Below are 56,599 nucleotides of genomic sequence, written 5' to 3'. Positions count from 1 at the left end.
AAACTCCATCGGCAGGGCTTGGAGCACCTCACGGCAGAAGCCGTTGACCACCAAAGCCACGGCCTCCTCCTCATCCATCCCGCGCGAGCGACAGTAGAAGAGCTGATCCTCGTCCACCTTCGAGGTGGTGGCCTCATGCTCGACGCGCGAAGAGGCGTTCTTGACCTCGATGTAAGGCACGGTATGGGCGCCGCATTTGTCGCCGATCAAGAGGCTGTCGCATTGGGTGTAGTTGCGGCTGTCAGAGGCTTTCGGGTGCATCGACACCAGACCACGGTAGGTGTTCTGCGCATGACCAGCCGAGATCCCCTTGGAAACAATGCGGGATTTGGTCCGCTTGCCGAGGTGGATCATCTTGGTGCCGGTGTCGGCCTGCTGGTGGTTGTTGGCGATGGCGATCGAGTAGAACTCGCCCTGGCTATCATCGCCGCGCAGGATGCAGGAGGGGTATTTCCAGGTGATGGCCGACCCGGTCTCGACCTGCGTCCACATCACCTTGGCCCGCGCCTCGCGGCAATCGGCGCGCTTGGTGACAAAGTTGTAGATGCCGCCAAGGCCGTTCTCGTCGCCCGGATACCAGTTCTGCACGGTCGAATATTTGACCTCGGCATCCTCGAGGATGACGATTTCTACCACCGCCGCATGCAACTGGTTGGTGTCGCGCTTCGGCGCGGTGCAACCTTCCAGATAGGACACATGCGCGCCCTTGTCGCAGATGATCAGCGTGCGCTCGAACTGCCCGGTGTTTTCGGCATTGATCCGGAAATAGGTCGACAATTCCATCGGGCAGCGCGTGCCCGGCGGGATATAGACGAAGGACCCGTCCGAGAAGACGGCCGAGTTCAGCGTGGCAAAGAAGTTGTCGGTGGGCGGCACGACCGAGCCGAGGTACTTCTTCACCAGCTCCGGATGTTCCTTCACCGCTTCCGAGATCGAGCAGAAGATCACCCCGGCCTTGGCCAGTTCCGCCTTGAAGGTGGTGCCGACCGAAACGCTATCAAACACCGCATCCACCGCCACGCGCCGCTCGCCCTCTGGCGCCTCGACGCCCGCCAGCAAAGCCTGCTCTTTCAAGGGGATGCCGAGCTTCTTGTAGGTGGCCAAAAGCTTCGGGTCGACGTCGTCCAGCGACTTCGGCTTCACCGCCATGCTCTTCGGCTTGGCGTAGTAATACTGATCCTGATAGTCGATCACCGGGTAGTTCAGCATCGCCCAATGCGGCTCTTCCATGCCAAGCCAGCGGCGGTAAGCGGCCAGACGCCATTCCAGAAGCCACTCCGGCTCGCCATTCTTCTCGCTGATCAGGCGAACGATGTCCTCGTTCAGACCCTTCGGCGCGTAATCGGTCTCGATCTCGGTCGCCCAGCCGTATTTATAGGCGCCCATCGAGGCGACCGTCTCGATCGTCTCGCGGTCCACGCCTTCGCGAACCTCCAAAGCTTGGGTATCCAAAGCGGCTTCGGTCATGATCTTAATCCTTAAGCTCCAAAGCCTTGCGGCCTGTTCCTCATGCAACCCGCGACAGGATGCGTCTGTATTCCCGGCCCCAGACCTCGGCAAAGCGCAAGATCTCGTCCTCGGTGTTCGACGGGCCCAGCGTGATGCGGATCGCCTGCCCCGCCAGGGTCTCGTCATAGCCCATAGCCTTCAGCGTGCGACTTGCCCTGACCTTGCCGCTGGAGCAGGCCGAGCCCGCCGAGACGGCAAAGCCAGCAAGATCCATCGCCATGACCTGAGTTTCGCCCTTCCAGTGGGGCGCAATCAGGCACAAAGTGTTCGGCAGCGTTCGCGCGCTATTCCCGACAGAAATAGTATCAAATCCCTGCGAGGACAACGCCTCTTTTAGAGTATTTCTAAGTTCGCCAACCCGCTCCCAGACCCCATCGGCCAGATCGCGCGCAGCAGCCTCGGCAGCGGCACCAAAACCCGCGATGCCGATCAGGTTTTCGGTGCCCGCGCGCCGCCCCATCTCCTGCCCGCCACCCTTCAGCAAGGCCTCAACCTCCAGCCCGCGCCGCAGGACCAAAGCGCCAACCCCCTTCGGCCCGCCGAGCTTGTGCGCCGCGATCAACCCCATCTGACAGCCAAGCCAGTTGAAGGCCACAGGCAGCTTGCCGAAGGCCTGGGTCAGATCCGACACCGCCAGCCCCTCGGGCAGTTCCTGCACCACCCCGGTCTCCGAATTGGCCAGTTGCAGGGCCGACCGCGCCGGGTCGACCACCGTCACCAGGCCCGAAGCTGCCGTCTCCAGATCCACCGCACACCAGGCCGCCACCGCATCATGCTCGACCCCGGAACAGTGCAGGCCCCGCCCCGAACAGGCCAAAGCCGCCGCCTCGGTCGCCCCCGAGGTGAAGACGATATCCGCCCCCTCCGCCCCCAAAGCCGCCGCGACCTGCGCCCGCGCCTTCTCGATCAGCGCCTTGGCCGCTCGCCCCTCGCCATGCACCGAGGAGGGATTGCCCTGCACATCCATCGCGGCCACCATCGCCGCCCGCGCCTCGGCCCGCAGCGGCGTGGTCGCGTTCCAGTCCAGATAGGCTCTCGTTTTCATTCATCCAGACCCAAATATCCCCGGGGGTGCGTGCGCAGCACGAGGGGGCGGGCAGCCCCCTGATTTTTCGCAGAAAAATCGTCCCTATTCTTCATCGACGACAGCGAACAGCGCCGGCACGGCAGGACAGGGCTGCATCTCGTTGCGGATCACATCCGACAGCCTGGTCTGGTGCAGAAAGACATAGACATGCGCCGAAAGCCCCTCCCACAGCCGGTTGGTCAGGCTCTGCGCCCGCGTGCCCGACACCCCGCCCGAGGCGCCGGCGCCGGCATGCATCGCATCGACATTCTCCTCGACCGCGGTCAGGATCTCCGACACCCGGATTTCCGCCGGCGCGCGGGCCAGCTTGTAGCCGCCGCCCGGGCCCCGCACCGCCTCGACCAGCCCCGCCCGGCGCAGCTTGACGAACAGCTGTTCCAGATAGGGCAGGCTGATGTCCTGGCGTTTGGCGATCTCGGCCAGCGACATCAGGTCATCGCCCTTGGCAGGCTTCATCTCGGCCAGCGCGAGGTCGGCGAGCGCCACCATCGCATATCGCCCCTTGGTCGACAGCTTCATGTCTTGCATTCCCATTGACGTGAGCCGTCCCGGTCATTACCTGAAACCGGAACGAGAAGGTGGCACTGGGCCCCTTTGGAATGGTTCTAAGTTCCCTGACCGATTTTGTCAACAATCGGCAGGCGGCTTTGGCCCAAGACTGGACGATGTAAAATGCCCGAAGTTATTTTCGCCGGCCCCGAGGGGCGTCTTGAAGGCCGCTATCACCCGCAAAAGGACCGTGACGCGCCGATCGCCATCGTCTTGCACCCGCACCCGAATTACGGGGGCACGATGAACAACAAGGTGGTCTACAACCTGCATTACGCCTTCTACAACCTCGGCTTTTCGGTCCTGCGCTTCAACTTCCGCGGTGTCGGCCGCAGCCAGGGCGAATATGACATGGGGATCGGCGAATTGTCGGATGCGGCAAGCGCGCTCGATTACCTGCAGTCGATGAACCAGAACGCCAAGCATTGCTGGGTCGCGGGCTTCTCCTTCGGGGCCTGGATCGGCATGCAGCTTCTGATGCGGCGGCCCGAGATCACCGGTTTCATCTCGGTCGCCCCGCCGGCCAACCTCTACGACTTCAGCTTCCTGGCGCCCTGCCCGGCTTCGGGTCTGATCATCAACGGCACCGCCGACAAGGTCGCCCCGCCGAAAGACACCCTGACCCTCGTCAACAAGCTGCACGAGCAGAAGGGCATCACGATCACCCATGAACAGATCGAGGGCGCCGACCACTTCTTCAAGGATGAAGAGGCGCATATGAAGCCGATGATCTCTTCGGTCAGCACCTATGTGAAACGGCGGCTCGGCGAGGTCTCGCGCTGAAATGTCGATCATCGAGGAACTGGGCGACGCCTTGGCCCGCGATGTGATCGAGGCGATGGACACGCTGGGCGACGAGCGTTTCTTCGACAAGGTGGCCAAGGTCGTCGCCGACGCCTCGCCCACCTTGCTGGAGGCCTATACCACCGCCTACCGCGTCCGCATGGCCGAAAAGCGGGCGCGCAAGTTCATCGAGGCGACGCTCGCCGCCAAACGCGAGGCGCCGGAACCCACCGCGGCTGCAAACAATCGCGGCGCTCGGCCGTGATTTCGCAGATATTGGCGCAACACGCGGCGTCAGCGGTGGATTGCCCTTGACGCCTGCGCCGCTTTTCTCAAGAAAACGAATGTCTCCACGCTCTACCCAATTGAAATGAGGCCGCCCATGACGACCGATGGAAAGATTTTTTGTATTGGTTTCAACAAGACCGGCACGACGTCGCTGCATCATCTTTTCAAGGCCGGCGGGCTCAAGTCACTGCACAGCGATTCCTGGCCGATCTGGAGCCACAGCGCGAAACTCAAAGCGGAATTTGAGAACGCGCGCTGCTATACCGACGGACAGGACGCCAATTTCAAGAACCTGGACAACTGGTTTCCTGGCAGCCTCTTCATTCTGAACGTGCGGGGCCTGAAGCCCTGGCTCTATTCCCGCATCAAACATGTGATGCGGCTCGGCTTTGCGGCAAATCCCTCGGAGGGAATTTACAAGCAACACCTCGGCCCGATGGCGCGGCAGTTCTTCACCTCGCCCAGCCTGGCAATCGACAAGTGGATCCTCGACCGCGAGATGTTTCACGCCCAGGCCCGCAACTATTTTCAGGCCAGAAGCAAGAAATTCATGGAGATTGACGTCACCACTTCGGAAAACTGGCAAGAGACCCTGAGCGGATTCATTTCCTCGAACGGGATCAAGTTCAAGTTGAAACCCGGAGTCGGTGAAATCCGCTCCAATACCCGCGATGCGCAGGAATCCAAGGACAAGGACCTGCTCACCGAATATTTCGCACTCGCCGACGCAAGGATTGCCCTTCTGTCGAAAGATTACCCGCTGGCGTGACCTGAGCACTCGCTTTTGGCGCCGGGTTTGTTGAACCTCCGATTCGGACCGAAATCCGAATTGGGGGTTTTCTTTTTAGCAGAACCAAAGGATTTCCATTTTGGGCTGAAAGTGCGGCGGCAATCGACCGCGCCTTCAATCACCCGACCAATTCACCCGGCGTCAGTCGCGTTTGAAATACTTGCCGAAGATCTCATAATCCTCAGCATAGAAATCCTCCAGGAACAGCCTTTGCTCACGGGTCAATTCGGATTCCGCGTGGCGATGTTTACCCGACCGGTTCAGGGTCAGTTCCTTGCCAGTCCAGCCGGTGATTTCGCTGACCCGTTGAATTGCCTCGCCCAGATCTGAAATATCGTAGACATAATCAAAGTAGCTAGGATCACGGCCCAGAAAGGATGTCAGCGGGCTGATATGATGCTCAATTCCCCAGACGGCGCGGTATTCCGCGATATGTTCAATGAACTCGCTCAAGGACGGGCGCAGCGACAATCCCTGTTTCCGAAACCGCTCGGCATGGCGGGAGTTGGTGATCTCGTCCTTGTCAAACACACGATTGCGGTGGGCCGAAACAAAACGCTCGATCGGGTCGCGGATCACGGTCAACTTCGCAAAACTCGCGACCCGCTTCTTGTTGATCTCTGAAAACAGCCGCGTCGGATAAAGCGTATGCACGCGAATGGGAGCGCCGCCCAGCATCAGGCTGCTCAGAGCGACCTGGTTTTCTGCTTCGAACAGGATCGTCTTGACCGTGGTGCAAGCCGCCTTCGGCACCGCAAAATAGGCGAAACGGAATTGGGGAAGAATAACTGTCATCTGTCTTTCCTGTTGGCCGTGATCAGAGGCGGAAGTCGCTGTCGGAGATGAAATCAGAGTGAATTCGACGCAGGCGTTCGTCAAAGGAACTTTGCGTAAAATCCAGATCGAGGGCCGAAAACATCCGGCGCGCGGCCTCGCCGATATTGGGTTCTACCTTGGCAATTCCACCAAGCGCATCAAGTTCCGCTATCTTGTCAAGCGAAAGGAACTGCAGCCGCGTCATCTTCAGCAAAGCCTGCGGGTCGGCCCGATTTTCGTGCAGCGTCCGCGCCTGCAGATTGCGCCCCGGATCGCGGCGCTGGCGCAGCGCCTCCTCGGAATCGCCCAGGAGGTCGATCATGGAGCGATACCAGCGCGACAGTTTCAGGGTCCAATGCAGCGGCGTCAGCCCGTCATAATGCAACAGAAAGGAGTTGCGCACCGCCCGCAGATCCTCGGATTTGCCGCGAAGCTCGACCTTCTGGCCGTTTTTCGGCACATGGATGTCAAGTTGCAAATCCCTGTCGGTGCGCAGGATCGATTTTCCGGGACCATCCTGCAGCAAGCCGAAATTGAAATATTTCCAATCGTCGCCGTAGATATCGGCGCCAAACTCCCGCACCCGCGGGCTGCGGCAGCGATAGCGGCCATCGAAAATCGACACCGATTCCTCGCCGATGGCATAAAATCTTTCCGCCGGCCGGAAGGTGTGAAAATCGACCTCGGTGCCCAGGACCTTGGTCAGTGCGTCGACCGAAGCAAAATAGGGATCGACATGCAAAAACTCGTCCGCGTCGCAGAACAGCAGCCAATCCTGGCGACATGCCGCATAGGCGCGGCGAAGATTGATGACCTGGCGAATTGTCTGCCCTATCGGACGCGTGCCCGCCCGGGTTTCCGACCAATATTCATCGGTGCAGACGACGAATTTAACCTGCGGAATTCCGGTCAAGACATCTTTGACATCTTCCCTGTCCCGGTCGAGGAAAAGATGCACCTCGGCGGCGCCAAGGTTGAGATAATGCGCAACAAAGGCACAGACCAACTCCAGAGGTTCATCCATAGTGGAGGTAACGGACCAAGACATTTGAACACCCTAAACTTGCCCGGCAATCGGAACGCTGCGTAACGTCACTGCTTACAACACCCCCAACCAAAGCACAAGGTTTCCGGCGGAAGGCCGGGATCTGCTGGGCGAAACATCGCAATCCGCGCGCACCGGGTGTTTCAAAACGGCCCGGGCTCCGCGGCGGAATCATTGCAGGGCTCGACACATCCTTAAAATGGCATCGCCGCTTTAACGGGCAAAGGATTGCGCAGAATTAGCTGTGCAAGGCGCGGCACCGCTTCGCGTGTTGCATTTTGACCGGAAAAAGACGATAAGAGAGGCATATCAGACCATGCAACCACCCACGGAGAATGTATGAAGGTCGCTTTCTTTATTGGTCATCACAAGACCGGCTCCACCTCCCTGCAAAACTACATGGCTTCGAATTACGTTTCCCTGCTCAAGCAAGGCATTCTTTATCCTGCCGTTGAATCAGAAGGCATTTCAGCCGCCCTTGCCGCCGTTCTGGCCGGACGTGATGCGCAGCGGGCTTTTATCCCTCTGAGCGTTGCCGAGCCGCACAATGCCCTGGCATTCCGCCTGCTGAACGAGGCGAGCAAGGATGAGATCCCGCCATGGCACACAAATCTGCCGGACGGGTTTCAGATGTTCCGCTTGATCAAGCAGCAGATTCTGCATTTGAAACCGGAACATGTCGTGATCTGTTCAGAGGTCATGTCGCGCTTTGCCGGTCGGTCTTGGCAAAAGATCATGCCCCGGATGAAGCTCAATTTCGGTTCGGAAGACTGCACGCTGGTGCTTAACTTGCGTCGACCGGATATTTACCTGGCGTCCTGGCATGCGCAGCAGTTGAGGTTCGGGGCGAAATTGCGCTCCTTGCGGGATGGTGCGCACCGCCTGCATTTCAATTCGGTCCATTTCCGCGTCGACCTTGTCGTTCAACGTTGGTCGGAGGCTTTTCCCGCCGCCCGCATGGTGGTGCGCAATTACGATGATGTTGTCGCAGCCGGCGGGACGACGATTGATTTCTTTGCCCAAACCGGCATTCCCCATGTGCCCTCGGCGGAGGCCGAGCGCAAGAACGAGTCCATCCCCTATGCCCTGGTCGAAATCGTCCGTCGCGTGAACATCGATGCGCCCGAACATGCGCGTGCCGTGGTGGAATTCATCGTCGATGCGACGCAGCGCGTGAAACTTGTCAGCAACTCGCAGATCGAGATGTATGGCGAGGCGATGCGGGCGGAGCTTTACGCCACCTTCGCGCCGATCCACGCGGCGCTCTCCGAACTGCTGCACGTCCCGAAGTTCTTCCCCGACATCGAGGAGGCCCTGGTTTGCCGGCCGGTCCCGGAGATGGTGGCGGCCCGGGAGGCGCTTTCCGCGCTGAAACAGGACGCCCTCGTCCATGCAAAGTCACAACCGGTGCGCGATTTCATCGCCCAGCTGGAGCTGTTCGAGTGAGAAACTATTTGGTATACCTTTGCATACCGTCTTCCCTTCGCAGCGATTTTCCCGTAAGAATCCCCTGACTCCATTTCTGAAAGGGCAGATGCATGACCAAAATCAAGGTGGCCAACCCCGTCGTCGAACTCGACGGCGACGAGATGACCCGGATCATCTGGGATTTCATCAAGCAGAAGCTGATCCTTCCCTATCTCGACGTTGATCTGAAATATTACGACCTCGGGATCGAGGAGCGTGACCGCACCAACGACCAGATCACCGTGGACGCCGCCGAGGCGATCAAGAAATACGGTGTCGGCGTCAAATGCGCGACGATCACCCCGGACGAAGCCCGGGTCGAGGAATTCGGCCTGAAGCAGATGTGGAAATCGCCCAACGGCACGATCCGCAACATTCTGGGCGGCGTGATCTTCCGCGAGCCGATCATCTGCAAGAACGTGCCGCGTCTGGTGCCGGGCTGGACCAAGCCGATCGTCATCGGCCGCCATGCTTTCGGCGACCAGTACCGCGCGACCGACTTCCACTTCCCCGGCGCGGGCAAGCTGTCGATGAAATTCGTCGGCGAAGACGGCACGGTGATCGAGAAGGCCGTCTATTCGGCGCCCTCTGCCGGCGTCTACATGGGCATGTACAACCTGGATGACAGCATCATCGACTTTGCCCGGTCCTCGATGAACTATGGTCTGCTGAAAGGCTGGCCGGTCTATCTGTCGACCAAGAACACGATCCTGAAGGCCTATGACGGCCGCTTCAAGGATCTGTTCGCCAAGGTCTATGCCGAGGAATTCGAAGAGAAATTCAAGGCGGCCGGCATCCATTACGAACACCGCCTGATCGACGACATGGTGGCTTCGGCGATGAAATGGTCGGGCGGCTATGTCTGGGCCTGCAAGAACTATGACGGCGATGTGCAGTCGGATACCGTGGCGCAGGGCTTCGGCTCGCTGGGCCTGATGACCTCGGTCCTGATGACGCCCGATGGCAAGATCGTCGAGGCTGAAGCGGCGCATGGCACCGTGACCCGTCACTTCCGCCAGCACCAGAAGGGTCAGCAGACCTCGACCAACTCGGTCGCCTCGATCTTCGCCTGGACTGGTGGCCTCAAGCACCGCGCCAAGCTGGACGACAACGCGCAGCTGATGCGCTTTGCCCAGACGCTGGAAAAGGTCACCGTGGATGCCGTCGAAGATGGCTGGATGACCAAGGACCTCGCCCTGTTGGTCGGCCCGGATCAGAAGTGGCTGTCGACGATCGGCTACCTCGAAAAGGTCGATGAGTATCTGAACAAGGCGCTGGCCGGCTGAACCCGCCAGACTGTCAGGATCAAAGGGGCCGGGCGCAAGCCGGCCCCTTTTTCACGCCGCACCGTCAGTGCGGGCTCATTGCAGCGCGGTCTTGTCGATGTTGACGCGCATCTGGTAGCCCGCCGCCTTGATGCCGCCGCCCTTCAGGCTGACGCAGCTTTTGCTCAGGGTCTCGAACTGGACCTGAACGATCTTCAGATCGGGGCTCAGCTTGGTGTCATGGACCCAGCCGGCCAGCACGCCGTTGCGATCGACCACCGGATATCCGTTGTAAACCGCGCTGTTGCCCGCCCCCGCACAATGCAGGGCCGCCGCCGGGATGACCTTGGGCGCCGGCGGGATCGGCGTGCCGGTGCCGCTGACCGGGGTGACCGGCGTCGGCGTGGTGGTGGGATTGGGCGTCGTGGTGCCGGGGGTGGTGGTGCCGCCGACCGTCACCCCGACGGTCACACCGGTGCCCGGGGTCGGGCTTGTGGCGGTCCCGCAGGCGCCGACGCAGCCCCGCGCCACCGAAGTGCCATCCAGCACCGAAGCGCCCGCCTTGAGGCCGCCGACATTGGCGCCCACCTGGGCCAGCGAACCGCCGCCGACCGAAACCGAGACCCCCGCGAGCGAGCCGCCGCCGAGAAGCCCCTCGGCTGAAGCGGCACCGGCCCCGAGGCCAAGCCCCGCGACCAGGGCCATCGCCAGCGTCGTCGGGGCTGGCTTCTGCCAGATCCCGCCAAAGCAGGTTTTGTCTTGCGGTTTGCATCCTGTTTTAAATGTCACGTCAAAGTCCTCCAAGGGTTACATGTACCAGGAAGCCGAATGAAAATTCGTGAACCGTCGAACCCGACGACGGGCGCCTCATCCAGCTTTGCACCAAAGGCGTAGAAAGAGACGAGATCGAGACTTTAAGGAAGTAGAATTATCTACTACAGATTGATTAGGCCACGGAATGCCTAAAATTTCAACGACAAATAAACTATTTATCGCAACAGGTTAGACGGAAACCTTCCAATGAGTGTCAGACTCGCGCAGGAGATCCCCACCAATCCCCTAGGAATATGGCTGAATTATCACGGCCAACTCCGGTAAAAAGACTCATTGGCACGCCAATTAAATCCGTCAAGGGCACGTCCAATTAAGGCGACAATGCGTCCGTAATATGTCCCGAATGCAGCGGCGGGATTTGCCCCGGGAAGCGCTCACTTCCGGCAGCGTTGCAACGCTGTCATGCACAGGACGCAGTGGACAGGGCGCAATGTGCTGCGCTAAACTAGGTCATGGATACTGACCCTTCACCCCGCCGCTACACCCCGTTCGAGGACCTTCAGGGTCTGGTGCTCGCCTCGGCCCAGGCGGCGCTTGGCATCCACCTCTTGCGCGCGGCGGGGTTGGTCACCGGGGGCACGGCGGGGACGGCGCTGATCCTGTCCTATGTGTTCCACTGGAACTTCTCGGTCGTGTTTCTGGTGATGAACATCCCCTTCTTCGGCTTTGCCTATAGGGTGCGCGGCCCGGTGTTTTGCCTGAAAAGCCTGACCACCGTGGTCTTCGTCTCTCTCATGGCCGAGGCGCTGAAGCCCCTGGTCGTGATCGGCCATATCCATCCGGCGGCCTCGGCGGTGCTGTTCGGCGTCAGCGCGGGGGTCGGGCTTCTGGGCCTGTTCCGCCACTCCGGCAGTTTGGGCGGCGTGTCGATCGTGGCTTTGGTCTTGCAGGACCGTTTCGGCTTCAAGGCGGGTTGGACCCAGCTGATCCATGACCTGATCCTCTTCACCGTGGCGCTTTTCCTGCTGCCGCTTGACCGGGTGCTCTACTCGCTGTTAGGGGCGGTGATCCTGAACGCCGTGATCGCCTTCAACCACCGCCGCGACTGGTATGTGGTGACCTGACCCGGCCCGAAACGAGCAATTCCGATGGCCGAAGCGCCCAAACACACCTTGCTGGAAGATGCGCAGGGCATCGCCTATGGCGCGACCATGGCGGCCTTCGGCATCGTCATCCTGACCCATCTCGGCCTGGTCACCGGGCAGACCGCGGGCCTTGCCGTGCTGATCGCCTATGCGACGGGGTGGAGCTTTGGCCCGGTGTTCTTCCTCGTCAACATCCCCTTCTATATCCTCGGCTATTTCCGCATGGGGTGGCGCTTTACGGTCAAGACCTTCCTCGCCGTGGCGCTTCTCTCGGGCCTGTCGATCTGGATGCCGCACGAGGTCAGCTTTGCGACGCTGAACCCGGTGCTGGGGGCGGTGCTCTTCGGCTTCCTGTCAGGTTCGGCGCTGCTGGCGCTGTTCCGCCATGGCGCGAGCCTCGGCGGCGTCGGCATCGTCGCCCTGATCCTGCAGGACCGCTTTGGCTGGCGCGCGGGCTGGGTGCAACTGGGCTTTGACGCGGTGCTTTTCGCGGCGGCCTTCGCGCTTCGCGATGTGAAAACCGTGGCGATCAGCTTTCTGGGCGCCGTCGTGGTCAATGTCGTCATCGCCATCAACCACCGCCGCGACCGCTATATCGTGGCCTGACCCCAACCCATCATGCTGAATAGGCCCGCGCCCCTCTGGCAAAGGGACGCAAAACCCTGTAAGGCGCTCGCAACCGCAGAAAACCGAAAGAGACCCTCCCGATGGAGCTTCGCAACATCGCCATTATCGCGCACGTCGACCATGGCAAAACCACGCTCGTTGACGAGCTTCTGAAACAGTCTGGCTCTTTCCGCGAGGGACAGCAAGTCTCCGAACGCGCGATGGACAGCAATGATATCGAGCGCGAGCGCGGCATCACCATTCTGGCCAAGTGCACCTCGGTCGAACATGACGGCATCCGCATCAACATCGTCGACACCCCCGGCCACGCCGACTTCGGCGGCGAGGTGGAGCGGATCCTGTCGATGGTGGACGGGGTTTGCCTGCTGGTTGACGCCGCCGAAGGCCCGATGCCGCAGACCAAATTCGTGCTGGCCAAGGCGCTGGCTCTGGGCCTGCGCCCGATTGTCGTGCTGAACAAGGTCGACAAGCCCGATGCCGAGCCGGAACGCGCGCTGAACGAGGTGTTCGACCTGTTCGCCAACCTTGGCGCTTCCGACGAACAGCTTGATTTCCCGCATCTTTACGCCTCGGGCCGCAATGGCTGGGCCGACGATTCGCTGGATGGCCCGCGCAAGAACCTCGATGCTTTGTTCAACATGATCGTGGCCCACGTCCCGCAGCCGAAGCAGATCGCCCGCGTGGACGAACCCTTTCAGATGCTGGCGACCACGCTTTCGGCCGACCCCTTCATCGGCCGCATCCTGACCGGCCGCATCGAAGCCGGCCGTCTGGCCGTCGGCACCCAGCTGAAGGCGCTGACCCGCACCGGCGAGCGCATCGAAGCTTTCCGCGTCACCAAGGTTCTGGCCTTCCGCGGTCTGAACATGACGGCGGTGGACGAGGCGCTGGCCGGTGACATCGTCACCGTGGCCGGCATGACCAAGGCCACCGTGGCCGACACGCTCTGCGATCCGTCGATCGACGTGCCGCTGCCGGCCCAGCCGATCGACCCGCCGACCATCACCGTGACCTTCGGCATCAACGACTCGCCGCTGGCCGGCAAGGACGGCAACAAGGTGCAGTCCCGCGTCATCCGCGAGCGTCTGATGCGCGAAGCCGAAGTGAACGTCGCGATCAAGGTCGCCGACACCCCCGGCGGCGACGCTTTCGAGGTCTCGGGCCGTGGCGAATTGCAGATGGGCGTTCTGATCGAGAACATGCGCCGTGAAGGCTTCGAACTGTCGATCTCGCGTCCGCGCGTGATCTTCCGCGAAGTCGATGGCGTCCGGCAGGAACCGGTCGAGGAAGTCACCATCGACGTCGATGACGAATACACCGGCCCGGTGATCGAAAAGCTGACCGGACCGCGCAAGGGCGATCTGGTCGAGATGAAGCCGGCGGGTGCGGGCAAGACCCGGATCATCGCCCATGTCCCCTCGCGCGGGCTGATCGGCTACCATGGCCAGTTCATGACCGACACGCGCGGCACCGGCGTGCTGAACCGCGTCTTCCACGGCTGGACCCCGCACAAGGGTGCGATCGAAGGCCGGCGCCAGGGTGTGCTGATCTCGATGGAAACCGGGGTTTCGGTGGCTTACGCGATGTGGAAGCTGGAAGACCGCGGCCACTTCTTCATCGGCGTGCAGGAACAGATCTACGGCGGCATGATCATCGGCGAGCATAACCGCGACAACGATCTGGAAGTCAACGCGCTGAAGGGCAAGCAGCTGACCAACGTCCGCGCCTCGGGCACCGACGAAGCCGTGCGCCTGACGACCCCGGTCAAGCTGTCGCTGGAACAGTCGATCGCCTATATCGACGATGATGAACTGGTGGAAGTCACGCCGAAAAACATCCGGATGCGCAAGCGCTACCTGGACCCGAACGAACGCAAGCGCCACTCGCGCAGCGGGAACTAAGAGAAAGGCCGCCCGATTGGGCGGCCTTTTCGTTTCAGGATCCTGGAAGATGGGGGCCTTGGAAGATGGGCACATTGCCCATCCTACCGGCCAATCACTCCGCAGCTTCAACGACCACAAGATCCCGGGTCGCAGCACCCTGGGCATGGACGAGTGCTGCCTGGTATTCCGGCGAATTGTAGCACTCCACCGCCGCCTCGAGGCTCGGGAAAACCGCCAGCACATTGCGGGCGCGGTCGCGGCCCTCCAGTTGGACATAGCGGCCGGCACGGGCGAGGAACTTGCCGCCATGCGCCGCGATGGCGACCGTGGCCCCCTTGGCATAGCGGCCATAGGCCTCGGGTTCGGTCACTTCGACATGGGCGATCCAATAGGCTTGCGGCATCTTAACCCTCCAGCGCGGCTTCGACCGCTTTGATTGCAGCATCGGCCAGCGCGATATCCGCCCCGCCGCCTTGCGCCATATCCGGGCGGCCACCGCCACCCTTGCCGCCCAAAGCCTCGACCGCGGCCTTGGCCAGCGTCACGGCAGAGATGCGACCGGTGAGGTCAGAGGTCACCCCCGCCGCCACCGCAGGCTTGGCGCCGGTATCGGCGATCAGCACCACGGCGCCGGAGCCGAGCTTCAGCTTCATCTCGTCGATCAGCGCCGGCAGATCCTTGCCCGAGACGCCTTGCAGCACCTGGGCGATCAGCTTGACGCCGTTGATTTCCTTGATCTCCGGCCCGCCCGACTTGCCGCCCATCGCCAGTTCGCGGCGGAGCGTCGCGACCTCGTTCTGCAGGGCGCGGCGTTCGGCCATCAACGCCTTGATCCGCGGCGTCAGTTCCGCCGGAACCGCACCCATCTGTTGCGCTGCCGCATCCAGATAGGCCATGTTCTCACGGACATAGGCCAGGACACCCTCGCCCGTCAGCGCCTCGATCCGGCGGATGCCGGAGGCGGAGGCGCTTTCGGAGAGGATCAGAAAAGACCCGATCTCGCCCAGCTGGCCGACATGGGTGCCGCCGCAAAGTTCAAGGCTATAGGTGCGGCCATCGCTGCCCTTGCCCGAACCGTCCAAGGCGCCCATCGAGACGACGCGGACCTCATCGCCGTATTTCTCGCCAAACAAGGCCTGCGCGCCAAGCGCGCGGGCATCGTCGGGCGTCATGATCCTTGTTTCCACGGGCGTGTTCTGGCGGATCAGCTCGTTGACCTCGGCCTCGACCTTCGACAGCTCCTCGGGCGTCATCGCATGGGCATGGGCGAAGTCGAAGCGCAGCCGGTCGGGCGCGTTGAGGCTGCCGCGCTGGGCGACGTGATCGCCCAAGGTGCGGCGCAGCGCCTCGTTCAACAGGTGGGTGGCCGAGTGGTTGGCCTGGATCTGGCCACGCCGGGCCTTGGCGACGTCGAGCTTGGCCGGCTGGCCCTTCAGGATCGTGCCCTCAACCACCTTGGCGATATGGATGAAGACGCCGGCGGCCTTCTTGGTATCGGTCACCTCGGCCAGACCGGTCTGGGTGCGGATGAAGCCCGCATCGCCGACCTGACCGCCGCTTTCGGCATAGAACGGGGTCTGATTGACCACGATCTGCACGGTCGAACCTTCCTCCGCCGAGCCAATCTGAACGCCGTCACGCACCAGGGCATTGATCTGCCCCTCCGCTGTTTCGGTGTCATAGCCGAGGAATTCGGTCACGCCATGGGCTTCGGCCAGCTCAAACCAGATATTTGCGTCCTTGGCCTCGCCCGTACCGCTCCAAGAGGCGCGGGCCTTCTTGCGCTGTTCGTCCATCGCGGCCTCAAACCCCTGGACATCGACGGCGCGGCCCTTCTCGCGCAGCGCATCCTGCGTGAGGTCGAGCGGGAAGCCGTAGGTGTCGTAAAGCTTGAAGGCGGCGGCACCCGGCAGGTCGGACCCTTCGGGAATGCGGGCCAGTTCGTCGTCCAGCAGGCGCAGCCCGCGGTCGAGCGTGGTGCGGAAGCGGGTTTCCTCCAGCTGCAGCGTCTCTTCGATCAGGCTTTGAGCGCGGGTCAGTTCGGGGTAAGCGCCGCCCATCTGGCGGACCAAAGCGGGCACCAGGCGGAACATCACCGGGTCCTGCGCGCCCAGCATATGCGCATGGCGCATCGCGCGGCGCATGATCCGGCGCAGGACATAGCCGCGCCCCTCGTTCGACGGCATCACGCCATCGGCGATCAGGAACGAGGTCGAGCGCAAGTGGTCCGCGATCACCCGATGATGCACCTTGCCGGTGCCATCGGGGTCGGTCGAGGTCGCATGGGCCGAGGCCTCGATCAGGGAGCGCATCAGGTCGGTGTCGTAATTGTCATGCTTGCCCTGCAGTAGCGCGCCGATCCGTTCCAGCCCCATGCCGGTGTCGATGCTCTGCATCTCCAGCGGGACCAGCCGGCCATCGGCAAACTGTTCGTTCTGCATGAAGACGTTGTTCCAGATCTCGATGAAGCGGTCGCCATCCTCATCGGCGGAGCCGGGCGGGCCGCCCCAGATATGGTCGCCGTGGTCATAGAAGATCTCGGTGCAAGGGCCGCAGGGACCGGTCGGGCCCATCCGCCAGAAGTTGTCGTCAGTGGCGATGCGGATGATCTTTTCGTCCGACAGGCCCGCGACCTTCTTCCAGATCGTCGCTGCCTCGTCATCGGTGTGATAGACCGTCACGCAGAGCTTGTTGCGGTCCAGACCGAAATCTTTGGTCAGCAATTCCCAGGCGAAGGTGATCGCCTGTTCCTTGAAATAGTCGCCAAAGGAGAAATTCCCCAGCATTTCAAAGAAGGTATGGTGGCGCGCGGTATAGCCCACATTGTCGAGGTCATTGTGCTTGCCGCCGGCGCGGACGCATTTCTGCGCCGTGGTGGCCCGCTTGTAATCGCGCGTCTCCACCCCGGTGAAGCAGTTCTTGAACTGCACCATGCCAGAGTTGGTGAACATCAGCGTGGGGTCATTGCGCGGCACAAGCGGCGAACTTTCCACGACTTTATGGTCATTGCGGGCGAAAAAGTCGAGAAAGGTCGAGCGGATGTCATTCAACGATTGCATGGGAGGCTACGGTCCTTGCGCAAAGGTGCCAATTGTCGGCCCTCCGTTTAGCCCCCCCGGCGGGGGCTGTCCATTATGAATGCAAAAAGGGCCGCCTTTGCAGGGCGGCCCGATCGGGTTTTCGTGATTTTGCTTTCGCCAAACCGGCTTATTCGTCGAGAACGTCTTCGCGCGCTTCCGCCGACATCGAGAAATCGAGGCCGGAGGCGGCGCGGATCTTGTCCTCGATATCCTTGGCGGTGGCGGGATTGGCTTTCAGGAAGGCCTTGGCATTCTCACGCCCCTGCCCGATCCGCTCGTCCTTGTAGCTGTACCAGGAGCCGGATTTTTCGACCACGCCGCATTTGACGCCGAGATCGACGATTTCGCCGACCTTCGAGATGCCCTCGCCGAACATGATGTCGAACTCGACCTCCTTGAAGGGCGGCGAGACCTTGTTCTTGACGACCTTCACCCGGGTCGAGTTGCCGATCACCGTGTCGCGGTCCTTGATCGAGCCGGTGCGGCGGATGTCGAGGCGCACCGAGGCGTAGAACTTCAGCGCATTGCCGCCCGTGGTGGTTTCGGGCGAGCCGAACATGACGCCGATCTTCATCCGGATCTGGTTGATGAAGATCACCATGCAGTTGCTGCGCCCGATCGAGGCGGTCAGCTTGCGCATGGCCTGGCTCATCAGGCGGGCCTGGCTGCCCATCTGCATGTCGCCCATGTCGCCCTCGATCTCCGATTTGGGCACCAGGGCCGCGACCGAGTCGACGACGATCGTGGTGACGGCGCCGGAGCGGACCAGGGTATCGACAATCTCCAACGCCTGTTCGCCGGTGTCGGGCTGGCTGATCAGAAGTTCATCCAGGTTGACGCCGAGCTTCTTGGCATAGGACGGGTCCAGTGCGTGTTCGGCATCGACAAAGGCGCAGACGCCGCCGCCCTTTTGCGCTTCGGCCACCACATGCAGGGTCAGCGTGGTCTTCCCCGAGCTTTCCGGCCCGTAAATTTCAATGATGCGGCCCTTGGGCAGGCCGCCGATCCCGAGCGCGATATCCAGCCCCAGCGACCCGGTCGAGATTGCCTCGACATCCATCACCGCGTTGTTCTGGCCGAGCTTCATGATCGAGCCCTTGCCGAACTGCCGCTCGATCTGCGCGAGGGCCGATTCGAGCGCCTTGGCCTTTTCGGCGTCTTTTTTGTCCATCCCGCGCTTTCCGTCCAGTTCGAAGAGGTTTGCCACAGTCATTCGTCTTCCCCTTATTCCACAGCCGCGACCCTGCGGCAATCGCCGGATATGTTCCCGCTTTGTTTCACCTTGATGCGATCAAAACGGGAACATTTCAATCAAATTCGTCGTGATCCACCTTTTCCGAGAAAGATTAATGATTGGTTGAAGTCGTGCCGGCCCTCAAAAATTTCGCAGAAATTTTGTGGCACGCGGGCCGGGCAAAGCCAAAGGCCGGGCGGGGACAGGTCCAACGCCCCTCTCCCTATTGCATCTGCCCTTGCACCATGGCCGTCAGATCGCCCAGCGAGAACGGCTTGGGCAGAAAGACCGAGTTCGGGATCCGCGCCTGGTTTTCCGAGAGCGATTCCTCGGCATAGCCCGAGACGAAGATCACCTTGACATGCGGCCGGTCCTCCAGCGCGCGGCGCACCCAGGACGGGCCGTCCATCCCCGGCATCACCACATCGGTCACAAAGACGTCGACCGACAGCGAGGGATCCTCCAGCGCCTTCAGCGCCTCTTCGGCGTTTTCCGCCTCCAGCACGGTATAACCGCGCATCCTGAGCGCGCGGCTGGCAAAGGCGCGGACCGGAGCTTCGTCCTCGACCAACAGAACCACGCCCTCGCCCTGTTTCAGAATCACCTTCTTGCCGGTCTCCGCCGTCGCCTCAGAGGGGCCGGCGTGGATCGGGAAGTACAGCTGGAACACCGTGCCCTCGCCCGGAGTCGAATCCACGAAGATGAAGCCGCCGGATTGCTTGACGATGCCGTAAGCCGTTGATAGGCCGAGGCCGGTGCCCTCGCCGACCTTCTTGGTGGTGAAGAAGGGCTCAAAGATCTTGTGCAGCCGGTCCTCCGGAATGCCGACCCCGGTGTCCGAGACGCGAATCACCGCGTAATCCCCGGCGGGCACCGTCGCGCGGTCGCGGGCCATCGGGTCCAGCAGGGTGACCGCCTCGGTCTCGATCCGGATGATGCCACCGCGCGGCATGGCGTCGCGAGCGTTAACCACCAGGTTCATCAGCACCTGTTCCAGCTGGCGCTTGTCGGCGCGGATCGCGCCCAGGCCCTGGGCATGGGTCAGCTGGAGGCGGATCTTCTCGCCCACCAGGCGGTTCAGCAGATGGGCAAGGTCGGAAAGCACATCCTCCAGATCCAGCCGCTCCGGCTTCAAGGTCTGCTTGCGCGAGAAGGCCAGAAGCTGGCTGACCAGCGAGGCGGCGCGGTTGGCGTTCTGATGGATTTGCACCAGATCGGCATATTCGGGATCCTCGCGGTCGTGCCGCATCAGCAGAAGGTCGCAATGGCCCGAGATCGCGGTCAACAGGTTGTTGAAATCATGCGCGACACCACCGGCCAGCTGGCCGATCGCCTGCATCTTCTGGCTCTGGACGAACTGCGCCTCCAGCGTCTTGAGGGCGGTTGCGTCCTGCAGCACGGCCAGCACCCCGGGGCGGCCCTGTTCGACGATGCGGCGCAGCGTCACCTGCAGGAAGACCTCACCCTCGACCTGGCGCGCGCGCAGCATTTCGGAGCGCGAGGGGCTGCGTTCGCTGACGATGTCATCCAGCCAGTCCGCAACCGGGCGGCCAAGCCCTTCAAAGATATCATGAAACATCGCCGAAGACGCCTCACCCAGATGCAGGATCGCGCGGGCGGCTCCGTTGGCCATCAAGAGCCGCCCGTCGGGGCGGAACTTGGCCAGAGGCACGGGGACATTCTCGAAATCGGCGAGGGCCGCAAACGCGGGCGCGCCGGTGGGCACCGGCAAAAGGTAGATCTCGCGCCGCTCCCCCGGGCCCTCCACCTCGGCCAGGATGGCGCGGACCGGGCCGTCAATCCCTGCGATTTCAACCTCTTCCCCCGAATGGAGCACCGGGCTGGTGAAGATGCGGTCCAGACGTTTCGGCCGGCCGCCCAGCAGGCGGCGCATCGCCTCGTTGGTGAAAAGCACCACACCGGACTTGTTGGCGGTCAGCATCGGCAGGCTGAGGCTGTCAGCCCCGCGCGTCGCCCCGCCCCGGTCGACAAACTCCTCCAGCCGCCAGATGAAACCATCGGGGTCGCTGCGGTGGACCGAAAGCCGGGTGTGGCCGCGCCGGGTCACCACATCCTCGCGCCCGGCCCCGGCATGGCCAGCGCGGTTCTGCAAGCGGTACAGCACCGAGGAGGGCGAGGCGAAATGGTCGTTCAGCGCCGAGACCAGCGTGGCCCCCGTCGCGGCTTGAAACCGGGCGGCGGCGCTGGCGTTCTGGTAGCGGATCTGCCCCATCCGGTCGGTCATGAAACAGGGCGTGGCATCCTGGCCGACCAGAAGCGACAGCTGATCCATGCGCCGCTTCACATGGCGCCGCGACAGATGCGTGCGCAGGCGCAGGCCGATCACCAGAAACAGGAAGGTCAGCGCCACCACGAAAGCACCGGCGCGCAGCACCACCGTCTGCGCCAGAACCACCGTCACCAGGGAAGCGCCCGCCGCCGCCAACAACAGCAGCGCCGGCGATACCCTTTGCCGCCGTTCAAACGCCGTGCCCACATCAGCCTCTGGACCGTTCACACCATCCCCCGGGAATCGTCACCAGCCCATAGCGCCTGACAAATCTTAATCCGTGATTAACCCCGGCAAAGACTGGCGGAGTTTTTCCGAAAAAACAACTAACAGTTGCAGGGGTTTCGCGCCGGCGCTCAGGTCCGCGTCAGGGTGGCCAGAAAAAAGCCGTCGCCGCCGTTCAGAGGCGAAAAACGGCGCTGGGTCTTGAGGGCCCAGCCGCTGTGGCGGGCCTGAAAGGCGGCGATCTGGGTCTCGTTCTCTTCGGCCAGCAGCGAGCAGGTCGCATAGGCCAGCGTACCGCCATGGCGCACCAGCGGGATCACCTGGTCGAGGATGCGGGCCTGCAGGGCGCAAAGCTCCTCCAGCCTGGCTGCGGTCAGCGCCCATTTCCCCGCCGGATCGCGCCGCCACGACCCAGAGCCCGAACAGGGCACATCGGTGAGGATCACGTCGTAAGGCTTTGTTTCCTCGGGCGTCTGGGTGATCATCACCCGCAGGCCGGCCCTTGTGGCACGCGGCGGCAGATCGACCATGCGGCCGGGAAAGGCGTCATGCGCCCAGACCTTGGCGCCGCGTGCGGCCAGGGCCAGGGTCTTGCCGCCGCCGCCGGCGCAATAGTCCAGCACCTTGGCGCCCGGCGTCAGGTACAGGCTTTCCACCACCGCTTGCGAAGAGGCGTCCTGCAGCTCGACCAGCCCGGTCAGATAGGCTTGCGAGGTCTGGATTTTCTTGGCGTTCCCCGTGACTTCCAGCGCGGTCTTCACCCAGTCGACCGGGGCCGCCCCGATCCCTTCGGCGGCCAGGGCCTCGACCGCGGCTTCCCGCGTGGTGCGGGCGGTGTTGACGCGCAGGAACACCGGGGCACGGCTTTGCAGGACGCGCATCACCGGGGCAAAATCCGCCCCGAGCGCCTGTTCCAGCCGGGGGCCGAGCCAGTCGGGGCAATCGAGCGCGGCATAGCCCTGCGGCGCCGCGCCGGGTTCGTCCTGAACCGGCTTCGGGGCATGACCCTCGCCGGAAAACACCGCCTCGACCGGCTGGCCGGAGGCGCGCACGGCGCCGAGCATCAGTCCGCGTCCGGTCATGCCGCCGCCCAGAGCGGCAAAGGAGGCGCGGCAGCGCAGCGCCGCAAAGACGTGGTCACGGATCGCCCCGCGGTCGCCGGAGCCGGCAAAGCGGTTGGCGCGGCCCCAATTGGTCAGGGCGACATCGGGCACACTGCCTGCAAGGATCAGGTCCAGAACCTCGATGGCGGCGGCGACGCGGGCGGCGGGGGTCATGCTGTGCGTTCTTTCAAATGGGTGCCACCATCGACGATCAGCGTCGCTCCGGTGATGAAGGAGGCGTCGCGCGCGGCCAGGAAGCGGACGGCATGGGCCACTTCGGCGGGAGTTCCGGCGCGGCGCATCGGGGTGGCGGTTTCGGCCTCGGCCGGTGCGTCAGGGGCGATCCAGCCGGGGGCCACCGCGTTGACAGTGACGCCGGAGGGCGCTGCCTCCAGCGCCAGGGCGCGGGTCAGGCCGAACAGGGCGGCGCGGGTGACGGAATAGGCGCTTTCGCCCCTGGGCGACAGGATCGGGCCCGACAGCGCGGGCCCGGCGACCGAGGCCACCATGATCACCCGGCCAAAACCGCGCCGCTTCATGCCCGGCATCAGGGCGCGGGTCACCAGAACCGCGGCGCTGAGCGCGCTGTCCATCGCACGGCTGAAGGCCTCGGGGCCCATCTCGGTCATTTCCTGCGCGGCGGTGGAGGGCGCCGCGGCCAAGTTGACCAGCACATCCACCTCACCCGCCAGCGCCGCCAGACGGGCGACCTCGACCGGGTCGGAGAGGTCGCCCTGATGGGCCTTGACGTCAAAGCCCTCAGCGGCAAGTTCGGCCTGGCGCAGGACGATCCGCCCCGAGGTGCCAGAGATCACCAGCCGGCAGCCGGCCCGCCCCAGGGCGCGGGCGCAGGCCATGCCGATGCCCGCCGGGGCGCCGGCGCCGCTGATCACAGCCAGCATCAGCCGACCCGGTAGTTCGGGCTTTCGCGGGTGATCTGCACGTCATGGACATGGCTTTCCTTCAAGCCCGCCCCGGTGATCTTGACGAACTGGCAGTTCGACCGCATCGCGGCGACGGTGCCGTTGCCGGTATAGCCCATGGCAGCGCGCAGGCCCCCCACCATCTGGTGGATGACGGCGGCAGCCGAGCCCTTGTAGGGCACCTGCCCCTCGATCCCTTCCGGCACCAGCTTGTCGGAAGCCGCATCCTTCTGGAAATAGCGGTCAGCCGAGCCGCGCGCCATCGCCCCAAGCGAGCCCATGCCACGGTAAGCCTTGAAGCTGCGGCCCTGCCAGAGGATCACTTCGCCGGGGCTTTCATCGGTCCCGGCAATCGCCGAGCCGACCATGGCGCAGGAGGCGCCTGCCGCGATGGCCTTGGCGAAGTCGCCGGAATACTTGATGCCGCCATCGGCGATCACCGGAATATCCCCGGCGGCGCCGGCGGAATCCATGATCGCGGTCAGTTGCGGCACACCGACACCGGCCACGATGCGGGTGGTGCAGATCGAGCCCGGGCCGATGCCGACCTTGACTGCATCGGCACCAGCACCGATCAGGGCGCGGGTCGCCTCGGCGGTCGCGACGTTCCCGGCGATGACCTGCACGGTGTTCGACAGGCGCTTGATACGCTCGACCGCGCGGGCGACGCCTTCGGAATGGCCGTGCGCGGTGTCGATCACCACCATGTCGACGCCGGCCTCGATCAGGGCCTGGCTGCGTTCAAAACCGGCATCGCCCACGGTGGAGGCGGCGGCAACGCGCAGGCGGCCCATGTCGTCCTTGCAGGCATGCGGGTTGAGAACGGCTTTCTCGGTGTCTTTCAGCGTCAACAGGCCGGTCAGATGGCCCTGCCCGTCGGTCACCAGCAGCTTTTCGATCCGGCGCTGTTTCATCAGCCCGATGGCCGCCGCGCGGTCGATCGGCTCGCGCAGCAGCGCGAGATTGTCTGAAGACATCATGGCCGAAACCGGGGTGCGGTCATCGGAGGCAAAGCGCATGTCGCGGTTGGTGACGATGCCGACCACCCGATTTTGCGCATCGACCACCGGGAAGCCGGTGATGTTGTAGCGGTCCATCAGCTCCTTGGCATCCGCAAGGGTCTGGTCGGGGCGCAGCGTGATCGGCGCATAGACGACGCCGGATTCGAAACGCTTGACGCGGCGGACCTCGCGGGCCTGCGCCTCAAGGTCCAGATTGCGGTGGATTACGCCGATGCCGCCGGCCTGAGCCATGGCGATGGCCATGCGGGCCTCGGTCACCGTATCCATCGCTGACGAGAGCAGCGGGATGTTCATCCGGATGGATTTTGTGACGAAAGTCGACGTATCCGCATCGGAGGGCAGCACAGAGCTGGCCGCCGGTACAAGCAGGACGTCATCGAAGGTCAATGCCTCGCGAATCTCCATGAGAGCCTCCATTCGGGTTGGGCGGGAGTGTTCGTTTGACGGCTCCCCTTTTCACTTCGCGGCGGGATTGGCAAGGGGGGATCGCGGGGCGTCAGGTGGTTTTCGGCCTTGCGCCGGGCGCATGCATCGGCATCTTGCATCCAAGGTTGGCAGGGGTGCGCAGATGCTTGTGGCGATTGTCGAGAATACCAGGGTGACCCATCACGGTCAGGTGGGCGTGGCACTGCATGAGGTGGGGGCGCTGGTCGAGATCTACCGCCCATGGCAGGACGGGATCTTGCCGGAACGTGGCCGGTTCGACGCCCTGGTGGTCTTTGGCGGCGAGCAATCGGCGCGGGATGATGAGACACACCCCTATCTCGGGTCGCTGGCCGCGCTGATGGCGCAGTCGGCGGCGGAGGATGTGGCGGTGCTGGGCATCTGCCTGGGCAGCCAGGTTCTGGCCCGCGGGCTTGGGGCGGAGAACCTGCTGGGTGAGGCGCGCGAATTCGGCTGGTGCGAGGTGACCAAGCGGGAGGAGGCGGCCTCTGACCCGGTGCTGGCCGCCCTGCCCGACCGCTTTCGCAGCTTTGAATGGCATTCCGACACCTTCACCCTGCCGCCGGGCGCTGTGCATCTGGCAGGCTCTCCTGTCGCTGCGGTGCAATGCTACCGCTATGGCCGGGCGGGCTATGGCATGCAGTTCCATTTCGAGGCCTCGCGCGCGGTGACGCGCAGCTGGGCCGAGATCTTCCCGGAGGCCTGCGAGGCGATGTCGCCGGGCTGGCTCTCGGGCGCGCAGGCGGTGGCGGAGGCGGCGCATGGCGTGGCGTCGGACGCCCATGGTCTGGCGATGGCCCGGGCCTTCGTCTCCCAGATCCAGCGGAGCGGCTGCGCCGCAAGCCTTTAAGGTCGCCGGCGCGGGCGGGGCCCGCTTGTCTCCACTGGCGCCTCAGGCCTCGGCAGCATTGGTGAGGGCTGCGAGGCGGCCCTGGGGCCAGAGCTTCAGGACCTTCCAGCCGATCAGGCCGACGAGGGGGATGGCCAGCACGGTCAGACCGGCGCCGAGGGTCTCCACCGCGCCGCCCTGCAGCAGAAGGGCGGTGCAGAAGGTGGCAAGCGGGAAGGTCAGCGCGCCCCAGAGCGGCGTGAAACCCGATTGCAGCATCCAGCGGGCGCCGGCGATCATGGCGAGGACCAGCGCAGAGGCCAAGGCCAGCAGCGCCTGCGCCAGAAGGTCATGGCCCAGAAGGGCCGCGGTGGTGGACAAGAGCGCTGCGGCCGAGGGGTGAATGGCCAGCAACGGCCGCAAGGGCGCAGGCGGGATGCGGCGGATCAGCTGCACGAGCGACAGCGCCCAGATGACGAGGGCCAAGGGCAGGGTCAGCCAGAGGATCACCGTGGCACTCGCCGTCCAGCCCAGTTGCGTCAGAACCGGAGCCGCCACGATGAAGCCGACGAAGCTCAGATGCCAGGCCGGGTTGGGCACCAGCCCCTCCGGCCCCTGGCGGAGCATCACCATCACCAGCACCACGGCCAGAATCCCATGCGCCAGCAGGGCGGCGAAGGCCAGAACGGCCGCCAGCTGCGGCGCGTAAGGGATCATGACACCCGCCGCGGCCATCCCGCTCATCGTGGCGGCTGCCATGCCGGCGCGGCCCGGCAAGGGGCGCAGATCCTCCAGAAGAACCCCGGGGCGGCGCAACAGCTTGATCTTCAAGGCCAGAACCGCAAAGAGCCACAACCCGAACAGCGCGCCGAGCGCCGCCTCGACCAGCCCCGGCGTGAGCCCTCCGCCCAGATCCAGCCCCTGACAGGCCCGCCGCAGGGCGAGGCCAAGCCCCAGCATCCCAAGGATCACCGGAAACACCGCCGGTGGCGTCGCGGCAAAACCCCGCGCCTTGCGGGGCGGGAACTTCGGCGGCGGAAACCAGCGTGGCGCTGCGCCCGGAGGGGTCAGACGGGGCATGTCGGGCTTTGAGGGCATCGGGATCTCCTTACCCCCTTCATGCCCGCTTTGCCTCAAAAGGTCCACGGGACGCCAAGTCGCACCCGTTCCCGCTTCATTCAGACACAAATATCCCACGGGGGTGCGGGGGGTGTGAAACCCCCCGCTCTTTCTTGTCTGCCGTTACCCCCGCAGCACCGGAAACCAATCCTCGCGCAGGCGCTGGCCGGGCTGCATGTCATGGCCGGGATAGGGCGGCGAGGTGCGGCCGGGGCGCTCGACGTAACGCGCGTCATCCCCGACGAGGCGCAGGGAGAAGGCACGGCGGCGCGTCGTGGCCTCGTTGCCCCGGGCGCCGTGCAGGGTGCGGTAGTCGAAGGCCACGGCATCGCCCGGCTCCATCTGCCATTCGCGGATCTCCATCCCTTCGGCATCGGGGTCGGGGACGGGCATGTATTTTTCGGGGTCGGGGTAGAAGGAGGTGTCCGACAGCCAACGCTTCGGCAGCACCTCTTTCGGCCAGTGGTGCGAGCCTGCCACGCAGCGCAAGCTTGCCTCGCGCACCGGGTCGAGGGGGGACCAGAAGCTGATGGTCTGCTGGCCGCCGACGAAGTAATAGGGCCCGTCCTGGTGCCAGGGCGTGGGCTTGGCGGTGCCGGGTTCCTTGACCAGCACATGGTCATGGAACATCTGCACCCGTTCGGATTTCATCAGGCGGGCTGCGACCTCGGCCACGTCGGAGCCACGGATCACCCGCTCGAACTCCGGAATGCGCTGCCAGTTGCAGTAATCGTCGAAGAAGCGCCCCGCCTCGCCGGGTTTGAGGTTCTCGGCGGCATAGGGGCCGGGTTCGGCCATGTTGCGGGCGATGCCGGCGCGCAGATCCTCGACCCAATCGGCCCAGAGGCCCTTGATCAGCACCACGCCGTCGCGCTGGAAATCGGCGACCATCTGGTCGGTCACTAAGGTCTTTATCGCGGCTTCGGTCATGGCATCTCTCCTGTTGCGCTGGACCCAAGGTTTGCCATGTGCCAGACATGCATTCAAATAATACCTTTCAATGAAGGTCATAACCCCATGCTATCCCTGACCCTGCGCCAGCTGGAATATGCGGTGGCGATCCAGCGCCACGGCGGGCTGACCCAGGCGGCCGAGGCGCTGCATGTCAGCCAGCCCGCGCTGTCGGTGGCCTTGGCGCAGCTGGAGCAGCTTTTGGGCCAGAGCCTGTTCCTGCGCCGTCCGGGCGGGCCGATGCTGCCCACCGGTTTTGGCACCGAATTGCTGGCTGCCGCCGAAGTTCACCTCGCGGGCCTGGGCGCCCTGATGGCGGGCCAGACCCGGGCGCCCCTGCGGCTCGCGGTCTATGAGGATCTGGCGCCGACCCTCCTCGCCCCGCTTCTGGCCGAGGCGCAGCTGCGCGGGATCGCCCTCCACGCGCGCCCGATGGGCTTTGCCGCGATTGCCGAGGCCTTGAAGGCCGGTCAGGTCGATGCGGCGGTGTCCTGGGCGCTGGGCCTGCCCCCGGGCCTGCAGCTGCGCACACTGGCCCGGATCGGCCCGCAGGCGGTGCTTGCGGCGGATCATCCGCTGGCGGGATATGCGAGCCTGTCCCTGCAGGATCTGGCCGATCAGCCGCTGGTCCTGACCGATCAGGACCTGTCGATCGCCCATGTGCAGGTGCTGTTCCATCAGGCCGGGGTGCCGTGCCAGATCGCGCACCGCTGCGCCACGCTGGACCTGATGCGCAGCTTTGCGGCCAATGGCCTCGGCGTCGGCCTGTCCTACACGCAACCCGCGCCGCGCCTGTCGCATGACGGCAAGCCCCTGATCCTGCGCCCGATCCATGATGCCGGAACCGAGCCCGTGGTGCTGGCCCGCCCGAAAGAGGTGCGGGCCCCCGCAGGATTGGAGGAGGCCGGGATGGAGGAGATCGCAGCACTTCTGACCCGACTGTTGCTGGCGCAGGCGGGGTGAGGGTCAAAGCGGTTTGAACCCCCGTGCCCTGCCCTTCAAAACGCTTTGTGCGACCCCGCCATTGCAAAATCGGCAGGTTTTCGGGTGTTAAATCGTTCCAAATCCGCAGTTCACGCTTTGACCCCGGCGGTTTCCCGGCTAACCTTCGCCAAGTCGCGGCAGAATCCGCGCCAGAACCCCATCAAAAGCCGTTTTGGCCCCAAAGCCGTGCAGGACAAATCCCCGGATGAACCTCAAGGAACTCGCCACCAAACTGGGCCTGTCGCCCACCACGGTCAGCCGGGCCCTGAACGGCTATCCCGAGGTGAACGAGGCCACCCGCGAGCGGGTCATCGCCGCCGCCCGCCGCCACAACTACCGCCCCAATGCCCGCGCCATCCGCCTCGCCACCGGCCGCGCGCTGGCGGTCGGCCATGTCATCCCGGTCTATACCCATAACGAGATCATGAACCCGATCTTCGGCGATTTCATCTCGGGCTCGGGCGAGGTTTATTCGCGCAACGGCTACGAGATGATCCTCTCGGTCGTGCCCGACGATCTGGAGGAGCAGACCTACCGCGACCTCGCATCACGCGGGACGGTGGATGGGGTCATCGTCCATGCGCCCAAGACCAACGACGCCCGCATCCGCACCCTCCAGGAGCTGGGCCTGCCCTTCGTCGTGCATGGCCGCTCCACCGGGTCGGATGTCGATTACAACTGGGTCGATGTGAACAACCGCCGCGCCTTTTTGCGCGCGACGGAGTTCCTGCTGGATCTGGGGCATCGGCGGATTGCTCTGGTTAACGGGCTGGAATCAATGGATTTCGCAGTGCGCCGCCGCCTTGGCTTCACCGACGCCCTGCAGGCGCGCGGGCTGGAGCCGGAGACGCGGCTGATTTCCTCCTCCGAGATGACCGAGATCAACGGCTGGCGCGCTGCCGAGGCCGCGCTGGGCCAGGAGGCGCCCGCCACGGCCTTCCTCTGCGCCTCGATGCTGCAGGGCATGGGGGTACGGAGGGCGATCGAGGGGCGCGGGCTGAAGATGGGGCGCGATGCCTCGGTCATCATCTTTGACGACGATCTGAGCTATCTGCGCAATGGCGAGGATGTGCCGATCTTCACCGCCACCCGCTCCTCGGTCAAGGAGGCGGGCAAGCTTGCCGCCGAGATGCTGCTGGCGGTGATCAACCAGCCCGAAAGCCCGCCTCAGCACCGCCTGCTGGAGGCGGAGCTGATCCTCGGCCAATCGACCGGCCCTTCCCCGGCTGCATGATGCGCATCCGGTTTTCCCGCATTTCGCCCTTGTCTTGGCCGCCCGCCTCCCGCAGAAGCGCGGCCCTGACGCTCCAAAGCGGCCCCAAGGATTGAGGTAACCCCATGACAGCCATCCTCGCCGATATCGGCGGCACCAACACCCGCGTGGCCCTGGCCGACGGCAAGGTGGTCCGGCCGAACTCGATCGCGAAATTCGCCAATGCGGAGTTTCCAAGCCTGGAGCCGATCCTGAAACGCTATCTGGCCGAGGCGGGCATCGCCGGGGTCGAGGGCGCCTGCGTGGCCGCCGCAGGCCCGGTGCGGCATGGCGTGGCCGAGATGACGAACCTTAGCTGGGTGATCGACCATGCGCTGCTCACCCGCGCCACCGGGGCGACCAAGGTGGCAATCCTGAACGATCTGCAGGCGCAGGGTCAGGCTTTGGGGCATATAGCACCCGAGTTTCTGCGCCCGATCGTCGAGGGCAATGCCGTCCCCAACGCCTCGATGCTGGTGGTGGGGCTGGGGACCGGGGTCAATGCGGCGCCGGTGCATAACACGCCGTGGGGACGGGTCGTCCCGCCCTCGGAATGCGGCCATGTCTCGATGCCGATCCGCGATGCGCGCGATCTGGCCCTGGCGCGGTTCATCGAGACGCATGGCGACCATGCGCATGGCTTTGCCGGGGTGGAAGATGCGCTTGCCGGGCGCGGCCTGGAACATGTCTACGCCTTTGTGGCTGACGAGGCCGGCGTGCCGGTGGTCAAATCCTCCGCCGAGATCATGGCAGACCTCAACGCCGGGGATGCGATAGCCCGCAAGGCGGCGGAGCTTTACATCCATATCCTGGGTTCGACCTTGGGCAACCTCGCCCTGACCCACCTGCCCTATGGCGGTATCTTCCTGATCGGCGGCATGTCGCGGGCGCTGACGCCCTTCATGGGCCCGATGGGCCTTGCCGCGTCCCTCACCGACAAGGGCCGCTTCCACGATTTCCTGACGACTTTCCCGGTCTGGGTGGTGGAGGACGACTACGCCGCCCTGACCGGCTGCGCCGCTTACCTCGCCAACGGCGGCCAAGGCTGAGCATTCGGGGGCCCGGGGGTGGAAAACCCCCGGCCTTCCTTTACTTGGGCAGCGTCTTGTTCAGGAACGCCAGCGCGTTGACAAGCCCATCCTCCGCAATCCCATGCCCCGTGCCTTCCATGACATGGCCGAAGGTTTCAAACCCCGCGCCCACCAGCGCATTGCAGGCCACGGTCATTTCGCTGAAATCCACCACCTGATCCTCGTCGCCATGCATGACCAGCACCGGCGGGCGCACCAAAGTCTCGGTCTTCAGCCGTTCGGGGAACATGAGCTTGCCCGAGATCGAGATCACCGCCGCCATCGCCTGGGCGCGGCGCGGCGCGACATGCAGGCTCATCATGGCGCCCTGGGAGAAGCCGATCAGGGCCAGCGCCTGCGGGGTCAGCTTTTCATAGGCCAGCCGCTGGTCGATGAAGGCGTTCAGGTCGTCGGCGGAGCGGTTCAGGCCGGCCTCGGCCTCCTCGGGCGAGGAGCCGTCAAAGCGCGGGATGCCGAACCACTGGAAGCCGAAGGGCGCGCCGGGAATGCGCTCGGGCGCGTCGGGGGCGACAAAGGCGGTGTCGGGCAGATGCGGGCCAAGCACATCGGCCAGACCCAGAAGGTCCGCGCCATTTGCGCCATAGCCATGCACAAAGATCACCAGGCTTTTGGCCTGACCAGAACGGGCGGCTTTACGGCCGAATCGAAGAAGTCGTGTCACCGGATACCCTCACGCGATTTTGCCTGCGCGTAGTAGGCCCAGAGCGCGCGCGCTGCAACCGCACGCCACGGACTCCAGCTTTCGGCGAGGGCGGACAGGGCCTTTGCCGCCGGTCGCGCCTCCAACCCATAGGCGAGGCGGGCCGCCTCCTGCAGGGCAAGATCGCCCGGCGCGAAGACATCGGCGCGGCCAAGGGCGAACATGGTGTAGACCTCCGCCGTCCAGCGGCCGATGCCGGGGATCGCGGTCAGGGTCGCCATGACCTCGGCATCGGGGGCCGCGCGCAGGGCGTCATAGTCGATGCCAGCCTTTGCCAGACACAAGGCATAGCGCGCCTTCTGCCGGCTGAGGCCGAGGGCGCGCAACTCCTCCTCCGATGCCATGGCCACGGTGGCGGCTTCGGTCATGCCCGCCGCTTCCATCCGCGCCCAAAGCGCCCGGGCCGAAGCGGTGGAGACCTGCTGGCCCAGGATCGCATCCAGAAGCGTGCCAAAACCATCGGGCCGCAGCCGCAGCGGCAGAGGCCCGGCATTGGCCAGAAGCCGCGCCATGACGGGATCGCGCTGGCTGAGCCATTCCGCTCCCTCGGCCAGGCAGTCCGGCCCGAGGATGATGCGTCCGAGAGATGAGGTTTCCGTCATATGTGCCCTTTTTTAGAGCGGCGTTGTGCATTCATGCCGAGGTTTCGCCCTTGCCCCGGCGGGGCTTGATGCCTAGGCATAGGCCCCATGGAAAACACCTCTGACATGGCCGAGCCTGTGCGTCCAGTTCTTGGCGGGCCTGATCGCGATCGGGCCGCCAAGCGCAATGTGCTGGTTCTGGTGGCGGCGCAGGCGATCCTGGGCGCGCAACTGCCGATGATCTTCACCGTGGCGGGGCTGGCGGGCAAGCAGCTGGCGCCGAATGTGTGCCTGGCCACGCTGCCGATCACCTTCATGGTGGTGGGCTCGATGCTGTCGGCCAACCCGATGTCGGCCCTGATGGCGCGCTTCGGGCGGCGGGCCGGTTTCGTGCTGGGCACCCTCGGCGGCGCGCTGGGCGGGGCGGTGGCGGCCTATGCCTTGTCGATTTCCTCCTTTGTTCTGTTTCTGTTCGGGGCGTTCCTGACCGGGATCTACCAGTCGAGCCAGGGCTTCTTCCGCTTTGCCGCCGCTGACACGGCGTCCGAGGCGTTCCGGCCCAAGGCGATTTCCTGGGTCATGGCGGGCGGGCTTCTGTCGGCCGTGCTGGGGCCGGAGCTGGTCAAACTTACAGCGCAAGGTTTCGCGGTGCCCTTCCTCGGCACCTACCTTGCGGTGATCGGCCTTAACGCCCTGGGCGTGTTCCTGTTCGCCTTCCTGCGCATCCCGACCCCACCGACGCGCAAGGGCTCCGCGGGCGGGCGCAGTCGGATGGAGCTGTTGCGCAGCCCGCGCATCCTCGTCGCGGTCATCGTCGCCGCGGTGTCTTACGCGCTGATGAATCTGGTGATGACCTCTTCCCCCCTCGCGGTGGTCGGTTGCGGCTTTCACACCTCGGATGCGGCCAATGTGGTGACCGCCCATGTGCTGGCGATGTTCGTGCCAAGCTTTTTCACCGGCAGCCTGATCGCCCGGTACGGGGTCGAGAAGATCATGGCGCTGGGGCTGGTGATCCTCGCCGGGGCCGGCGTGGTGGCGATGTCGGGCTTTGAGCTGGAGCATTTCTTCGGCGCGCTGATGCTGCTGGGGATCGGCTGGAACTTCGGCTTCATTGGCGCGACGACCATGCTGACCTCGGCCCATACAGCGGAAGAACGCGGGCGGATGCAGGGGCTCAATGACTTTCTGGTCTTTGGCGGGGTGACCCTCGCCAGCCTGTCCTCGGGCGGGTTGATGAATTGTTCGGGCGGCACGGCGCAGGCCGGCTGGCAGGCGGTCAACATGGCCATGCTGCCCTTCCTGGCCCTCGCGGGCGGTGCCCTGATCTGGCTGGTGCTCCGGCCGAAGGAGACAGCATGATCAAGCTTGATATCTTTTCCGACCCGGTCTGCCCGTGGTGCTACCTCGGCAAGGCCAACCTCGAACGCGCGCTGGAGGCCCATCCCGAGCATGGGTTCGAGGTCGAATGGCACCCGTTCCAGCTGAACCCCGAGATGCCTGTCGAAGGCGTGCCGAAACGCGAGTTCCTGACCTCCCGCTTCGGCGGGGCCGAGAAGCTGAACCAGATCCACCAGCATTTCAAGGACATGGCCGCCAAGGCCGGGGTTGCGATGGACCCCGACAAGCCGCCGCGCATCCCCAACACGCTGAACGCGCACCGCATGATCCATTGGGCGGGATTGGAGGGGCGGCAAAGCCTGATGGTCGCGGCCCTGATGCGGGCCTATTGGGTCGAGGGGCGCGACATCGGCGACCTTGAGGTGCTGGCCGATCTGGGCGCCGAGGCCGGGATGGACCACGCCGTGGTGGCCCGCCTCCTCGCCTCAGACGCCGACATCGACCTCATCAAGGCGCGCGAGGCCCATTCGCGCGAACGGGGTGTCAATGCCGTGCCGACCTTCCTGATCGCCAACCAATATGTCCTGTCGGGTGCGCAACCGCCCGAAATGTGGGGTCAGGTGATCGACGAACTGGCCCGGATGGCCAAAGAAAGCAGCTGAGCCTGTAATGCCCAAACTTCTGTCGCAACGCGAATTCGTCGCCATGATGGCGATGCTGTTCGCCTCGGTGTCGCTGGCCATCGATTCGATGCTGCCGGCCCTGCCGCAGATCGCCGCGACCCTGTCGCCCGCCAACCCCAACCTCGCCCAATTGGTGGTGACGAGTTTCGTTCTGGGCATGGGGCTCGGCACGCTGATCTCGGGCCCGGTCTCGGATGCCTTTGGCCGCAAGCCGGTGCTGGTCGCCTGTGGCGCCATCTACATCGGCGCCGCCCTTCTGTGCTTTGCCGCGCCCACGCTGGAAACGCTGCTGTTTGCCCGGGTCCTGATGGGCCTTGGCGCCGCAGGACCGCGCGCCGTCGGCATGGCGCTGGTGCGCGACCTGTTCCGCGGGCGCGAAATGGCGCGGATCGTGTCCTTCGTGATGATGGTCTTCACCCTGGTCCCCGCCGTGGCCCCGCTGATGGGGCGCGGGGTCATGCTGGTGGCCGGCTGGCGCGATATCTTCCTGGTCTGCATGGTGTTTTCGCTGGCCGTCAACGCCTGGATGGTGCTCCGCCAGGCCGAGACCCTGCCGAAGACCGCGCGCAGGCCCCTGCAGCTTGGCCTCCTCTGGGCCTCGGCCAAAGAGCTGGCCCGCACCCGGATCGCCCTGATCGCCACCGCCTGCCAGACCCTGACGCTGGCCTGCCTGTTCTCGATGCTCTCCTCGATCCAGGGCATTTTCGAGCAGTATTTCGGTCGGGGCGACGGGTTCCCCCTCTGGTTCACCGTGATCGCGATCTGCGCGATGAGCGGGTCTTACCTCAACTCCCGCGTCGTGGTGCGGATCGGGATGCGGCGGGTGCTGGTTGCGACCTATGTGGCGCAGGTGTCCATGACGGCGTTGGTGCTGGCGGGCTTTGCCAGCGGGATCGTGGCCCCCGTTGCCTTCCCGGTCTTCATGATCTGGGGCATCGGGATTTTCGCGATGATGGGGCTGACGATGGGCAACCTCAACGCGCTGGCGATGGAGGATCTGGGCCATATCGCAGGCTTCGCCTCCTCGCTGATCACCGCGATCTCGACCGTGGGTTCGGTTCTGCTGGCGGTGCCGGTGGGCCAGGCCTTTGACGGCACGCCCCTGCCCCTGCAGATCGGCGTGCTGGGGTTTTCCAGCGTGTCTTTGGTGCTGATCCTGCGGGTGGCGCGGCGCTAAGGGGCGCTGCCCCTCGCCTTCGGCTCACCCCGGAGTATTGCGGCAGAGGGCAAAGGGGGGTGCGGGGCGTCAGGGCTTCTTGGCCAGTTCCTTGCCGGGGCGGACGATCTTTTCCGCCAGATCGCGGGCGATGGCGAAGGCGGATTTGATCCGGTCGCTTTCGGCCTTCATCTCGCCCATCAGGACGATCTTGTTGCCCTGGATGCGGGCGGCGGGGCCCTGGTCCTTGACGAATTCGACCAGACCCGCCGGATTGTCGAACTTGTCATTGTGGAACTGGATATTGGCCCCTTTCGGGCCGACATCCAGCCGCGAGATCCCGGCCTTCTTGCAGAGCGCCTTGATGCGGACGATGACCATCAGCGTGTTGACCTCTTTCGGCAAGGGGCCGAAGCGGTCGATCAGTTCGGCGGCGAAACCTTCGAGTTCGACCTTGGTGGCAAGGCTGGAGAGCCTGCGGTAAAGGCCGAGGCGCACATCCAGGTCGGGGATGAAATCCTCGGGGATCATCACCGGCACGCCGAGATTGATCTGCGGCGACCAGCTGTCATCCAGCTTGGACAGGCCCTGCAGCTCGCCCGATTTGATCTTGGCGATCGTTTCTTCCAGCATCTGCTGGTAAAGCTCGTAGCCGACTTCCTTGACGTGGCCCGACTGTTCTTCACCCAGAAGGTTGCCCGCGCCGCGCAGATCGAGGTCGTGGGAGGCGAGGTTGAACCCGGCGCCGAGGTTGTCGAGGCTGCCCAGCAGGCGCAGGCGTTTGGTGGCCTGCGGGGTCAGGGGCGCGCGGGGTTTGGTGGTGAGATAGGCATAGGCGCGGGTTTTCGAACGCCCGACGCGGCCGCGGATCTGGTAAAGCTGGCTCAGACCGAACATGTCGGCGCGGTGGACGATCATCGTGTTGGCGGTCGGGATATCGAGACCGCTTTCGACGATGGTCGTGGCCAGAAGCACGTCATATTTGCCGTCGTAGAACTGGTTCATCCGGTCGTCCAGCTCGCCCGCCGCCAGTTGGCCATGGGCGATGCAATAGGTGACTTCGGGGACGTGGTTCTTCAGGAAATCCTCGATCTCGTGCAGATCCGAGATGCGCGGGACAACATAGAAGCTTTGCCCGCCGCGATAATGTTCGCGCAGCAGAGCCTCACGGATGGTGATCGTGTCGAATTCCGAGACATAGGTGCGGATCGACAGGCGGTCGACCGGAGGGGTCGCGATGATGCTAAGGTCGCGCACGCCGGTCAGGCTGAGTTGCAGGGTGCGCGGGATCGGCGTGGCGGTCAGGGTCAAGACGTGAACCTCGGAGCGCATCTCTTTCAGACGCTCCTTGTGCGAGACGCCGAAGTGTTGCTCTTCGTCGATCACCATCAGGCCGAGGTTCTTGAAATTGATCCCCTTGGCCAGCAGCGCATGGGTGCCCACGACGATATCAACCGAACCATCGGCGAGACCGGCCCGGGTGGCGTTCGCCTCTTTCGTGCCAACAAAGCGCGACAAGGGTTTGACGGAGATATTGAATCCGCGAAACCGCTCGGCAAAGCCGCGGTAGTGCTGGCGGGCAAGCAGCGTGGTCGGGCAGATCACCGCGACCTGCTGGCCGGAGAGGGCTGCGACAAAGGCGGCGCGGATTGCGACCTCGGTCTTGCCAAAGCCCACGTCGCCGACGATCAGCCGGTCCATCGGCGAGCCCTTTTCCAGATCGGCCACCACATCGGCGATGGCAGCGAGCTGGTCGTCGGTCTCCTGATAGGGGAAGCGGGCGGCGAAAGCCTCCCAGATCGAGTGCGGCGCCTCCAGGATCGGGGCATGGCGCAGGGCGCGTTCGGCGGCGACCCGCATCAAACGGTCGGCGATCCCGCGGATGCGCTCCTTGAGCTTGGCCTTCTTGGCCTGCCAGGCGCCACCGCCGAGCTTGTCGAGCAGGCCCTCCTCGTGGCCATAGCGGCTGAGAAGTTCGATGTTCTCGACCGGCAGATAAAGTTTTGCGTTTTCAGCATATTCCAGCGCGACGCAGGCATGCGGAGCACCCAAGGCGGTGATCGTCTCCAGCCCCAGATAACGGCCGACGCCATGTTCGACGTGCACCACCAGATCGCCGGGGGTCAGCGTATCGACCTCGCGCAGGAAATTGTCGGCCTTGCGCTTCTTGCGCACCTTGCCGACCATGCGTTCGCCCAGGACGTCCTGTTCCGAGATCACGGTCAGGCCGGGTGCGGTAAAGCCAGCCTCCAGCCCCCAGATCACCAGGAATATCTTGCCCGAACCCTCAGGAACCTCGCGGAAGTCCTTGATTTCATGGACCGCCTTGATCTTCTCGTCTTCCAGAAGACCCTTCAGCCGCTCGCGCGCGCCCTCGGAATAGGAGGCGATCACCACCTGGGTATCTTTGAGTGTTTTGCGAATATGATCCGCCAAAGCCCCGAAAAGACTGACGTTTTCCTGTTGACGCTCGGGCGCGAAATTGCGGCCGATGCGCCCGCCCGCGTCCAGAACACCGGGGCCCGGCGCCTGCGACAGGGGCGAGAGCTGCACCATGCGGTGATCGGCCAGAACCGCCTCCCAGGCGGCATCGTCGAGGTACAAAAGCCCCGGCGCCACGGGCTTGTAGACCGTATCCAAGCGGCCCTTGGCGCTCATCGCTTCATGGCGGCTGTCGTATTGGTCCTCGATCCCCTCCCAGCGCGACAGGCGGGCGGCGGTGACCTGATCGTCGAGCATGACACTCGCCTTGGGCAGGTAGTCGAAGATCGTTTCCAGCCGCTCGTGGAAGAAGGGCAGCCAGTGCTCCATGCCCTGATGCTTGCGGCCAGCGCTGACCGCCTCGTAAAGCGGGTCGTCCGAGCCGCCGGCGCCGAACTCCACCCGGTAATTCTGCCGGAAGCGGGCGATGGCGGGTTCGTCCAGCAGGACCTCGGACATCGGGGCAAACTCGACCGAGGTCAGCTTTTGCACCGTCCTTTGCGTCACCGGGTCAAAGCGGCGGATGCCGTCCAGCTGGTCGCCGAAGAAGTCGAGCCGCACCGGCCCGCCGCCGCCCGGCGGGAAGATGTCGACGATGCCGCCGCGCAGGGCATAATCCCCCGGCTCGGCCACGGTGGAGACCGGCGAGAAGCCCATATTGGCGAGGAACCGCTTCAGCCGCGCCTCATCGACGCGGTCGCCAACCTTGGCCACGAAACTCGCCGTCTCCAGAACCGCACGCGCCGGGATGCGCTGAGTCGCCGCCGCCATCGTGGTCAGCACGACGAATGCTCCGCCAAGACCGGAGGCCAGAGCCGCCAGCGTCGACATCCGCCGCGCGCCGATTTCCGGGTTGGGCGAGACGCGGTCATAGGGCAGGCAATCCCAGGCCGGAAATTCCAGCACCACGGTGCCGGGCGCCATGACCGAGAGCGCAACCTTCACAGCCTCCATCCGGCGGTCGTCGCGGGCGACATGGATCACCGGCTGGCCGCGGGACAGCTCCCGGGCCAGAAGACGGGCGTCATAGCCCTCGGGCGCGCCGCCCAACAGGATGCGGTCTGCCATGTGTTACCAGGGGATCATGTTTTGAAAGTTGACATACATGCCGTAAAGCGAGGTCACGAAGATCGCCACCATTCCCAGAAGCTGCACCGACAGCCGGTGCCAGAACAGGCGGCGGTGCAGGGCCTCGCCCCGGCCCTCGCCCGCCTCGATCTTCAGGGCAGCGGCCAGCGACAGATAGCCCAGCACGCAAAGCGGCGCAAAAAGACAGAGGACGGCCTGGGCGAATTCCCAGTGATAGACAAAGCCGGTCAGCCCCAGCACCGTGGCGAGAAAGCAGATGACCCCGACCAGCCAGGGCCCGCGGTGGCGCGAATAATACAGCATCCGGGAGGAGTTGATCCGGGCCAGCGCCTCCAGATCCTCCTGAACCTGACCGCCTTCGCGCCTGGCGCGCCAGACCATGTCATAGGGAATGCCCAGGACCCAATGGCTCGCCGAAGACCAGATCACCGCCAGGGCGATCCAGTACCACAGGTTTGAAAAAGAGCGGAGGTCGAGCAGCGCGACCAGCATCTTGTACCAGGTCAAAACAGGTTCCTTCTCAGCCCTTGAGCCTTGCTTCATTCCATGTCAGGCAAGGCGCAAAGCTGCAAGCCGTTTTCCGAGGCCAATATGCGTCCGATCTCCGCCCCCTACCCGACCTTCCGCTTCCGCCGCCTGCGCTCCTCGGCCCCGCTCCGGGCTTTGGCGCAGGAGAACACGCTGTCGGTCAATGACCTGATCTGGCCGCTGTTCATTTGCGACGGCGTGGGGGTGACGCAAGAGATCGCCTCGATGCCCGGCGTGGTGCGCCGCTCGGTCGATCTGGTGGTCGAGGCCGCGGCCGAGGCGGCGGCTCTGGGCATCCCGGCCATCTGCCTCTTTCCCTATACCCTGCCCGACGTTAAGACCGAAACCTGCGAAGAGGCCTGGAACCCCGACAACCTGACCAACCGCGCGATCCGCGCGATCAAGGCCGCGGTACCGGGGATCGCCGTGATGACGGATGTGGCGCTCGACCCCTACAACAGCAATGGCCATGACGGCCTCGTGAAGGACGGCGTGATCCTGAACGACCAGACGGTTGAATGCCTGGTGAAGATGGCCCTCGCCCAGGCCGAAAGCGGCGCCGATATCATCGGGCCCTCGGACATGATGGACGGCCGGATCGGCGCGATCCGCCAGGCGTTGGAGGCCGGGGGTCACACCAATGTGACGATCATGTCCTATGCCGCGAAATATGCCTCGGCCTTCTACGGGCCCTTCCGCGATGCGGTGGGGGCCACTTCGGCGCTCAAGGGCGACAAGAAGACCTACCAGATGAACCCCGCCAATGGAGACGAGGCGCTGCGCCTGGTCGAACGCGATCTGGCCGAAGGCGCCGACATGGTGATGGTCAAGCCCGGCATGCCCTATCTCGACATCTGCCGCCGGGTGAAGGACACCTTTGGCGCCCCGACCTATGCCTATCAGGTCTCGGGCGAATACGCGATGATCAAGGGCGCGGCGCTGAACGGCTGGATCGACGGCGAGAAAGCGATGCTCGAAAGCCTGATGGCCTTCCGCCGCGCCGGCTGCGACGGCGTGCTGACCTATTTCGCCCCCGAAGCCGCAAGGCTGATCCGCGCCGGCAAGGCCTGACGCCCGCCGCGCGCCCGGCCCTTCATTGGTCCTGCAAATATCCCCGCCGGAGGCTCCCGCCCTCTCCGCCATCGGCCCCTCCATCGGCGGGGCTTCGCCTCTGCCCGGCCCCGCGCTTGGCGAATGACAGCCGGCCTGTTATCATGCGCCGCAAGGGCCAAAGAGCCTGAACCAAGCCCATGGGGCAGCGAGAGGCAAAAATGACAGTGAACTCCAAAGGATTGATGTCCCGGCGCAATTTCGTGGCGCTGGGCGCCGCGGCGGGTGTGACCTCCACGCTGGCGGCCTGCGATGGGGCCATTCTGGGCAATGGCGTCAACTCCAATGCCGCCCAGAAGATCGACGCCAGGGTTGATGCGACGCGCGACTACCTGTTCTCGCGCTATCCGGGCACCCAGGACATGGCCCGCAACGCCAAGGGCGTGCTCTACATGCCGCTGGTGACCGAGGTCGGCTTCGGCTTCGGCGGCTCTTACGGGCGCGGCGCGCTCAGGATCAACAATGTGACGGTGGATTACTATTCGGCCACCTCAGCCTCCTTCGGCATCCAGATCGGCGCGCAGCAATATGCCCATGCGATCTTCTTCCTGACGCCCGACGCGCTGCAGGCCTTCCGCACCAGCAGCGGCTGGGCGGCCGGGGCCGGGGTGGAATATGCCACCCCCGATCAGGGCGCCAGCATCGGCAAGGACACGACCGAGCTTGACCCGGTCGTCGCCCTGATCTTCGGCCAGCAAGGCCTGATCGCCGGCGCCACGCTGGAAGGTGTCAAATACAGCCGGATCATTCCGTAAGGTCTGGCGGTAGGATGGGCAATTTGCCCATCTTGCCAGTCCCATCCCCAAAGATGGGCAAATTGCCCATCCCACCAACCGAAACCTGCGCCGCGGGTCAGGGTGCGGCGGCGCTTTGGGGGATGCCGAGTAACAGGACTTTCGGCCTTTTCTTCAGCATGCGCGTCCAAGGCATCGGGAAGCGACATGCCGGGAGAGCCGCCTAACCCGTGGTCATCCACTCTCCCGGCCTTCCGGGTCCAGTCACCGATTTGCGCCAGGCGCGACGGCGGAATGTAGGATGGGCAATCTGCCCATCTTCCGCGGCGGCGACCGGGAAGATGGGCATGCCGCCGATCCTGCTCAGCGCAACCCGAAGATGGGCAAATTGCCCATCCGATCTACCGCAACCTGCGGATCAGGCTGGAGGTGTCGTGGCGTCCGCCGCCCATCCGTTGCACGTCCTTGTAGAACTGGTCGACCAGCGCCGTCACCGGAAGGCTCGCGCCAATCTGGTTGGCGGTGGCAAGGCAGATGCCCAGATCCTTGCGCATCCAGTCGACCGCAAAGCCGAAGTCGAACTTGTCTTCCAGCATGGTCTTGTGGCGGTTGACCATCTGCCAGCTGCCGGCAGCACCCTGAGAGATCACCTCGACCACCGCCGCGCCATCAAGCCCGGCCTTCTCGCCAAAGGCCAGGGCCTCGGCCAGGCCCTGCACCAGACCCGCGATGCAGATCTGGTTCATCATCTTGGCCAATTGGCCCGACCCCGGGCCGCCGAGGCGCTTGCAGATCCGGGCATAGGTCTGCATCACCGGCTCGGCCCGGGCGTAATCCTCTTCGATCCCGCCGCACATGATCGACAACACGCCGTTCTCGGCCCCCGCCTGGCCACCCGACAAGGGCGCATCGACAAAGCCGAGGTCGCGCGCGGCCGCCTCGGCGCCAAGCTCGCGCGTCACTTCGGCCGAGACCGTGGTGTGGTCGACAAAGACCGCCCCGGCATCCATTCCGGCAAAGGCGCCATCCACCCCACGACAGACCGCGCGCAGATCGTCGTCGTTGCCGACGCAAGCCATGACGAACTCCGCCCCCAAAGCCGCCTCGCGCGGGGTCGCGGCGGACTTGCCGCCGTGTTTGGCCACCCAGGCGGCGGCCTTTTCCGGGTTGCGGTTATAAACCGTCACCTCATGCCCTTTAGCCATCAGATGCCCGGCCATCGGGAACCCCATCACCCCCAAGCCCAGAAATGCCACTTTTGCCATCTTCACGACCTCGCCAATTGTGCCCGATATCAGGATGGACTAGAGGGTTATTCCGCCGACGCCGTCAAGGATGCCCCTCAAGATGCTGACCGCCTTCCGCTGGACGCTGCGCGCGTTTCTGGGTCTTGTCATCCTTGGGGCGCTGACCCTTGGCGTCCTGTACTATTTCCTGTCGCGCTCGCTGCCGGATTACAATGCGACCTGGGCGGTGCCCGGCATCGCGGCCCCGGTCGAGATCGTGCGCAACAATTCCGACGTGCCGCATATCTTTGCCGCCAATGACAACGACGCCTATTACGCCTTGGGCTTTGCCCATGCGCAGGACCGGCTCTGGCAGATGACGCTGCTGCGCCGCACCGCCCAGGGGCGCCTGTCGGAAATCTTCGGCGAAAAGACCCTCAAGACCGATGAGCTGATGCGCAGGCTCGACCTTTACACGCTGGCCCTGTCCTCGGTCCCAGCCCAGGACGACTATACCAAAGCGGCGCTGCAGGCCTATGCCTCCGGGGTCAACGCCTGGATCGAAGAGGTCAACAGGAAGGCGCTTGGCCGCGGCGCGCCGGAGTTCTTCCTGTTCTCCAGCCAGATCGACGCCTGGGCCCCGGCGGATTCGCTGGCGATCATCAAGCTGATGGCGCTGCAGCTCTCCTCGCATCTCGACAGCGAGGTTCTGCGGGCCGAGATGTCGATGACCATCTCGCCCTCGCGGCTGAAAGATATCCTGCCCGATGTCCCCGGCCCCGCCGTGGCCGCCCTGCCGCAATATTCCGACCTGATGCCGGGCGTGACCCCGGGCGTGCCGCACCGGATGGCCGATCTGGACCAGCCGCTGTCGCCCTTCCCCTCGGCCGGGCTTGCCGGGGCGTCGAATGCCTGGGCGGCGGCGCCGAGCCGCTCGGCCGCGGGCGGCTCGCTTCTGGCCAATGACCCGCATCTCGACTTCACCGCGCCGTCGATCTGGTACCTCGCCCGGCTGCACCTGACCTCGGGCGATGTGATCGGGGCCACCATCCCCGGCATGCCGCTGGTGCTGCTGGGACGGTCGGAGAAGTTGGGCTGGGGCCTGACCTCCAGCTTCCTGGATGATCAGGACGTGGTGATGGAAAAGGTCAACCCGGCCAATCCCGAGCAATACCTCACCCCCGAGGGCCCGAAGGATTTCACCACCCGCCGCACCATCATCACCGTCAAGGGCAAGCCGCCGGTCACCATCACCCAGCGCTGGTCCGAGGCCGGGCCGATCCTGCCCGGCACCCATTACGACCTGAACACCGTGACCCCGCCCGGCGCCGTGCCCGCGCTGGAATGGACGGCGCTCGACGGCGCCGATACCTCGATGAGCGCCGCCTTCGGCCTGATGCGCGCCCATTCGGTGGACGAGGCGATCACGGCAGCCGCAGGTTTCATCGCCCCGTCGCAGAACCTGATGCTGGTCGACGGCAAGAACATCGCGATGCAGATGATCGGCCGGATGCCGAAACGCGACATCGCCAACCAGACGCAGGGCCGGATGCCCGCCCCGGGATGGGAGGGCAAGAACCGCTGGGAGGGCTTCTTCCCCTATTCCGACAATCCGGTGGTCAAGAACCCCTCCTCGGGCTTGCTGGGCAATACGAACAACAAGATCACCGACAAGCCCTATCCGTTGAACGTGTCTTTCGACTGGGGCGACACGCAGCGTATCCAGCGCTGGCTGACCCTGATGAAAACCCGTGAGGTCCATACCCGAGACAGCTTCATCGAGGCGCAGCTGGATACCGTTTCCCCCACCGTGCGCACGCTTCTGCCGCTGATCGGCAAGGACCTCTGGTTCACCGGCGAGGCCGCCCCCGCCGGCACCCCCGACCGGATGCGCCAGGATGCGCTGGCGCTGCTGGCCAAATGGAACGGCGAGGAGAACGAGCACCTGCCCGAACCCCTGATTGCCGAGGCCTGGCTGCGCTCCTTGCAAGACCACCTGACCCGCGACGAGATCGGCCCGCTGGCCGATGTGATCACCCATGTGAACCCCGATTTCATCGAAAGGGTCTATCGCAACACCGATGGCGCCTCGGTCTGGTGCGATGTGGTGCAATCGGTGGCGGTGGAAAGCTGCTCCGACATCGCCCGGATCGCGCTGGACGACGCCCTGCTGCAATTGTCCGAGAAATACGGACCCAAGATCGAGAGCTGGCGCTGGGGCGACGCGCATGAGGCGACCCACGACCACCCGGTGCTGGGCGCCGTGCCCTTCATCCATTATTTCGTCAACATCCGGCAAAGCACCTCGGGCGGCGATGACACGCTGATGCGCGGGCGCACCAAGGGCATCGGCGAGAACCCCTACCAGAACGTCCATGGCGGCGGCTATCGCGGGGTTTATGACTTCGCCGACCCGGAAAGCTCGGTCTTCATCATCGCCACCGGCGAAAGCGGCCATCCGCTGTCGCGCCACTACGACGACCTGTCCGAGCTGTGGCGGCGCGGCGAATATATCCCGATGACGCTCGACCCCGAACTGGCGCGCGCCGGCGCTGTCGGGATCACCCACCTCGAGCCCGCCAACTGAGCCAACGGCACGCCCGGGCCTGGCCGGGGCCTCCGGCGGGAGTATTGCGACAGAGGGCAAATCAATTTGAATCAAATGCAAAGGGTTCCCCGGCACTTGGGGCCCCCCTTGCGCTTTGCTCAAATACTCCCCGCGGAGCGTTCAACACCTCAGCCGGGCGCGGCCTTACAGGGTAAGAAACCGGGCTTCCTGCCGCGGGGTCCAGCGCAGATGCATCTGCCAGCCCTCATCGGTCTGGGTCTCGCTCACCACGACGCCTTCGGCATGGAGCCAGGCATGCTGGCGGCCTTGGGCAAAGCCGAGGGTCACGTCGGTTTCGGTCTTGGCCTCGTCAAAGGCGGCGCTGATCGCTTCCAGCAAGGCGGGCATGCCCTCGCCGGTCAGGGCCGAGATGGCATGGACATGGGTGCGATGCGCGAGGCTGGCCTCAAGCGCGGCGCGGGCCTCCGCCGGGACAAGGTCCAGCTTGTTCCAGACCTCGATCTGCGGCGTATCGGGTTTCACCCCGAGCGCGGCGAGGATATCGGCCACATCCGCCGCCTGTTCGGCGGTTTCAGGATGCGAGATGTCGCGGACATGCACGATCAGATCAGCCTCCAGCACCTCTTCCAGCGTGGCGCGGAAGGCGGCGACCAGTTGCGTCGGCAGGTCCGAGATGAAGCCCACGGTATCGGACAGGATATATTTGCGCCCCACCCCGCCATCCTTGCCCGGCAGGGTCACGCCGCGCATCGTCGGGTCCAGCGTGGCAAACAGCATGTCCTTGGCCAGAACCTCGGCCCCAGTCATCCGGTTGAACAGCGTCGACTTGCCGGCATTGGTGTAGCCGACCAGCGCCACAATCGGGAAAGGCACCTTGCGCCGCGCGGCACGGTGCAGCTCGCGGGTTTTCACCACCTGATCGAGCTGACGCTTGAGCTTGATCACCTCGTCGTCGATCGCCCGACGGTCGCTTTCGATCTGCGTCTCGCCCGGGCCGCCGACAAAGCCAAAGCCGCCGCGTTGCCGCTCCAGGTGGGTCCAGGCCCGCACGAGGCGCGAGCGCTGGTAGGACAAAGCCGCAAGCTCGACCTGCAGCACCCCTTCGCGAGTCCGGGCGCGGTCGGCGAAAATTTCCAGGATCAGGCCGGTGCGGTCCAGAAGCTTGACCCCCCATTCCTTTTCCAGATTGCGCTGCTGGACCGGGCCGACGGTGCCATCGACCAGCACAAGGTCGACCTCGGCTTCCTTGAAGCGGGTCTTCAGCTCCTCGACCTTGCCGGTGCCGAACAGCATGCCGGGGGCGACGCGCGACAGGCGCACGACTTCGGAACCTACCACCTCGATCCCGGGCAGGGCTGCAGCCAAGGACACCGCCTCGGCCAGGCCATGTTCGGCCAACCGGCGCTTGCGTGCCGATTTCACATCCGGGTGAAGGACATAGGCCCGCGTCGCCACCTCGGCGGTGTCGTGCGGGCCGCGTGGGATACGGGCTTGCGGCGCGGCGTCACCGTCTTCGGCGGCGCCGTCATCCTCGGGCTCGCGGATCACTCTTCGCCTTCGTAAAGGTTGATCGGGCCACCCGGCATGATGGTCGAGATCGCATGTTTGTAAACCAGCTGCGATTGGCCATCCCGGCGCAGCAGCACACAAAAATTGTCAAACCAGGTGATAACACCCTGCAGCTTGACCCCGTTGATCAGGAAAATCGTCACCGGAACCTTGGCCTTGCGCACATGATTCAGGAAAGCGTCTTGCAAGTTCTGCTTATCGGCAGCCATTTCTTCAGCCCTTGTTCTTGTCGTTTGTTCTTGTCGTTTTCGAGGGTCTATTGTTGTCGCAAACTGTCCCATGCAGCACAAAGCCGCAACGGCGCAAGTATGGCCGGGCCTTTCGGCAGTTTCCAGAGATTAATTCATTCCTCGTCGTCACCCTCGCCCTGGGCCCCCTTGCCCGAGGAGACAACCCCCAAAGACTTGAGCTTACGGTGTAGGGCAGAGCGTTCCATGCCCACAAAGCCGGCCGTGCGGCTGATATTGCCGCCAAAACGGTTGATCTGGGTGAGCAGATATTCACGCTCGAAGACTTCGCGCGCTTCGCGCAGCGGCAGGGTGGCCATGGCGCCGCCCATCACCATGCGCTGGCCCGAATCGCCCACCGGGTCGGGGCCGGGCAATTCGCGCGGCTCGACCGGACCGGTGCTGTCGCCAAGGATCAGCACTCGCTCGATCACGTTGCGCAACTGGCGCACGTTGCCGGGCCAGGCCATGGTCTGCAGGACCGCCTCGGCCTCCGAGGTCAGGCTGCGCAAGGGCAGGCCCTGGGTGCGGTGGAACATGTCGATGAAATGCTTGGTCAATTCCGGAATATCCTCGCGCCGTTCGGCCAGCGAGGGCACCTGGATCGGCACGACGTTGAGCCGGTCGTAAAGCTCTTGCCGGAAGCGACCTTGCGCGATTTCCAGCCGCAGATCGCGCGAGGTCGAGGAGATCACCCGCAGATCGACCCGCACCTTGTCGGAGCCGCCTTGCCGGGTGAACTGCTGTTCGGTCAGCACACGCAGGATTTTCGACTGGGTTCCCAAGGGCATATCGGCCACTTCGTCGAAATAGACCACGCCGCCATGGGCCTGTTCGAGCAGGCCCTTTTCCACGCCCCGCTCCTGGGTTTCGCGACCGAAGAGCACCTCTTCCATCCGCTCAGGTTCAACCGTGGCGGAAGAAACCGAGACGAAGGGCGCCCCCGCGCGGTTGGAATTGACATGGATGAAGCGGGCGGCGAGTTCCTTGCCCGACCCGGCAGGACCGGAGAGCATGACCCGCCCGTTGGACTTCGTGACCTTTTCCAGCTGCGATTTCAAGCCCTTGAAGGCCGGACTTGAACCCAGCATCTCCGAAGAGGTCACATCGCGCCGCCGCAGGTCCGCATTCTCGCGCCGCAACCGCGAGGTTTCCATCGCGCGGCTAACCACGACCATCAGCTGGTCGATGTTGAAAGGCTTTTCGATGAAGTCATAGGCGCCCTGCTTGATCGCGGCGACCGCGATCTCGATATTGCCGTGGCCCGAGATGATGACGACTGGCACATCCGGATTGTCGCGTTTAACGGTCTTCAGGATGTCGATCCCGTCCATCCGGCTGTCCTTCAGCCAGATGTCGAGGATCATCAGGCTGGGCAACTCGGCGTTGATCGCTTCCATGCATTCGTCAGAATTTCCTGCAAGACGAATGGCATAGCCCTCGTCCTTCAGAATGTCCCCGATCAGTTCGCGGATGTCCTTTTCGTCGTCGACGATCAGAATATTGGTCATGCTCCCCCCTGGGCTTGGCTGCGGCCGGCGACGGATTTCGTGCGAGTGGCGCGGGGCAGACGGATCTCTGCCAGGGCTCCCGCATGGTCATTGCCGGTAAAGACGGGCGCATCCATCAGGATGAGCGTGCCGCCATGTTCCTCGATGATCTTCTTGACGATCGGCAGGCCCAATCCGGTGCCTTTTTCCCGCGTCGTCACATAGGGTTCGAACAGCCGCGAACGGTCAGGCGGCAGGCCCGTGCCGTTGTCGGCGATCTTGATGATGGAATGGGTGTCATAGGCCTGCAGGCTGACATGGATCTCGGGCCGGAAGTCCGTAGCAGTCTTTTCCTTTTTCTCTTCAAGGGCTTCGCCTGCGTTCTTTATAAGATTTGTCAAGGCCTGCCCGATCATGGTGCTGTCAAGCTCGATCAGATCCGGCCGGTCGGGCAGTTGCGTTTCGAAATGCACGCCGGGTTGGCCATTTTCCTGCAGCATGACGGCAGCTTTGACCAGGGCGGACAGATCGGCCTCGCGACGATCGGGTTCGGGCATGCGGGCGAACTTGGAAAACTCGTCAACAATACGCCGCAAGTCATTGGTTTGACGGATGATAATGTCGGTGTACTGCTCCAGGTCGGAGGCATCGGTGACCTGGGTGCGGTACTTGCGGCGGATGCGTTCGGCCGACAGCTGGATCGGGGTCAGCGGGTTCTTGATCTCATGCGCGATGCGGCGGGCGACATCGCCCCAGGCCGCCATCCTTTGGGCTGAGACCAGTTCGGTCACATCGTCAAAGGCCACCACAAAACCCTCGACCAGGCCATCCTCGCTGCGCCGCTCGCTCAGGCGGACCAGCAGGCTTTCCAGCTTGCCGCGGCGCGAGATGCGGACCTCGTCTTGCAGGGCAGATCCAGCATCGGCCTGCAAACGTTCGAAAAGATTGCGGAATTCGGGGACGACCTGTGCCAGGGTCATCTGGGGGCCAGGCTCGGCGCCAAGGTCGAGCATCCGCATGCCGGCGCGGTTGACGAAATCCACATGCCCCTCGGCATCCAGCCCGATCACCCCGGCGGTCACGCTGGACAGCACCGAATCGAACAGGCGTCGCCGCCCCTCGGTCTGGGCGTGGCTCTGGATCAGCGCCTCGCGCTGGCCCTTCAGCTGGCGGGTCATCTGGTTGAAAAGGCGGCCGAGCATCGCGATCTCGTCGTCGCTCTCTTCTTCCTTCACCTGTACGTCCAGATCGCCCTCACCCACCCGTTGCGCCGCCCCGGCCAGACGGCCCACCGGACGTGCCAGCCTTTCGGCGAACCAAAGGCCGCCCCAGACCGCGGCGATGATCAGGATCACCGCAAAGCCGAGGTACAAGAGCCCGAAATTAAACAGAATCTTCCCGCGGTCGCTTTCCAGCTGGCGGTAAAGGGCGGCGGTCTGCTGCGTCTCGTCGAGAAGCCCCAGGATCTTGCCATCGACCTTGCGCGAGACATAAAGCAAACGGTCGGGGAAGGCCGGCAGGTTGACCAGCGCGCGGAGTTCAGAGTTCGGCCAATCGGGGATCAGCACCGTCTCGCCCGACTGGGCCCGGATCAGTTGATCGTCCGTTGGGCGTTCATAATCAAAGAGATAGCTCTTCTCGCCCCGGGTTTTCAGCGTGCCGGTCGCGGTGATCAGATAGACCTCTTTCAGCCCGCGCTGCACCGCCGCCTGGCCCTGGGCCAGCACGGGGCGGATCTCGCCATCGTCGGTCAGCCCGCCGCGCGCCTTGGCCTGGGTCAGGAAATGCGCCAGCGCCTGAACGTCCAGCGTCAGAGTGGAGGTCTGCTCGGCCTCATAGGCCTGGGCCGCCTCCAGCGAGGCGCCGACGACCGAGCGGACGCGGTCGGAAAACCAGCCCTCCAACCCGATATTCACCGTCAAAACCCCGAAAACCGCGACCAGAACCGTCGGAATCAGGGCGACAATCGCGAAAACCCCGGTCAGGCGCAGGTGCAGCCGCGAGCCTGCCGAGTGATGCCTCCGGTCGGAGACCATCTGCATCAGCCGCCGCAGCACCAAGGCCGCCAGTGCCAGCACATAGACCAGATCGGCGAGAAGGATCAGCCGCAGCCAATCGGAGGAGGCGGATTGGTTGAAGGGCCCGAGCGCCAGAAAGGTCAGAACCGCCAGCACCGGCCCCAGAAAGACCAGGCCCAGCGTGATCCCGGTCTGCAACTGCCGCTGCCGCCGCAGATGCGACAGCCGCGCCGCCCAGGAGGAAATGCCTGCCTTCCGTCTCAAAATCCGGCCCTTTTCTGGGCCGGACCTGCGTCCCACCCGCCACAATCGGTGTCTTTCGGGCAACGCTTCCCGCAAGACACTCTCGCTGTTGCTTTATTACATCAGCTTGCGGCGGCGTGTCACGCGGATATCGAGGTCGGTGATCTTCTTGCGCAAGGTATTGCGGTTGATCCCCAAAAGGTCGGCACATTTGGCCTGATTTCCGGCCGTCGCATCGAGGGCGATCTCGATCAAAGGCAACTCAACCTCGCGCAAAATCCGGTCATAGACGCCGGCGGGCGGCAATTGGCCGTTGTGAAGGTCGAAATAGCGCTTCAAATGCCGCGCGACGGACTGCGACAGCTTTTCATTCTCGACCGCCCCTGCCCGGGCCGGCTCGGCGGTTTGTGGCCCACCGAGGGCGGCTTCCAGTTCCGGCCCGTGGATATCGGGTTCCGAGGAGGTGACCAGCAGCCGCTTCAGCACGTTTTCCAACTGGCGGACATTGCCGGGCCAAGGGAAGGCGCGCAGGATGTTGCGGGCTTCTTGTGTAAGTCTGCGGGTCGTGCCGATTTCCCGCTCGCCCCGCGTCATGAAATGGTCGGCGAGGAGGTTGATATCCTCGACCCGCTCACGCAGCGGCGGGACGTTGAAGGACACGCCGCCGAGCCGGTAGAACAGATCCTTGCGCAACCGGCCTTCCTCGACCTTCTGGGCCAGATCGGCCTGGCTGGTGGCCAGAATCCGCGGCGCATGGTCGTCGGCCACATCCAGCATGCGGACCAGACGGGCCTGGCCGTCCTCGTCGAAATCGGCCACTTCGTCGATCAGCAGCGTGCCACCGCGCGCCTTGGCAACCAGGCTCGCGATGCCGTCCACGCCGCCGAGGTCAGCGGCTTGGGCGACCACAAAGGGCTGCGAGCGGCGGTCGGAGAAGTCGTGGATCGCCCGGGCGATCAGCGATTTGCCGGTGCCCGATTCGCCGGTGATCAGCACCGGCAGGTCGGTGTTCATCACCTTGGCGACCAGCCGGTACAGCGCCTGCATCGCGGCGGTGCGGCCCACCAGAGGCAGATCATCGCCCGGCTCCCTCGGCGGGTTGACCACGGCGGCGGCGATCCGGCGTTTGCTGTCCAAGGCGCGGGCCGAACGCTTCATCAGGTCCGGCAGGTCGAAGGGCTTCGGCAGATAGTCGAACGCCTCGGCCTCGGCGGCCTGAATCGCCGTCATGATGGTGTTTTGCGCCGAAATCACGATGACCGGCAGGCCCGGCCGGATGCGCGAGATGCGCGGCAGCGCCTCGAGCCCGTTGCCGTCGGGCATGATCACGTCCGAGATCACAAGGTCGCCCTTGCCCTCTTCGACCCAGCGCATCAGCGTCATCAGCGACGAGGTCGCATGAACCTTGCAGCCTGCGCGGGTCAAGGCCTGCGTCAGCACCGTGCGGATCGTGCGGTCGTCATCAGCGACCAGAACAGTGCCATCCATCTTATTTCTCCTTCAGTTTTTCTTTCGGCGCGATCGGCAGCGAAATGCGGAAGACCGTGCGACCGGGCACCGATTCCACCGAGATCAGACCGCCGTGGTCCGTGATGATCTTCGACACCAGAGCGAGACCCAGTCCGGTGCCGTTTTCGCGGCCGGAGACAAAGGGCTCGAAGATGTCGCTGGCGATGTCGGGCGGGATGCCCGGGCCATCGTCGATGATTTCAATCTGCAGGGGCAGGCTGGCCCCGGTGCCGTCGCGCCGCCGCAGGCGCAGGGCCACGTCGTAAAAGGTGCGCAGGCGGATCGTGCCGCGGTGGTTGTTGGCGGCCTCGGTCGCGTTCTTGATCAGGTTCAGGAAAACCTGCATCAGCTGATCGGGGTCGGCCCAGGTCACGGGCAGCGAGGGGTCGTAATCCTCGACGATCATCATGTGGCTGGCATAGCCCATCTGGGCCGAGCGGCGGGCGCGGTCCAGGGCGTCATGGATATTGACGGCGCGGCTGTCCGGCGGGCGCAGATTGCCGAATTGTTCGACCTGCTCCAGCAGTTTCACGATGCGGCGGGTTTCTTCCACGATCAGATCGGTCATCTCGCGATCTTCGGGGGAAAGATTCATCGACAGAAGCTGGGCCGCGCCCGAGATTCCGGCCAGCGGGTTCTTGATCTCATGCGCCAGCATCTCGGCCATGCCGATTGCCGATTTCGCGGCGGAGGTCGCATTGCGGGCGCGGCCGATGCGGTCCGCCATCTCGCGCGGCGAGATCAGGATCAGCAGCTGGTCGGTGGTATCGGCCAGGGGCGCAATCTGGATCAGGCAGTGCTGGGCCACCCGCTCGCCGACATTGACCTGCACGTCGTTGATATTGACCAGCGCCTGATTGCTGCGCGACCGGGTCAGCGCCCCGGCCAGATCGACATCGACCGCGAGTTTCTCAGTGACATCCTGCTGCAGCACCATCCGGGCCGAGGTGTTGAGGAAGGTCTCCGCCGGCGGGTTGACCGCCAGAATCCGGTTGGTCTTGCCGATCACCAAGGCCGGCATCGGCAGGGAGGTCCAGATCGTCTCGAAGGGCGGTGGCGTGGTCATGCGGCCTTCCTCTCGCCTTCGGCGAAGATGCGGTCGATCAGGTGGAGGACCTGTCTGGGGTCGTCATTGACCAGCAATGTATCGCGGTGATGCGACAGGTTGGCTTCAGCCAGATACCAGCCCAGATGCTTGCGGGCGCAGCGGGCGCCCAGACTTACACCGTAGAAAGATAGCATCGCCTCGTAATGCCCGGCGATCAGCGCCGCCAGCGCCGCGCCCTCGGGCACCTTGGGCGCCGGCGTGCCGTGCAGCGCGTGGGAGATCTGGGCGAGCCTCCACGGTGCGCCCTGCGCCCCGCGTCCGATCATCACGCCATCGGCGCCGGAGGCCGCCAGCGCCTGTGCCGCCGTCGTATCATCAACGATGTCGCCATTGGCGATGACCGGGATCTGCACCGCCTCCTTGACGGCGCGGATCGCCTGCCAATTGGCCGAACCCTTGTAAAGCTGGCAGCGGGTACGGCCGTGGATGGTGATCATCGCGATCCCTGCGCCCTCGGCCCGCCTGGCAAGCTCGGGCGCGTTCAGCGAGGCATCGTCCCAGCCGAGCCGGGTTTTCAGCATGACCGGCACCTTGACCGCACCCACCACCGCCTCGATCAGGCGCAGGGCGTGGTCGAGGTCGCGCAGCAGGGCCGAGCCGCAGGCCCCGGTGGTCACGCGCTTGGTCGGGCAGCCCATGTTGATGTCGATGATCCGCGCGCCCTGCGCCTCGACGAAGCGGGCGGCCTCGGCCATCCAATGCGCCTCGCGCCCGACAAGCTGGACGGCGGTATGCGCCTCGCCCAGGCCAAGTTCGGCCAGTTCGGAGCTGGGGCTGTCGGTGCTCAAGGCCGCGCGGGCCCGCATCTCGGGATGGTCGCGCATCACCTCTTCGCAGGCGACCATTTCGGAGACCACAAGCCCCGCGCCAAAGCCCGCCACGACCCGCCGCCATGGCAGGTCGGTGATCCCGGCCATCGGCGCAAGGATCACGGGGGTCGTCATGGCAAGGGGTGCGGCGGTCACGGAGTCTCCTGTTCTGTCTTCAGACGTAGCTAGGCGGTGGGCGCGGGAATCGCAAAGGTTTGCGGGCAGTTTTGTGCCTGAAATTAGGGCAATGCTTAAAATATGGGCGCAACCCCAAGGCAACCGGTAGAATGTGGGCTTTGGTCGGTGTTTGGCAGGCGGTCTCCGGCTGTCTTGCGGGGGTGCCCGGATGAAAGGAAAGGCCGGGGGAGAATTCCCATGGCCCCGCATATACTGTAGGAGGGCGCCAAAAGGCAGGTGACATGACGACAGCCGCAATCATCGTGGCCGCAGGACGCGGAACGCGGGCCAACCGGGGGGGCGAGGCGCCCAAGCAGTGGCGCCTTCTGGCCGGGCGGCCGGTGGTGGCCCATGCGCTGGCCGCCTTTGCCGGAATGCGGCGGGTTCTGGTCATCCATCCCGACGACGTGGCGCAGGCGGAGGCGGTGGCGGGCGATGCGCTGATCGTGACGGGCGGGGCGAGCCGTTCGGCCTCGGTCCGTGCCGCGCTGGAGGCGCTGGCGGGCCAGGGCGTCACAAGGGTGCTGATCCATGACGGGGCGCGGCCCCTCGTCTCGCCCGCGCTGATCGGCCGGGTGTTGCAGGCGCTGGAACAGGCCGCGGGCGCGGCCCCTGCCCTGTCGGTGACCGATGCCCTGTGGACCGGCGCCGAGGGTCTGGTGACCGGCACCCGCGACCGCAGCGGGCTTTACCGGGCCCAGACCCCGCAGGGCTTTGATTTCGCGGCCATCCTCGCCGCGCACCGTGCCCACAAGGGCGAGGCCGCCGATGATGTCGAGGTGGCGCGCGCCGCAGGGCTTGACGTGGTGATGGTCGAGGGCGAGGAAGCCAATCTGAAACTGACCTTCCCCGCCGATTTCCAGCGGGCCGAAAGAATGATGGGGGCGCGGGGCGCTATGGCGATGGATGTGCGGATGGGCAACGGGTTTGACGTCCATGCCTTTTGCGAGGGCGACGGCGTCTGGCTCTGCGGGGTGAAAGTGCCGCATTCCAAGGGCTTGCTCGGCCATTCCGATGCCGATGTCGGCATGCATGCCCTGACCGATGCGATCTATGGCGCGCTGGCTGCGGGCGATATCGGCCAGCATTTCCCGCCCTCGGACCCGCAGTGGAAGGGGGCGGAAAGCCGGATCTTCCTCGCCCATGCCGCAGAACTGGCCCAGGCGCGCGGTTTTTCGATCACCAGCGCCGATGTGACGCTGATTTGTGAGCGTCCGAAGGTCGGCCCGCATGCCCTGGCGATGCGCGAGGCCCTCGCGGCCATCATGGGGCTTGCGGTGGACAGGGTCTCGGTCAAGGCTACGACCTCGGAGCGGCTGGGGTTCACCGGGCGCGAAGAGGGGATAGCGGCGATGGCGACGGCGGTTCTGGTGGCGCAATGACGAGGCTTCTGGTGATCTTCTTTGGCGCGGGATTGCTGCGCCCGGCGCCGGGGACCTGGGGCTCGCTGGTGGCGCTGATCCTGGGGATGCTGATCCTGCATTTTGCGGGCTTTCCGGTCTTGCTGCTGGCAACGGCGGCGGTGACGGCCCTGGGCTTCTGGGCCTGCGGGGTGGAGCTGCGGCCGGGTCAGGACCCTTCAGAAGTGGTGATCGACGAGGTGGCCGGGCAGTGGATTGCGCTGCTATTCCCGGCGGCGGGGTTTTACTTCGCCCCTGCGGCGCAGGCGGCGCTCGCTGCCAATGGCGGCTGGTTGCCCTGGCCGGCCTGGGTCTTTCCCTTCCTGCTGTTCCGGCTGTTCGACATCTGGAAGCCCGGCTGGATCGGCCGGGCGGACCGGCTGGAAGGCCCCTCGGGCGTGATGCTGGATGATGTCATAGCCGGCGTCTTTGCCGGGATTGCCACGGCGGTGCTGGCCGCCGCCTATCACATCCCCCTGGTTCTGATGGGACATTCATGACCAAACCCGTGCTGACCCCGACCGAGATCCTGAAAGCCGCCCGCTACTGGGGGCTGAAGATCGCCACTGCCGAAAGCTGCACCGGCGGCATGGTCGCCGTGGCGCTGACCGATGTGGCGGGCTCGTCGGATGTCTTTGAGCGCGGCTTTGTCACCTATTCCAATGCGGCCAAGGAAGAGATGCTGGGGGTCAGCCGCGAAACCCTGGCCGCCTTTGGTGCGGTCAGCGAGGAAGTGGCGCGCGAGATGGCCGAAGGCGCGCTGGCGCATTCCGGCGCCGGGCTTGCCGTGTCGATCACCGGCATCGCCGGCCCCGGCGGGTCCGAGTTCAAGCCTGAGGGAAGGGTCTGCTTTGGTCTGGCGCGCAGGCACTGGCCGACCCGGGTGGAAACCGTGGAATTTGGCGCCATCGGCCGCGCCAAGGTGCGGCTGGCGGCGCGGGATCATGCGCTGGCCCTGCTCGCGGGCGCACTGGTCTGACCTTTCCGGTAAGATGGGCATATTGCCCATCCTACAGGCGACCGGCCGGTTGGTAGCAACTGTCTTTCAGGCTTTGGTTTGGTTGTAGTCTTTGCCTGTTTTGACCATTGCGTTGAGAATTGTCAGGAGTTTTCTTGCGCAGGCGATGATGGCGACTTTTGTCGGTTTTCCGGCGGCGGCGAGTCGTGCTCTGAAGGCTTTGATGTTCGGATCGTGGCGTGAGGCGATGAGGCCGGCCAGGTAGAGGCTGCGTCTGATGGCGGGTCGCCCGCCCCAGATGCGGCGTTTGCCGCGCAGGGT

General features: G+C 64.5%; 48 protein-coding genes and 1 pseudogene (1 of these 49 cut by a window edge). 21 read left to right on the top strand and 28 right to left on the bottom strand.

Features of this window, described 5'->3' with window-relative positions:
* From sufB to iscR, 3 genes are all read right to left on the bottom strand, one after another.
* Positions 1-1,467 carry the 5' portion of a Fe-S cluster assembly protein SufB gene (sufB, locus tag AC1DVR_RS20315; protein WP_478002427.1) on the bottom strand. The gene continues 54 nt to the left of window position 1, outside the view, so 1,467 of the gene's 1,521 nt are visible here — the first part of the coding sequence; its start codon is at positions 1,465-1,467; its stop codon lies off the left edge, out of view.
* A 40-nt stretch (positions 1,468-1,507) separates the two neighbouring features.
* Complete coding sequence (locus AC1DVR_RS20310; RefSeq protein ID WP_478002426.1) at positions 1,508-2,554, bottom strand: cysteine desulfurase family protein; 1,047 nt, start codon at positions 2,552-2,554, stop codon at positions 1,508-1,510.
* A gap of 84 nt (positions 2,555-2,638) precedes the next feature.
* Complete coding sequence (gene iscR / locus AC1DVR_RS20305; protein WP_478002425.1) at positions 2,639-3,115, bottom strand: Fe-S cluster assembly transcriptional regulator IscR; 477 nt, start codon at positions 3,113-3,115, stop codon at positions 2,639-2,641.
* Between the two features lie 153 nt (positions 3,116-3,268).
* Here iscR and AC1DVR_RS20300 point away from each other — a divergent pair, with 153 nt between their 5' ends.
* The 3 genes from AC1DVR_RS20300 to AC1DVR_RS20290 all read left to right on the top strand — a co-directional run bounded on the left by AC1DVR_RS20300 (position 3,269) and on the right by AC1DVR_RS20290 (position 4,985).
* The gene (locus AC1DVR_RS20300) at positions 3,269-3,928 is read left to right on the top strand and encodes an alpha/beta hydrolase (protein WP_478002424.1); all 660 of its coding nucleotides are present in this window, start codon (positions 3,269-3,271) and stop codon (positions 3,926-3,928) included.
* A gap of 1 nt (position 3,929) precedes the next feature.
* On the top strand, positions 3,930-4,193 hold the full coding sequence (locus AC1DVR_RS20295; protein ID WP_478002423.1) for a hypothetical protein: 264 nt from the start codon (positions 3,930-3,932) through the stop codon (positions 4,191-4,193).
* Between the two features lie 117 nt (positions 4,194-4,310).
* Positions 4,311-4,985 carry a sulfotransferase family protein gene (locus AC1DVR_RS20290; protein WP_478002422.1) on the top strand — a complete coding sequence of 225 codons (675 nt, stop codon included), beginning with the start codon at positions 4,311-4,313 and terminating at the stop codon, positions 4,983-4,985.
* Between the two features lie 162 nt (positions 4,986-5,147).
* On the opposite strand, the gene AC1DVR_RS20285 is transcribed toward AC1DVR_RS20290, so the two are convergent.
* Both AC1DVR_RS20285 and AC1DVR_RS20280 read right to left on the bottom strand, forming a co-directional pair.
* The gene (locus tag AC1DVR_RS20285; RefSeq protein ID WP_478002421.1) at positions 5,148-5,801 is read right to left on the bottom strand and encodes a sulfotransferase family 2 domain-containing protein; all 654 of its coding nucleotides are present in this window, start codon (positions 5,799-5,801) and stop codon (positions 5,148-5,150) included.
* 22 nt (positions 5,802-5,823) lie between these two features.
* Positions 5,824-6,846, bottom strand: a complete 1,023-nt coding sequence (locus tag AC1DVR_RS20280) for a glycosyltransferase family 2 protein (RefSeq protein WP_478002420.1) — start codon at positions 6,844-6,846, stop codon at positions 5,824-5,826.
* 360 nt (positions 6,847-7,206) lie between these two features.
* Here AC1DVR_RS20280 and AC1DVR_RS20275 point away from each other — a divergent pair, with 360 nt between their 5' ends.
* Positions 7,207-8,313: a hypothetical protein gene (locus AC1DVR_RS20275; protein WP_478002419.1), complete on the top strand. Its 1,107-nt coding sequence runs from the start codon at positions 7,207-7,209 to the stop codon at positions 8,311-8,313.
* A 92-nt stretch (positions 8,314-8,405) separates the two neighbouring features.
* On the top strand, positions 8,406-9,620 hold the full coding sequence (locus AC1DVR_RS20270; protein WP_478002418.1) for an NADP-dependent isocitrate dehydrogenase: 1,215 nt from the start codon (positions 8,406-8,408) through the stop codon (positions 9,618-9,620).
* A gap of 75 nt (positions 9,621-9,695) precedes the next feature.
* On the opposite strand, the gene AC1DVR_RS20265 is transcribed toward AC1DVR_RS20270, so the two are convergent.
* Positions 9,696-10,388, bottom strand: coding sequence for a hypothetical protein (locus tag AC1DVR_RS20265; RefSeq protein WP_478002417.1), 693 nt, complete (start codon positions 10,386-10,388; stop codon positions 9,696-9,698).
* Positions 10,389-10,885: 497 nt separating this feature from the next.
* On the opposite strand from AC1DVR_RS20265, the gene AC1DVR_RS20260 reads away from it, so the two are divergent.
* From AC1DVR_RS20260 to typA, 3 genes are all read left to right on the top strand, one after another.
* The gene (locus tag AC1DVR_RS20260; RefSeq protein ID WP_478002416.1) at positions 10,886-11,497 is read left to right on the top strand and encodes a YitT family protein; all 612 of its coding nucleotides are present in this window, start codon (positions 10,886-10,888) and stop codon (positions 11,495-11,497) included.
* 24 nt (positions 11,498-11,521) lie between these two features.
* Positions 11,522-12,124 carry a YitT family protein gene (locus tag AC1DVR_RS20255; RefSeq protein ID WP_478002415.1) on the top strand — a complete coding sequence of 201 codons (603 nt, stop codon included), beginning with the start codon at positions 11,522-11,524 and terminating at the stop codon, positions 12,122-12,124.
* Between the two features lie 101 nt (positions 12,125-12,225).
* Complete coding sequence (gene typA / locus AC1DVR_RS20250) at positions 12,226-14,046, top strand: translational GTPase TypA (protein WP_478002414.1); 1,821 nt, start codon at positions 12,226-12,228, stop codon at positions 14,044-14,046.
* Between the two features lie 94 nt (positions 14,047-14,140).
* Here typA and AC1DVR_RS20245 read toward each other — a convergent pair whose 3' ends face one another.
* The 7 genes from AC1DVR_RS20245 to guaB all read right to left on the bottom strand — a co-directional run bounded on the left by AC1DVR_RS20245 (position 14,141) and on the right by guaB (position 24,310).
* Positions 14,141-14,431, bottom strand: a complete 291-nt coding sequence (locus AC1DVR_RS20245; RefSeq protein ID WP_478002413.1) for a DUF1330 domain-containing protein — start codon at positions 14,429-14,431, stop codon at positions 14,141-14,143.
* Between the two features lies 1 nt (position 14,432).
* Positions 14,433-17,087 carry an alanine--tRNA ligase gene (alaS, locus tag AC1DVR_RS20240; protein ID WP_478002412.1) on the bottom strand — a complete coding sequence of 885 codons (2,655 nt, stop codon included), beginning with the start codon at positions 17,085-17,087 and terminating at the stop codon, positions 14,433-14,435.
* Positions 17,088-17,235: 148 nt separating this feature from the next.
* Complete coding sequence (gene recA / locus AC1DVR_RS20235; protein ID WP_478002411.1) at positions 17,236-18,321, bottom strand: recombinase RecA; 1,086 nt, start codon at positions 18,319-18,321, stop codon at positions 17,236-17,238.
* Between the two features lie 244 nt (positions 18,322-18,565).
* Entirely contained in the window at positions 18,566-20,860 is a 2,295-nt protein-coding gene (locus AC1DVR_RS20230) for a hybrid sensor histidine kinase/response regulator (RefSeq protein ID WP_478002410.1), read from the bottom strand.
* Between the two features lie 128 nt (positions 20,861-20,988).
* Positions 20,989-22,134, bottom strand: a complete 1,146-nt coding sequence (locus AC1DVR_RS20225; protein ID WP_478002409.1) for an RsmB/NOP family class I SAM-dependent RNA methyltransferase — start codon at positions 22,132-22,134, stop codon at positions 20,989-20,991.
* Complete coding sequence (locus AC1DVR_RS20220; RefSeq protein ID WP_478002408.1) at positions 22,131-22,862, bottom strand: SDR family NAD(P)-dependent oxidoreductase; 732 nt, start codon at positions 22,860-22,862, stop codon at positions 22,131-22,133. The genes AC1DVR_RS20225 and AC1DVR_RS20220 overlap by 4 nt, the downstream gene beginning before the upstream one ends.
* Positions 22,862-24,310, bottom strand: a complete 1,449-nt coding sequence (gene guaB / locus AC1DVR_RS20215; protein WP_478002407.1) for an IMP dehydrogenase — start codon at positions 24,308-24,310, stop codon at positions 22,862-22,864. The genes AC1DVR_RS20220 and guaB overlap by 1 nt, the downstream gene beginning before the upstream one ends.
* Positions 24,311-24,473: 163 nt before the next feature.
* Between guaB and AC1DVR_RS20210 the strand changes: the two genes are divergently transcribed.
* A complete protein-coding gene (locus AC1DVR_RS20210) occupies positions 24,474-25,199 on the top strand; it encodes a type 1 glutamine amidotransferase (protein WP_478002406.1) in 726 nt (241 codons plus the stop codon).
* Between the two features lie 42 nt (positions 25,200-25,241).
* Here AC1DVR_RS20210 and AC1DVR_RS20205 read toward each other — a convergent pair whose 3' ends face one another.
* Together AC1DVR_RS20205 and AC1DVR_RS20200 are read right to left on the bottom strand one after the other, a co-directional pair.
* Positions 25,242-26,276, bottom strand: coding sequence for an SLAC1 family transporter (locus AC1DVR_RS20205; protein WP_478002405.1), 1,035 nt, complete (start codon positions 26,274-26,276; stop codon positions 25,242-25,244).
* Between the two features lie 144 nt (positions 26,277-26,420).
* Positions 26,421-27,227, bottom strand: a complete 807-nt coding sequence (locus AC1DVR_RS20200) for a phytanoyl-CoA dioxygenase family protein (protein WP_478002404.1) — start codon at positions 27,225-27,227, stop codon at positions 26,421-26,423.
* A gap of 87 nt (positions 27,228-27,314) precedes the next feature.
* On the opposite strand from AC1DVR_RS20200, the gene AC1DVR_RS20195 reads away from it, so the two are divergent.
* The 3 genes from AC1DVR_RS20195 (at position 27,315) to AC1DVR_RS20185 (ending at position 30,533) form a co-directional block, all read left to right on the top strand.
* The gene (locus AC1DVR_RS20195) at positions 27,315-28,211 is read left to right on the top strand and encodes a LysR family transcriptional regulator (protein ID WP_478002403.1); all 897 of its coding nucleotides are present in this window, start codon (positions 27,315-27,317) and stop codon (positions 28,209-28,211) included.
* 226 nt (positions 28,212-28,437) lie between these two features.
* Positions 28,438-29,466 (top strand): LacI family DNA-binding transcriptional regulator, encoded by a 1,029-nt coding sequence (locus AC1DVR_RS20190; protein WP_478002402.1) that lies wholly within the window; start codon positions 28,438-28,440, stop codon positions 29,464-29,466.
* Positions 29,467-29,570: 104 nt separating this feature from the next.
* On the top strand, positions 29,571-30,533 hold the full coding sequence (locus AC1DVR_RS20185; RefSeq protein ID WP_478002401.1) for a glucokinase: 963 nt from the start codon (positions 29,571-29,573) through the stop codon (positions 30,531-30,533).
* A 40-nt stretch (positions 30,534-30,573) separates the two neighbouring features.
* Here AC1DVR_RS20185 and AC1DVR_RS20180 read toward each other — a convergent pair whose 3' ends face one another.
* Together AC1DVR_RS20180 and AC1DVR_RS20175 are read right to left on the bottom strand one after the other, a co-directional pair.
* Positions 30,574-31,236, bottom strand: coding sequence for an alpha/beta hydrolase (locus AC1DVR_RS20180; RefSeq protein ID WP_478002400.1), 663 nt, complete (start codon positions 31,234-31,236; stop codon positions 30,574-30,576).
* Positions 31,233-31,877 (bottom strand): DNA-3-methyladenine glycosylase family protein, encoded by a 645-nt coding sequence (locus AC1DVR_RS20175; protein ID WP_478002399.1) that lies wholly within the window; start codon positions 31,875-31,877, stop codon positions 31,233-31,235. The genes AC1DVR_RS20180 and AC1DVR_RS20175 overlap by 4 nt, the downstream gene beginning before the upstream one ends.
* A gap of 105 nt (positions 31,878-31,982) precedes the next feature.
* On the opposite strand from AC1DVR_RS20175, the gene AC1DVR_RS20170 reads away from it, so the two are divergent.
* From AC1DVR_RS20170 to AC1DVR_RS20160, 3 genes are read left to right on the top strand one after another with little or no spacing between them, the layout of a single operon-like run.
* Positions 31,983-33,215: an MFS transporter gene (locus tag AC1DVR_RS20170; RefSeq protein ID WP_478002441.1), complete on the top strand. Its 1,233-nt coding sequence runs from the start codon at positions 31,983-31,985 to the stop codon at positions 33,213-33,215.
* Positions 33,212-33,856 (top strand): DsbA family oxidoreductase, encoded by a 645-nt coding sequence (locus tag AC1DVR_RS20165; RefSeq protein WP_478002398.1) that lies wholly within the window; start codon positions 33,212-33,214, stop codon positions 33,854-33,856. The genes AC1DVR_RS20170 and AC1DVR_RS20165 overlap by 4 nt, the downstream gene beginning before the upstream one ends.
* Before the next feature lie 7 nt (positions 33,857-33,863).
* A complete protein-coding gene (locus tag AC1DVR_RS20160) occupies positions 33,864-35,054 on the top strand; it encodes a multidrug effflux MFS transporter (protein ID WP_478002397.1) in 1,191 nt (396 codons plus the stop codon).
* A 69-nt stretch (positions 35,055-35,123) separates the two neighbouring features.
* Here the strand turns inward: AC1DVR_RS20160 and mfd are convergent, their stop codons facing one another.
* The gene (gene mfd / locus AC1DVR_RS20155) at positions 35,124-38,582 is read right to left on the bottom strand and encodes a transcription-repair coupling factor (RefSeq protein WP_478002396.1); all 3,459 of its coding nucleotides are present in this window, start codon (positions 38,580-38,582) and stop codon (positions 35,124-35,126) included.
* A 3-nt stretch (positions 38,583-38,585) separates the two neighbouring features.
* Positions 38,586-39,110 carry a component of SufBCD complex gene (locus tag AC1DVR_RS20150; RefSeq protein ID WP_478002395.1) on the bottom strand — a complete coding sequence of 175 codons (525 nt, stop codon included), beginning with the start codon at positions 39,108-39,110 and terminating at the stop codon, positions 38,586-38,588.
* Between the two features lie 84 nt (positions 39,111-39,194).
* On the opposite strand from AC1DVR_RS20150, the gene hemB reads away from it, so the two are divergent.
* Together hemB and AC1DVR_RS20140 are read left to right on the top strand one after the other, a co-directional pair.
* Positions 39,195-40,202 (top strand): porphobilinogen synthase, encoded by a 1,008-nt coding sequence (gene hemB / locus AC1DVR_RS20145; RefSeq protein WP_478002394.1) that lies wholly within the window; start codon positions 39,195-39,197, stop codon positions 40,200-40,202.
* Between the two features lie 200 nt (positions 40,203-40,402).
* A complete protein-coding gene (locus AC1DVR_RS20140; protein ID WP_478002393.1) occupies positions 40,403-40,996 on the top strand; it encodes a lipid-binding SYLF domain-containing protein in 594 nt (197 codons plus the stop codon).
* A gap of 380 nt (positions 40,997-41,376) precedes the next feature.
* Here AC1DVR_RS20140 and AC1DVR_RS20135 read toward each other — a convergent pair whose 3' ends face one another.
* Positions 41,377-42,240, bottom strand: coding sequence for an NAD(P)-dependent oxidoreductase (locus tag AC1DVR_RS20135; RefSeq protein WP_478002392.1), 864 nt, complete (start codon positions 42,238-42,240; stop codon positions 41,377-41,379).
* 82 nt (positions 42,241-42,322) lie between these two features.
* Here AC1DVR_RS20135 and AC1DVR_RS20130 point away from each other — a divergent pair, with 82 nt between their 5' ends.
* Complete coding sequence (locus AC1DVR_RS20130) at positions 42,323-44,788, top strand: penicillin acylase family protein (protein WP_478002391.1); 2,466 nt, start codon at positions 42,323-42,325, stop codon at positions 44,786-44,788.
* Positions 44,789-44,953: 165 nt separating this feature from the next.
* Here AC1DVR_RS20130 and hflX read toward each other — a convergent pair whose 3' ends face one another.
* From hflX to dusB, 7 genes are all read right to left on the bottom strand, one after another.
* A complete protein-coding gene (hflX, locus tag AC1DVR_RS20125; protein ID WP_478002440.1) occupies positions 44,954-46,255 on the bottom strand; it encodes a GTPase HflX in 1,302 nt (433 codons plus the stop codon).
* Positions 46,256-46,314: 59 nt separating this feature from the next.
* Positions 46,315-46,548 carry an RNA chaperone Hfq gene (gene hfq / locus AC1DVR_RS20120; protein ID WP_478002439.1) on the bottom strand — a complete coding sequence of 78 codons (234 nt, stop codon included), beginning with the start codon at positions 46,546-46,548 and terminating at the stop codon, positions 46,315-46,317.
* Positions 46,549-46,682: 134 nt separating this feature from the next.
* Positions 46,683-48,077 carry a nitrogen assimilation response regulator NtrX gene (gene ntrX, locus AC1DVR_RS20115; protein ID WP_478002390.1) on the bottom strand — a complete coding sequence of 465 codons (1,395 nt, stop codon included), beginning with the start codon at positions 48,075-48,077 and terminating at the stop codon, positions 46,683-46,685.
* On the bottom strand, positions 48,074-50,338 hold the full coding sequence (locus AC1DVR_RS20110) for a sensor histidine kinase NtrY-like (protein WP_478002389.1): 2,265 nt from the start codon (positions 50,336-50,338) through the stop codon (positions 48,074-48,076). The genes ntrX and AC1DVR_RS20110 overlap by 4 nt, the downstream gene beginning before the upstream one ends.
* A gap of 96 nt (positions 50,339-50,434) precedes the next feature.
* The gene (locus AC1DVR_RS20105; protein WP_478002388.1) at positions 50,435-51,805 is read right to left on the bottom strand and encodes a response regulator; all 1,371 of its coding nucleotides are present in this window, start codon (positions 51,803-51,805) and stop codon (positions 50,435-50,437) included.
* Between the two features lies 1 nt (position 51,806).
* Positions 51,807-52,892 carry a two-component system sensor histidine kinase NtrB gene (locus AC1DVR_RS20100; protein WP_478002387.1) on the bottom strand — a complete coding sequence of 362 codons (1,086 nt, stop codon included), beginning with the start codon at positions 52,890-52,892 and terminating at the stop codon, positions 51,807-51,809.
* Positions 52,889-53,878, bottom strand: coding sequence for a tRNA dihydrouridine synthase DusB (dusB, locus tag AC1DVR_RS20095; protein WP_478002438.1), 990 nt, complete (start codon positions 53,876-53,878; stop codon positions 52,889-52,891). The genes AC1DVR_RS20100 and dusB overlap by 4 nt, the downstream gene beginning before the upstream one ends.
* Before the next feature lie 284 nt (positions 53,879-54,162).
* Here dusB and AC1DVR_RS20090 point away from each other — a divergent pair, with 284 nt between their 5' ends.
* From AC1DVR_RS20090 to AC1DVR_RS20080, 3 genes are read left to right on the top strand one after another with little or no spacing between them, the layout of a single operon-like run.
* Positions 54,163-55,302 (top strand): bifunctional 2-C-methyl-D-erythritol 4-phosphate cytidylyltransferase/2-C-methyl-D-erythritol 2,4-cyclodiphosphate synthase, encoded by a 1,140-nt coding sequence (locus AC1DVR_RS20090; RefSeq protein ID WP_478002386.1) that lies wholly within the window; start codon positions 54,163-54,165, stop codon positions 55,300-55,302.
* Complete coding sequence (locus AC1DVR_RS20085) at positions 55,299-55,820, top strand: phosphatidylglycerophosphatase A family protein (protein WP_478002384.1); 522 nt, start codon at positions 55,299-55,301, stop codon at positions 55,818-55,820. Before AC1DVR_RS20090 ends, AC1DVR_RS20085 begins: the two co-directional genes overlap by 4 nt.
* Positions 55,817-56,299, top strand: coding sequence for a CinA family protein (locus AC1DVR_RS20080; RefSeq protein ID WP_478002383.1), 483 nt, complete (start codon positions 55,817-55,819; stop codon positions 56,297-56,299). The genes AC1DVR_RS20085 and AC1DVR_RS20080 overlap by 4 nt, the downstream gene beginning before the upstream one ends.
* A 66-nt stretch (positions 56,300-56,365) precedes the next feature.
* Here AC1DVR_RS20080 and AC1DVR_RS20075 read toward each other — a convergent pair.
* Positions 56,366-56,599: pseudogene (locus tag AC1DVR_RS20075) on the bottom strand (hypothetical protein); the annotation flags it as partial.

It is taken from the genome of Rhodobacter sp. P2_H5 (assembly GCF_056403335.1).
The sequence above is the reverse complement of the archived record's forward strand: the minus strand, read 5'-3'. Positions and strand labels throughout refer to the sequence as shown.

Excerpts from the sequence above, each read along its gene's own strand:
- AC1DVR_RS20175 (WP_478002399.1), bottom strand. The coding sequence starts at position 31,877 with ATGACGGAAACCTCATCTCTCGGACGCATCATCCTCGGGCCGGACTGC.
- AC1DVR_RS20270 (WP_478002418.1), top strand. The coding sequence starts at position 8,406 with ATGACCAAAATCAAGGTGGCCAACCCCGTCGTCGAACTCGACGGCGAC.
- AC1DVR_RS20200 (WP_478002404.1), bottom strand. The coding sequence starts at position 27,227 with ATGACCGAAGCCGCGATAAAGACCTTAGTGACCGACCAGATGGTCGCC.
- typA (WP_478002414.1), top strand. The coding sequence starts at position 12,226 with ATGGAGCTTCGCAACATCGCCATTATCGCGCACGTCGACCATGGCAAA.
- AC1DVR_RS20290 (WP_478002422.1), top strand. The coding sequence starts at position 4,311 with ATGACGACCGATGGAAAGATTTTTTGTATTGGTTTCAACAAGACCGGC.
- guaB (WP_478002407.1), bottom strand. The coding sequence starts at position 24,310 with ATGGAGATTCGCGAGGCATTGACCTTCGATGACGTCCTGCTTGTACCG.
- AC1DVR_RS20295 (WP_478002423.1), top strand. The coding sequence starts at position 3,930 with ATGTCGATCATCGAGGAACTGGGCGACGCCTTGGCCCGCGATGTGATC.
- AC1DVR_RS20185 (WP_478002401.1), top strand. The coding sequence starts at position 29,571 with ATGACAGCCATCCTCGCCGATATCGGCGGCACCAACACCCGCGTGGCC.
- iscR (WP_478002425.1), bottom strand. The coding sequence starts at position 3,115 with ATGAAGCTGTCGACCAAGGGGCGATATGCGATGGTGGCGCTCGCCGAC.
- AC1DVR_RS20310 (WP_478002426.1), bottom strand. The coding sequence starts at position 2,554 with ATGAAAACGAGAGCCTATCTGGACTGGAACGCGACCACGCCGCTGCGG.
- AC1DVR_RS20225 (WP_478002409.1), bottom strand. The coding sequence starts at position 22,134 with ATGACCCCCGCCGCCCGCGTCGCCGCCGCCATCGAGGTTCTGGACCTG.
- AC1DVR_RS20140 (WP_478002393.1), top strand. The coding sequence starts at position 40,403 with ATGACAGTGAACTCCAAAGGATTGATGTCCCGGCGCAATTTCGTGGCG.
- alaS (WP_478002412.1), bottom strand. The coding sequence starts at position 17,087 with ATGCAATCGTTGAATGACATCCGCTCGACCTTTCTCGACTTTTTCGCC.
- AC1DVR_RS20245 (WP_478002413.1), bottom strand. The coding sequence starts at position 14,431 with ATGCCGCAAGCCTATTGGATCGCCCATGTCGAAGTGACCGAACCCGAG.
- AC1DVR_RS20205 (WP_478002405.1), bottom strand. The coding sequence starts at position 26,276 with ATGCCCTCAAAGCCCGACATGCCCCGTCTGACCCCTCCGGGCGCAGCG.
- AC1DVR_RS20190 (WP_478002402.1), top strand. The coding sequence starts at position 28,438 with ATGAACCTCAAGGAACTCGCCACCAAACTGGGCCTGTCGCCCACCACG.
- AC1DVR_RS20255 (WP_478002415.1), top strand. The coding sequence starts at position 11,522 with ATGGCCGAAGCGCCCAAACACACCTTGCTGGAAGATGCGCAGGGCATC.
- AC1DVR_RS20285 (WP_478002421.1), bottom strand. The coding sequence starts at position 5,801 with ATGACAGTTATTCTTCCCCAATTCCGTTTCGCCTATTTTGCGGTGCCG.
- AC1DVR_RS20100 (WP_478002387.1), bottom strand. The coding sequence starts at position 52,892 with ATGACCACGCCACCGCCCTTCGAGACGATCTGGACCTCCCTGCCGATG.
- AC1DVR_RS20275 (WP_478002419.1), top strand. The coding sequence starts at position 7,207 with ATGAAGGTCGCTTTCTTTATTGGTCATCACAAGACCGGCTCCACCTCC.
- AC1DVR_RS20135 (WP_478002392.1), bottom strand. The coding sequence starts at position 42,240 with ATGGCAAAAGTGGCATTTCTGGGCTTGGGGGTGATGGGGTTCCCGATG.
- AC1DVR_RS20300 (WP_478002424.1), top strand. The coding sequence starts at position 3,269 with ATGCCCGAAGTTATTTTCGCCGGCCCCGAGGGGCGTCTTGAAGGCCGC.
- AC1DVR_RS20160 (WP_478002397.1), top strand. The coding sequence starts at position 33,864 with ATGCCCAAACTTCTGTCGCAACGCGAATTCGTCGCCATGATGGCGATG.
- recA (WP_478002411.1), bottom strand. The coding sequence starts at position 18,321 with ATGACTGTGGCAAACCTCTTCGAACTGGACGGAAAGCGCGGGATGGAC.
- hfq (WP_478002439.1), bottom strand. The coding sequence starts at position 46,548 with ATGGCTGCCGATAAGCAGAACTTGCAAGACGCTTTCCTGAATCATGTG.
- AC1DVR_RS20130 (WP_478002391.1), top strand. The coding sequence starts at position 42,323 with ATGCTGACCGCCTTCCGCTGGACGCTGCGCGCGTTTCTGGGTCTTGTC.
- AC1DVR_RS20090 (WP_478002386.1), top strand. The coding sequence starts at position 54,163 with ATGACGACAGCCGCAATCATCGTGGCCGCAGGACGCGGAACGCGGGCC.
- AC1DVR_RS20080 (WP_478002383.1), top strand. The coding sequence starts at position 55,817 with ATGACCAAACCCGTGCTGACCCCGACCGAGATCCTGAAAGCCGCCCGC.
- AC1DVR_RS20165 (WP_478002398.1), top strand. The coding sequence starts at position 33,212 with ATGATCAAGCTTGATATCTTTTCCGACCCGGTCTGCCCGTGGTGCTAC.
- AC1DVR_RS20085 (WP_478002384.1), top strand. The coding sequence starts at position 55,299 with ATGACGAGGCTTCTGGTGATCTTCTTTGGCGCGGGATTGCTGCGCCCG.
- AC1DVR_RS20170 (WP_478002441.1), top strand. The coding sequence starts at position 31,983 with ATGGCCGAGCCTGTGCGTCCAGTTCTTGGCGGGCCTGATCGCGATCGG.
- AC1DVR_RS20195 (WP_478002403.1), top strand. The coding sequence starts at position 27,315 with ATGCTATCCCTGACCCTGCGCCAGCTGGAATATGCGGTGGCGATCCAG.
- hemB (WP_478002394.1), top strand. The coding sequence starts at position 39,195 with ATGCGTCCGATCTCCGCCCCCTACCCGACCTTCCGCTTCCGCCGCCTG.
- dusB (WP_478002438.1), bottom strand. The coding sequence starts at position 53,878 with ATGACGACCCCCGTGATCCTTGCGCCGATGGCCGGGATCACCGACCTG.
- AC1DVR_RS20210 (WP_478002406.1), top strand. The coding sequence starts at position 24,474 with ATGCTTGTGGCGATTGTCGAGAATACCAGGGTGACCCATCACGGTCAG.
- AC1DVR_RS20260 (WP_478002416.1), top strand. The coding sequence starts at position 10,886 with ATGGATACTGACCCTTCACCCCGCCGCTACACCCCGTTCGAGGACCTT.
- AC1DVR_RS20280 (WP_478002420.1), bottom strand. The coding sequence starts at position 6,846 with ATGGATGAACCTCTGGAGTTGGTCTGTGCCTTTGTTGCGCATTATCTC.
- AC1DVR_RS20220 (WP_478002408.1), bottom strand. The coding sequence starts at position 22,862 with ATGCTGGCTGTGATCAGCGGCGCCGGCGCCCCGGCGGGCATCGGCATG.
- AC1DVR_RS20105 (WP_478002388.1), bottom strand. The coding sequence starts at position 51,805 with ATGGATGGCACTGTTCTGGTCGCTGATGACGACCGCACGATCCGCACG.
- mfd (WP_478002396.1), bottom strand. The coding sequence starts at position 38,582 with ATGGCAGACCGCATCCTGTTGGGCGGCGCGCCCGAGGGCTATGACGCC.
- ntrX (WP_478002390.1), bottom strand. The coding sequence starts at position 48,077 with ATGACCAATATTCTGATCGTCGACGACGAAAAGGACATCCGCGAACTG.